The 57,671-nt window shown below is 43.1% G+C and carries 45 protein-coding genes (1 of these 45 running past the window's edge); 18 read left to right on the top strand and 27 right to left on the bottom strand.

Going from position 1 to position 57,671, the window contains the following annotated elements:
- From EPX21_RS02220 to EPX21_RS02210, 3 genes are all read left to right on the top strand, one after another.
- A protein-coding gene (locus EPX21_RS02220; protein ID WP_134088053.1) for an SdiA-regulated domain-containing protein crosses the window boundary here: on the top strand, positions 1 to 250 show its 3' portion. The gene continues 602 nt to the left of window position 1, outside the view; only the last 250 of its 852 coding nucleotides appear in the window; its start codon lies off the left edge, out of view; its stop codon occupies positions 248 to 250.
- A gap of 82 nt (positions 251 to 332) precedes the next feature.
- Entirely contained in the window at positions 333 to 3,953 is a 3,621-nt protein-coding gene (locus EPX21_RS02215; RefSeq protein WP_134088052.1) for a BamA/TamA family outer membrane protein, read from the top strand.
- 22 nt (positions 3,954 to 3,975) lie between these two features.
- Entirely contained in the window at positions 3,976 to 6,315 is a 2,340-nt protein-coding gene (locus tag EPX21_RS02210; RefSeq protein ID WP_134088051.1) for a GAF domain-containing protein, read from the top strand.
- Positions 6,316 to 6,317: 2 nt separating this feature from the next.
- Here EPX21_RS02210 and EPX21_RS02205 read toward each other — a convergent pair whose 3' ends face one another.
- Positions 6,318 to 7,163, bottom strand: a complete 846-nt coding sequence (locus EPX21_RS02205) for a phosphatase PAP2 family protein (RefSeq protein ID WP_166670661.1) — start codon at positions 7,161 to 7,163, stop codon at positions 6,318 to 6,320.
- 175 nt (positions 7,164 to 7,338) lie between these two features.
- On the opposite strand from EPX21_RS02205, the gene EPX21_RS02200 reads away from it, so the two are divergent.
- Positions 7,339 to 9,120, top strand: coding sequence for an ABC transporter ATP-binding protein (locus tag EPX21_RS02200; protein WP_134088049.1), 1,782 nt, complete (start codon positions 7,339 to 7,341; stop codon positions 9,118 to 9,120).
- A 53-nt stretch (positions 9,121 to 9,173) separates the two neighbouring features.
- Here the strand turns inward: EPX21_RS02200 and leuS are convergent, their stop codons facing one another.
- A complete protein-coding gene (leuS, locus tag EPX21_RS02195) occupies positions 9,174 to 11,960 on the bottom strand; it encodes a leucine--tRNA ligase (RefSeq protein WP_134088048.1) in 2,787 nt (928 codons plus the stop codon).
- Between the two features lie 102 nt (positions 11,961 to 12,062).
- Between leuS and EPX21_RS02190 the strand changes: the two genes are divergently transcribed.
- The 6 genes from EPX21_RS02190 to EPX21_RS02165 all read left to right on the top strand — a co-directional run bounded on the left by EPX21_RS02190 (position 12,063) and on the right by EPX21_RS02165 (position 17,017).
- Positions 12,063 to 12,941 (top strand): ABC transporter permease, encoded by an 879-nt coding sequence (locus EPX21_RS02190; protein ID WP_134088047.1) that lies wholly within the window; start codon positions 12,063 to 12,065, stop codon positions 12,939 to 12,941.
- A gap of 31 nt (positions 12,942 to 12,972) precedes the next feature.
- Complete coding sequence (locus EPX21_RS02185) at positions 12,973 to 13,206, top strand: DUF3098 domain-containing protein (protein WP_134088046.1); 234 nt, start codon at positions 12,973 to 12,975, stop codon at positions 13,204 to 13,206.
- 7 nt (positions 13,207 to 13,213) lie between these two features.
- Positions 13,214 to 14,008, top strand: a complete 795-nt coding sequence (locus EPX21_RS02180) for an undecaprenyl-diphosphate phosphatase (RefSeq protein WP_134088045.1) — start codon at positions 13,214 to 13,216, stop codon at positions 14,006 to 14,008.
- Entirely contained in the window at positions 14,008 to 14,757 is a 750-nt protein-coding gene (truB, locus tag EPX21_RS02175; protein WP_134088044.1) for a tRNA pseudouridine(55) synthase TruB, read from the top strand. Before EPX21_RS02180 ends, truB begins: the two co-directional genes overlap by 1 nt.
- Before the next feature lie 203 nt (positions 14,758 to 14,960).
- Positions 14,961 to 15,935 (top strand): bifunctional riboflavin kinase/FAD synthetase, encoded by a 975-nt coding sequence (locus EPX21_RS02170; protein ID WP_134088043.1) that lies wholly within the window; start codon positions 14,961 to 14,963, stop codon positions 15,933 to 15,935.
- A gap of 23 nt (positions 15,936 to 15,958) precedes the next feature.
- Positions 15,959 to 17,017: a DUF2157 domain-containing protein gene (locus tag EPX21_RS02165; RefSeq protein ID WP_134088042.1), complete on the top strand. Its 1,059-nt coding sequence runs from the start codon at positions 15,959 to 15,961 to the stop codon at positions 17,015 to 17,017.
- Position 17,018: 1 nt separating this feature from the next.
- Here EPX21_RS02165 and EPX21_RS02160 read toward each other — a convergent pair whose 3' ends face one another.
- The 6 genes from EPX21_RS02160 to uvrA all read right to left on the bottom strand — a co-directional run bounded on the left by EPX21_RS02160 (position 17,019) and on the right by uvrA (position 23,855).
- Positions 17,019 to 17,549: a YceI family protein gene (locus EPX21_RS02160; protein ID WP_134088041.1), complete on the bottom strand. Its 531-nt coding sequence runs from the start codon at positions 17,547 to 17,549 to the stop codon at positions 17,019 to 17,021.
- Between the two features lie 69 nt (positions 17,550 to 17,618).
- Positions 17,619 to 18,041, bottom strand: coding sequence for an OsmC family protein (locus tag EPX21_RS02155; RefSeq protein WP_134088040.1), 423 nt, complete (start codon positions 18,039 to 18,041; stop codon positions 17,619 to 17,621).
- A 114-nt stretch (positions 18,042 to 18,155) separates the two neighbouring features.
- On the bottom strand, positions 18,156 to 19,325 hold the full coding sequence (locus tag EPX21_RS02150) for a PLP-dependent aspartate aminotransferase family protein (RefSeq protein WP_134088039.1): 1,170 nt from the start codon (positions 19,323 to 19,325) through the stop codon (positions 18,156 to 18,158).
- 163 nt (positions 19,326 to 19,488) lie between these two features.
- The gene (gene cobA / locus EPX21_RS02145; RefSeq protein ID WP_134088038.1) at positions 19,489 to 20,292 is read right to left on the bottom strand and encodes a uroporphyrinogen-III C-methyltransferase; all 804 of its coding nucleotides are present in this window, start codon (positions 20,290 to 20,292) and stop codon (positions 19,489 to 19,491) included.
- Between the two features lie 256 nt (positions 20,293 to 20,548).
- Positions 20,549 to 20,986 (bottom strand): Rrf2 family transcriptional regulator, encoded by a 438-nt coding sequence (locus EPX21_RS02140; RefSeq protein WP_013663868.1) that lies wholly within the window; start codon positions 20,984 to 20,986, stop codon positions 20,549 to 20,551.
- Between the two features lie 70 nt (positions 20,987 to 21,056).
- Positions 21,057 to 23,855 carry an excinuclease ABC subunit UvrA gene (gene uvrA, locus EPX21_RS02135; protein ID WP_134088037.1) on the bottom strand — a complete coding sequence of 933 codons (2,799 nt, stop codon included), beginning with the start codon at positions 23,853 to 23,855 and terminating at the stop codon, positions 21,057 to 21,059.
- Positions 23,856 to 24,126: 271 nt separating this feature from the next.
- On the opposite strand from uvrA, the gene EPX21_RS02130 reads away from it, so the two are divergent.
- Complete coding sequence (locus EPX21_RS02130) at positions 24,127 to 24,714, top strand: RNA polymerase sigma factor (protein ID WP_134088036.1); 588 nt, start codon at positions 24,127 to 24,129, stop codon at positions 24,712 to 24,714.
- Here the strand turns inward: EPX21_RS02130 and EPX21_RS02125 are convergent.
- Positions 24,700 to 25,701 carry an App1 family protein gene (locus tag EPX21_RS02125; protein WP_134088035.1) on the bottom strand — a complete coding sequence of 334 codons (1,002 nt, stop codon included), beginning with the start codon at positions 25,699 to 25,701 and terminating at the stop codon, positions 24,700 to 24,702. The genes EPX21_RS02130 and EPX21_RS02125 overlap by 15 nt on opposite strands.
- Positions 25,702 to 25,755: 54 nt before the next feature.
- Between EPX21_RS02125 and EPX21_RS02120 the strand changes: the two genes are divergently transcribed.
- Positions 25,756 to 26,646: a diacylglycerol kinase family protein gene (locus EPX21_RS02120; RefSeq protein WP_134088034.1), complete on the top strand. Its 891-nt coding sequence runs from the start codon at positions 25,756 to 25,758 to the stop codon at positions 26,644 to 26,646.
- A gap of 64 nt (positions 26,647 to 26,710) precedes the next feature.
- On the opposite strand, the gene EPX21_RS02115 is transcribed toward EPX21_RS02120, so the two are convergent.
- The 12 genes from EPX21_RS02115 to EPX21_RS02060 all read right to left on the bottom strand — a co-directional run bounded on the left by EPX21_RS02115 (position 26,711) and on the right by EPX21_RS02060 (position 43,379).
- Complete coding sequence (locus EPX21_RS02115) at positions 26,711 to 28,150, bottom strand: NAD(P)/FAD-dependent oxidoreductase (RefSeq protein ID WP_134088033.1); 1,440 nt, start codon at positions 28,148 to 28,150, stop codon at positions 26,711 to 26,713.
- A 14-nt stretch (positions 28,151 to 28,164) separates the two neighbouring features.
- Complete coding sequence (soxC, locus tag EPX21_RS02110) at positions 28,165 to 29,424, bottom strand: sulfite dehydrogenase (protein ID WP_134088032.1); 1,260 nt, start codon at positions 29,422 to 29,424, stop codon at positions 28,165 to 28,167.
- A gap of 7 nt (positions 29,425 to 29,431) precedes the next feature.
- A complete protein-coding gene (locus EPX21_RS02105) occupies positions 29,432 to 30,016 on the bottom strand; it encodes a c-type cytochrome (RefSeq protein ID WP_134088031.1) in 585 nt (194 codons plus the stop codon).
- Positions 30,006 to 31,655, bottom strand: coding sequence for a hypothetical protein (locus EPX21_RS02100; protein ID WP_206105980.1), 1,650 nt, complete (start codon positions 31,653 to 31,655; stop codon positions 30,006 to 30,008). Before EPX21_RS02100 ends, EPX21_RS02105 begins: the two co-directional genes overlap by 11 nt.
- A 16-nt stretch (positions 31,656 to 31,671) precedes the next feature.
- A complete protein-coding gene (locus EPX21_RS02095) occupies positions 31,672 to 33,081 on the bottom strand; it encodes a DoxX family protein (RefSeq protein ID WP_240768479.1) in 1,410 nt (469 codons plus the stop codon).
- Positions 33,050 to 34,387: a RagB/SusD family nutrient uptake outer membrane protein gene (locus EPX21_RS02090; RefSeq protein WP_134088030.1), complete on the bottom strand. Its 1,338-nt coding sequence runs from the start codon at positions 34,385 to 34,387 to the stop codon at positions 33,050 to 33,052. Before EPX21_RS02090 ends, EPX21_RS02095 begins: the two co-directional genes overlap by 32 nt.
- Positions 34,388 to 34,395: 8 nt before the next feature.
- Positions 34,396 to 37,440: a TonB-dependent receptor gene (locus tag EPX21_RS02085; RefSeq protein ID WP_134088029.1), complete on the bottom strand. Its 3,045-nt coding sequence runs from the start codon at positions 37,438 to 37,440 to the stop codon at positions 34,396 to 34,398.
- 381 nt (positions 37,441 to 37,821) lie between these two features.
- Entirely contained in the window at positions 37,822 to 38,844 is a 1,023-nt protein-coding gene (locus EPX21_RS02080; protein ID WP_134088028.1) for a cytochrome-c peroxidase, read from the bottom strand.
- Between the two features lie 167 nt (positions 38,845 to 39,011).
- Positions 39,012 to 39,872, bottom strand: a complete 861-nt coding sequence (locus EPX21_RS02075) for an MbnP family protein (RefSeq protein ID WP_134088027.1) — start codon at positions 39,870 to 39,872, stop codon at positions 39,012 to 39,014.
- A gap of 45 nt (positions 39,873 to 39,917) precedes the next feature.
- Positions 39,918 to 41,909 carry a TonB-dependent receptor gene (locus EPX21_RS02070; protein ID WP_240768478.1) on the bottom strand — a complete coding sequence of 664 codons (1,992 nt, stop codon included), beginning with the start codon at positions 41,907 to 41,909 and terminating at the stop codon, positions 39,918 to 39,920.
- A gap of 1 nt (position 41,910) precedes the next feature.
- Positions 41,911 to 42,837, bottom strand: coding sequence for a hypothetical protein (locus EPX21_RS02065; protein ID WP_134088026.1), 927 nt, complete (start codon positions 42,835 to 42,837; stop codon positions 41,911 to 41,913).
- A gap of 335 nt (positions 42,838 to 43,172) precedes the next feature.
- Complete coding sequence (locus tag EPX21_RS02060; protein ID WP_134088025.1) at positions 43,173 to 43,379, bottom strand: hypothetical protein; 207 nt, start codon at positions 43,377 to 43,379, stop codon at positions 43,173 to 43,175.
- 1,291 nt (positions 43,380 to 44,670) lie between these two features.
- On the opposite strand from EPX21_RS02060, the gene EPX21_RS02055 reads away from it, so the two are divergent.
- A complete protein-coding gene (locus EPX21_RS02055) occupies positions 44,671 to 47,154 on the top strand; it encodes a glycoside hydrolase family 38 C-terminal domain-containing protein (protein WP_166670660.1) in 2,484 nt (827 codons plus the stop codon).
- 30 nt (positions 47,155 to 47,184) lie between these two features.
- Here EPX21_RS02055 and EPX21_RS02050 read toward each other — a convergent pair whose 3' ends face one another.
- Positions 47,185 to 47,907, bottom strand: coding sequence for an SDR family oxidoreductase (locus tag EPX21_RS02050; RefSeq protein WP_134088023.1), 723 nt, complete (start codon positions 47,905 to 47,907; stop codon positions 47,185 to 47,187).
- 107 nt (positions 47,908 to 48,014) lie between these two features.
- A complete protein-coding gene (locus tag EPX21_RS02045; protein WP_134088022.1) occupies positions 48,015 to 48,569 on the bottom strand; it encodes an SRPBCC family protein in 555 nt (184 codons plus the stop codon).
- A gap of 276 nt (positions 48,570 to 48,845) precedes the next feature.
- On the opposite strand from EPX21_RS02045, the gene EPX21_RS02040 reads away from it, so the two are divergent.
- The 5 genes from EPX21_RS02040 to EPX21_RS23010 all read left to right on the top strand — a co-directional run bounded on the left by EPX21_RS02040 (position 48,846) and on the right by EPX21_RS23010 (position 52,569).
- Positions 48,846 to 49,400: a Crp/Fnr family transcriptional regulator gene (locus EPX21_RS02040; protein WP_134088021.1), complete on the top strand. Its 555-nt coding sequence runs from the start codon at positions 48,846 to 48,848 to the stop codon at positions 49,398 to 49,400.
- Positions 49,401 to 49,493: 93 nt separating this feature from the next.
- Positions 49,494 to 50,066, top strand: a complete 573-nt coding sequence (locus tag EPX21_RS02035) for a Crp/Fnr family transcriptional regulator (RefSeq protein WP_134088020.1) — start codon at positions 49,494 to 49,496, stop codon at positions 50,064 to 50,066.
- Between the two features lie 93 nt (positions 50,067 to 50,159).
- The gene (locus EPX21_RS02030; protein ID WP_134088019.1) at positions 50,160 to 50,900 is read left to right on the top strand and encodes an SDR family oxidoreductase; all 741 of its coding nucleotides are present in this window, start codon (positions 50,160 to 50,162) and stop codon (positions 50,898 to 50,900) included.
- A 34-nt stretch (positions 50,901 to 50,934) separates the two neighbouring features.
- On the top strand, positions 50,935 to 51,846 hold the full coding sequence (locus EPX21_RS02025) for an AraC family transcriptional regulator (protein ID WP_206105979.1): 912 nt from the start codon (positions 50,935 to 50,937) through the stop codon (positions 51,844 to 51,846).
- A 357-nt stretch (positions 51,847 to 52,203) separates the two neighbouring features.
- On the top strand, positions 52,204 to 52,569 hold the full coding sequence (locus EPX21_RS23010; RefSeq protein ID WP_240768475.1) for a hypothetical protein: 366 nt from the start codon (positions 52,204 to 52,206) through the stop codon (positions 52,567 to 52,569).
- A 219-nt stretch (positions 52,570 to 52,788) separates the two neighbouring features.
- Here EPX21_RS23010 and EPX21_RS02015 read toward each other — a convergent pair whose 3' ends face one another.
- From EPX21_RS02015 to EPX21_RS02000, 4 genes are all read right to left on the bottom strand, one after another.
- On the bottom strand, positions 52,789 to 54,285 hold the full coding sequence (locus EPX21_RS02015; protein ID WP_134088018.1) for a S41 family peptidase: 1,497 nt from the start codon (positions 54,283 to 54,285) through the stop codon (positions 52,789 to 52,791).
- A 202-nt stretch (positions 54,286 to 54,487) separates the two neighbouring features.
- Entirely contained in the window at positions 54,488 to 54,757 is a 270-nt protein-coding gene (locus tag EPX21_RS02010; RefSeq protein ID WP_206105976.1) for an NAD(P)H-dependent oxidoreductase, read from the bottom strand.
- Between the two features lie 3 nt (positions 54,758 to 54,760).
- A complete protein-coding gene (locus EPX21_RS02005) occupies positions 54,761 to 56,842 on the bottom strand; it encodes an outer membrane beta-barrel family protein (RefSeq protein WP_134088017.1) in 2,082 nt (693 codons plus the stop codon).
- Between the two features lie 9 nt (positions 56,843 to 56,851).
- Positions 56,852 to 57,469, bottom strand: a complete 618-nt coding sequence (locus tag EPX21_RS02000) for an SPASM domain-containing protein (protein ID WP_134088016.1) — start codon at positions 57,467 to 57,469, stop codon at positions 56,852 to 56,854.
- Positions 57,470 to 57,671 lie beyond the last annotated feature (202 nt).

Below are 57,671 nucleotides of genomic sequence, written 5' to 3'. Positions count from 1 at the left end.
AGCCTTTCGACCTTCAGCATTGGCCAAAAACGAAAAAACAAACGAATGGTACATCCTATCTTCTATCAATAAACTTTTAGTGATTGCCGACAATAATTGGAAGGTAAAGGAGGCACATTTATTGGATCCGAAGCTTTTCAATCAACCGGAAGGGATGGCTTTCGACAAGGACAACAATCTCTATATTAGCAACGAAGCAGGTGACACAGAAAAAGCTACGTTACTGAAATTCGTTTATCAAAAGCAATAACTGACTGAGGGCTCCGGGTAACAGGGAAGGAAACGCCAACCACGTTCTTTTCTGAAACAACAGAAGCATTTTAATAATGCATATGAACAACAAACTTGTACTTATTTCTTTCGCACTTGCATGTATGGCCTTTCTTTCAGGCCATACACAAGAGCCGCTCATAAGGAGCCGTAGCATTTTTATAGGCGATGCCGGCGAAGTGAACGCGTCCCAGAGTGCTGTTATCGCCGGCGCTGCGGAACAGGTTCTCAAGAGCAAAACAACCGTCTTTTTCTTAGGCGATAATATCTATCCCCGGGGAATGTCCTTAAGCCCGTCAGAAAAAGGAGAATCGGAAGAGATACTAAAGGCGCAATTCAGTCCGTTTCGCACCAAGCAGGTCCCCGTGTATTTTCTGCCTGGAAACCACGATTGGGATCGCTCCGGTAAAAAAGGACTCGAAAAAATCAGAGCGCAGTCGCACTTTCTCCAAGCGCTTGGAGATCCCCTACTAAAAATGGTACCCGGCAATGGCTGTCCCGACCCGGTAGAAATTAATATTTCAGACAACCTGACGGTTATTGCCTACGATAGTGAATGGTGGCTCTTCCCTTTCAGCAAGTCCAGCCGAGACACTTCTTGCAATTGCAATAGCAGGGAGGATGTCATCGAGCGCTTGGAAGGTTTACTCTATAAAAATCGGGACAAAACGGTATTGCTCGCTTCTCATCATCCCTTTTTATCATACGGAGTACATGGAGGCCACTTTTCATGGAAGGATCATCTATTCCCGCTTACCAATTTAAATAAGAGCCTTTATCTCCCATTACCTTTAATCGGATCGTTATACCCCATTTTAAGGTCGACTGTATTTCTACATCCTGAAGACATCAGCCACCCCGCTTATCAGCGTATGATGCGCGATATAAAAACCACAGTAGACAATTCCCCTAATTTGCTATACATGGCAGGACATGAACATGGTCTTCAGCTCTTGCTTGATGAAAGCAATTTACAAATAGTGAGCGGCGGTGGCGCTAAAAAAAGCTTCATTAAAGACGGAAAAAAAGCGCTATTTGCCGCTAGCAAAATGGGCTTCGTTGTCGTTGACGAGTGGATGGACAAGACGCAACACATTCGTTTTTTTGCTTTGACCGATGGGACGGTTAGAGAAGTATACAGCTACAAGAAGACTTACATCGACCCCATTCCTTTAGGTGATTCACTTTTCCTCCGCAGCTCAAACGAAGATAGTACCTTAGTGCAAGCAAACCCGACTTACAACCGCGTCGGAAAACTTCATCGGAAGCTTTTTGGAGAGAACTACCGACAAGAATGGGCCGCGCAAACAAAGGTGCCTATTATCCGGATCTCGTCCTTCCAGGGGGGGCTGACTCCCCTAAAGCGCGGCGGAGGAATGCAAACGGTCTCGCTGCGACTGGCCGACAAAAACGGAAAAGAGTGGGTTATTCGAAGCGTCAACAAAAATACGGACGCACTACTACCGGTGGAGTTGAGACAAACTTTCGCACACGATTTCCTCGATGATGCCAATAGCGCCCAACACCCCTATTCGGCATTGATGATTCCGCCATTGGCGGAGGCCGTAAAAATCGCTCATAGTAACCCCATTATCGGTATCATAGCGCCCGACAGTGCCCTCGGAGCCTACAACGCCGTATTTGCAAATACCTTATGCCTAATAGAGGAACGGGAACCGCTGGGCGACTCCGATAATACGCTAAAAATGCTGAATAAAGTTAACCACGACAATGACGACATTTATAAAGCAAAAACTTTTCTCAGAGCCAGGATGCTAGATCTTCTGGTAGGCGATTGGGACAGACATGAAGATCAATGGAGGTGGTATGACACACGCGAGGGAAAAGACAAGGACTATTTACCCGTCCCCCGGGATAGAGACCAAGCATTCAGGAAAGTGGAGGGCTTCTTCCCAAATGTCATGTCCCGTAGCTGGGCACTGCCAACATTACAGGGTTTTCGAAGCACCATCGATCGCCCAAAATATTCCCTGTTTAAATCCGACTTCTTAAATGCGCATCCTAAAAATCAATTTACTCACGATGAGTGGATGGAAATCACGAATGAGTTTGTCAACGACATGAGCGATGAGGTGCTAGAAGAAGCGCTTAAAAAACTCCCCACTTCTTCCTATGCCATCCGCCACGACTCGCTTTTCAGCGAACTGAAGCAAAGAAGAGCCGCCATTTCAAACGCGATGGAAACCTATTATCAGTTTACCAATAGCATCGTGGATATCAAATTAAGTGATAAGCACGAATGGGTTGAAGTCAAAGACGGAACGGATAAAGGCGTAAAAGTGACTGTCAGGAAAATAAACAAAGACGGGGAAAGGAAAGGCAAATTAATGGAAAAAGAGTATGCCCCTTCTTTAACGAAAGAGATTCGGATTTATTTGGCTAATGGCGACGACAGCGTATATATCGAAAATAAGCATCCCCATATCAAACTGCGGGTTATTGGAGGACAAGGCCGCAAGGTTTATCATATCGACTCAACGGCACGGCCTGTTAAGATTTATGACTCTGGGCAGCAATCTTCTTTTTCAGGGCAATTGTCTAAGCTAAGAAAACACCTATCAACAGATAGTGCCAACCTCGCTTTTGTTCCTGTAAATTTATACAGCGTCTGGATGCCCTTAGTTACGGTTGGCTTTAATGCGGACGATGGCGTGATGATTGGGGGCGGATTTAGGTATACACACCAAAGAGGCTTTCGCAAAAGCCCTTTTGCAAACCAACAGCAGCTTTTAATTTCTGGAGCCCTCGCAACTGGCGCCGTTAAAGTGAAATATAAAGGAGTTTGGAAGGAAACCGTAGGAAAAGCAGATCTGCTCGCAGACGTGAATATATACGCGCCGAATAATACGCAAAACTTTTTCGGACTAGGCAACAATTCCAGTTATGACAAAGAAAACCATTCCGTAAGGTATTATCGAAGCCGTTTTAACTTATACGAGGCACATTCCGCACTGCGATGGACGCCGGACGAAACGTCTTCCATTTCCGTCGGACCGTCCTTGCAGCTTTACTACTACGATTCGGACGATAACGTCGGACGCTTTATCAACAATACCAACGAGTTGCATACATACGACAGCTTAACGATCGCAAAAGATAAACTTTTTGCCGGTTTTAATGCGTCATTCCTAAAAGACAACAGAAATGACAAAATATTGACTACAGAAGGAGGCTACGTCAAATTGGACATCCAGGGGCTGACTGGACTTAATGGGTATTCCAAATCCTTCCTGCAGGCAAAAGCCGAAATTGCCGTTTATAAGAGTATTAGCAGCGAAGCGATCACCTTTTCAAATCGACTTGGCGGAGGAACCACCCTGGGGCAAACGACTTTTTACCAATCGCTGTTTCTAGGCGGCCAAGGCAACCTGTGGGGATATCGGCAATATCGCTTTGCCGGAGAACATTTATTTTTTAATAATTTTGAAGCCAGAATTAAACTGGCTCAAATAGGAAGTTATATTTTGCCGGGACAACTTGGACTGCTAGCTTTTTATGATATCGGAAAAGTTTGGGTAGATGGACTAGACAATCGGTCGATGCATCAAGGTACCGGCGCAGGATTGTATTATGCGCCGGCAAGAATTGCACTTTTGCAACTGGTAGCTGGCCATTCAAAGGAAGGGTGGTATCCTTATTTTACCATGGGATTCCGTTTTTAACAAGTAAATCCTCACATTAATCATGTTTACGCAAGTATTAGATTTATCAGAAAATAAAAAAGACCTTTTAGGCAAACTAGATATACAGCTTTCAATTGATGGTTTTATTGAGCACTTAAGAAAGCTGGCGGGCGCGGAAGACAATGCAAAGCATGAAATGCTGGAATTTCTTCTTCATAAATTCGTAGAAGCGAGAGCCGTCTACGGACCGCTAACGGAAGAAAATCTGAACGACTACAGCCGTGTATTATTCTATGTCTACAACTTGCTCGTTCCTCCACTGGAAGATGAACGCGAAATGCTTTGGGCACTAGCAACTCCTTTGGGTAAAAATGTTTTTTACGGCACAACGGGTTTTTATAATTTAATTCGTCAAGAGTTCTGTGAGGAGACCTTTAACGACATTAAAGAAAGCAAGCATAAACATGAATTAATTGAACAATCTATTTATAGCTTGCTGCTGGAACGTTTTTATGAAATCCCACCCTTTGAAGATGAAGTCATGGAATTCTCTTCGAAAGATCAAACGACAAACCTGCGCAGGTATTACGCTGTCCAAATTGACAAGCGTTTCGTAGAGATCAAGCCTAAAATAACACTGCCTGAACTGGACTATAAAAAAATTAGGCAAAGCAATGTGCAGCAATTCGAATGGAAGTTCCTGCGTGAAATGCTCCCGCTTAACCAATTCGCCTTCACTGGTTTTTCTATCATCACAGTGAAAGAAGTCACACCAGATCGCGTTATGCAAAACATCAGGGATATTGTCAGCCGGAATTCGGATGATGAAATCGAACAAGCATACGATATACTGGAAGAATCGCTCCGGACGCTAACCGGAAACCACCATATCAAGTTTGGGCTATCGCCCATATTACAGCTTAACAACAAGCCTATATTAGATCAGGTATACATGCATGGGAGTATATTACCCGACCTGCTTAAGAAGAAAACGCCGCACTGTCAAGAGGCAAACCTTACGGAATCTTATCTCCTCAATCCGCAAATCATCGTATACAATATAGGCATCGAATTTGGAGATCCTAATTTTAAATTCCTGAACGATCTTTCCGATTTAGGCCTTACTTCTTACGTATGCATACCTTTATATTACAATAGCGCGGTAATTGGATTACTAGAGGTCTATACCAACGACGGACATATGGTCGACAAAATAGCACTCGCTAAACTACGCCGGGCTGCTCCGCTATTAGCACAATTGCTGTACGACCAAGCGAATAGATTCAATGCCCGCATCGATGCCATTATTAAAGAGAAATTCACTTCCCTACAACCGGCTGTTCAGTGGAAATTCAATGAAGCCGCTTATGAGTATCTGAAGAAAGTCGTCCCACAAAAACCAAAACCGACTATTGAGAATATTCAGTTTAAAAACGTATATCCTTTATATGGCGCTATCGATATAAGAAACTCTACAATTGAACGGAATAAAGCACTGGTTGCTGACTACAAAACACAATTGGGTTTACTCAAACAAGTACTGCAAGAAATCAAGAGCATCTACAGCATCGCCATACTGGACGAAATGGAATTTAATTGTGATAAGTGGCTCATGCAATTAGATGCCAGTCCAATCGACGTGGTGCAAATGAAGGTGAAGGACTTCATGGAGAAAGAAGTGTATATGCTTTTAATGCATTTCAAAAACAGCCATTCAGCGTTGACGGAAATTATCGAAAAATATGAGCAAGAGATCGTAGAGGAAACCGGAAAAGCTTATCAACACCGCAGAGCGCTCGAATCTTCCATCGCCACTATCAATACGGCAGTGAATGGATACTTAGAACTCTTAAATGACGAAATACAACGATCTTACCCCTGTTATTTTGAGAAATTCAGAACAGATGGCGTTGAATACGACATCTATATCGGTCAGTCCATTGCGCCGGAAAAACCCTTTGACGTGCTTTACCTCAAGAATGTACGCCTGTGGCAACTCACCTCGATGGCTTCTATTGCTAAAATAACGCATACCCTTCTGCAACAAATGGAAACGCCGCTGGAAACAACACAGCTGATATTTATCAATGGAAACGACATTGACATCAGCTTTAGAGTGGATGAAAGGCGCTTCGACGTGGAAGGTGCATACAATATCCGATATCATATCATAAAAAAGAGAATAGACAAAGTACACTTAAAGGACTCTTACGAAAGGCTCACTCAACCCGGAAAAATTGCCTTGGTCTATTATGACGCAAGGGAAATTAAAGAGTATATCGGCTATATTAATTACCTTCAAAATAAGGACATCTTATTAGACGACATGGAAGAGCTTGAGCTCGAGGAGCTGCAAGGCGTAAGTGGGTTAAAAGCAATCCGAATCGGCGTAAAGTGTTAATCCTAAAACGTTCCTATCACGCCGATTCCACGTGGAGCGGGTGTAATATTCCAGGTAATTTGATTTTGCTTCTTGAACGGATTCTTATACTTGTTCTCTTCCATGCGACGAACAACTGCTTTGGTACAGAACCACGATATAGCGCCTCCGAATGCCATGTCCGACAGCCAATGTGAATCACTGTACATCCGACTGGCAAGCGTAACGCCGGCTGTACTGTAAAACAAGGCTTTTAACAGCGGACTTTTAACGCGGTGGCCCAGTACCAACGCACTGACTGTAGCAATTTGAATATGTCCGGACGGAAATGAATGATAGCCCGCATCGGGAGAAAAAGGATCAAAAGCCCAGGGCCCTACGTTGGTTCCCGGCCGCGCTCTTCCTACCGCGGTTTTCATAAAGGTCTGTATGGCCCCACTCGTCAAATAGGCTGCGCCCAACATAAGCCCCGTTTCCCGAGCCCATTCGTCCTTTATAACGAAGCCGGTGAGGTAAAATCCTCCCGTCATGATGAAGGCGGCATAAGGCTTACCATAGTGAAAGCCAGCGCGTTCAATGCCATCCCAAAATTTCGAATCGCGGTTTTGCCAAAAAGTCCTGTTAGGCTTGTCTAAAGTTATCATTAAAGCGGATCCGCCTAATACAGCACCTACTTTAAGCCAGTCATTTCCTTTCCAACGAATGGGACTGGATACGGTGTGAGCTACTCCGTCAATAAAGCGTATGGCGTCTGAGGTGATTTTCGGTTCACTAAGACTGTCGACAGATAGGCTGTCATTCATCGCATAAGCAGCAAACTCCATGGTACTAAAAATCAGTATAAATACTGCCCTGCCAAAATAATTCATGTATATTGTTTTAAAAAAACGGTATTGGCGCGCAAAATATAGAATTTCGGTAAGAAAGTAAAACGAACTTTCCATTTTCAGAAGGCATGCAGCCAATACAATTCCCTTTTGACGGTTTCATAACAATTTTATAATAAAAGATGATCTATCTTTACCTCCTAATATTTATCCTACCATGAGATTACTCCTTAAGTATTTAAGTAGACATAAATGGCTTATCTTCCTGGCCTTGGTTTTAGCAGCGATTAATCAGGTTTTCTCTTTGCTGAACCCTTACATCCTCGGGAACTTGATTATTGATCCCTATGCCAACAAAGCCCAACAATTTAGGGAAACCGGCGCAGATAATGCCTTCTTTAAAGGGATTGTAATCGGCCTGTTAATGATTATTGGCGTAGCCATGATCTCTCGGATAGCCAAGGCATTTCAGGATTATGTGGTCAATGTAATTATACAGAAGTTTGGAGCAAGGCTCTATACCGATGGTCTTCGCCACGCCCTCCGTTTACCTTTTCAGGATTTTGAAGATCAACGTAGCGGTGAGACACTTTCTGTACTGCAAAAAGTAAGAGCTGATTGCGAAAAGTTCATCACAAGCTTCGTCAATGTTTTATTCGCAACCTTAGTGGGCATCGTTTTTGTCGTCATCGTGGCCTTTAAATTAAGCCCCTTATTACCCTTGATTTATTTAGTGGGCGCCGTTGTCCTTGCTATTTTAACGAGTGTTTTAAGTCGAAAAGTCAAATTCATCCAGAAGAATATTGTGAGCGAAACCACCGCCTTGGCGGGATCCACAACGGAGTCGCTACGCAACATCGAGTTGGTAAAAAGCCTCGGCCTTACCCAGCAAGAAATTAGCCGGCTCAATGATACCACTATGAAAATCCTCCAATTGGAGTTGAAAAAAGTAAAGAGCATTCGATCCGTAAGTTTTGTGCAGGGAACCTTTGTCAACTTTTTACAACAGTGTATCATGTTTGCATTATTGTTTTTTGTCTTTCGTGATAAGATCACTGTTGGCCAGATGATGATGATGCAGTTTTACTCGTTCTTTATTTTTGGCCCGCTGCAGGAATTAGGCAACATCATTATGTCCTATCGTGAAGCGGAAGCATCGTTGAATAACCTTCAGCGTCTGTTAAACAGAAAAGTAGAATACCAACCCAGCTCACCCGAAAAAATTGATGCCATTCGGCAATTGAGATTTGAGGATGTACATTTTCAACATCAATCTGCCACACGACCGGCGCTTGATGGGATTTCGTTTGAGGTTGCCCGGGGCGAAACGATCGCTTTTGTAGGCCCTTCGGGCTCTGGTAAAACAACATTGGTAAAATTGCTGGTCGGCCTCTACCACCCAACAGCCGGACACGTATATTACAACGACTTTAAAGATAACGAAATAGACTTTGAGGAGCTGAGGCATCAAATAGGATTTGTAACCCAAGACACTCAGTTATTCTCGGGCACCATCCGAGAAAACCTGCTTTTTGTAAATCCCGCTGCAACGGATGAAATGATCTTGAACGTGATAAAAAAAGCATCGGGACAGCATATTCTGGCGAGAGCGGAAAAAGGATTGGAGACGGTTATTGGCGAAGGCGGCTTAAAATTATCGGGTGGCGAAAGACAGCGTTTGTCTATTGCCCGTGCTCTGTTGAGAGAACCTCGTTTGCTTATTTTCGACGAGGCAACGTCCGCCTTGGATTCGATTACAGAAGAAGCAATTACGAACACTATTCGAGAAATTACAGCGCAAAGACAACATTTAACGATTATGATCGCTCACCGGCTATCAACAATCATGTATGCGGATAAAATCTATGTATTGGAAAAAGGAAAGATAGTAGAAACCGGCAACCATTTGGACTTACTGTCTTTCAAAGGCCTGTATTATGCCATGTGGCGCCAGCAAATTGGAGAACGCAAGGTGGAAGATACGCTGGAAGCGAACTAATAAATAGAAGCCCGCTGTGGGCACTTTCATCTACAGCGGGCTTAAAGAAGGTCTTAAACAACGACATTCACAATTTTTCCTTTCACAACGATTACCTTTTTAGGCGTTTTGCCATCCAGATAACGTTGAACATCCTCGTTGGCCAATACTTCCTGCTCAATATCTTTTACGTCCAGACTTAACGACATATTGATCTTTAACCTCATTTTCCCGTTAAAAGAAATCGGATACTCGAACTCGTCTTCTACCAAGTATTCCGGATTAAACGTCGGATAAGCCGTATAGGACAAAGTGCCCGCTTCATTGCCTAACAAAGACCACAGCTCTTCGCAAATATGCGGTGCATAAGGCGATAATACAATAACGAGATCCTGTAAAACAGCGCGTTTATTACACTTTAGGTCTGTCAGTTCGTTCACACAGATCATAAAACTCGAAACGGATGTATTGAATGAAAAGCGCTCTATGTCGTCTTCCACTTTTCTTATTATTTTATGCAGCGATTTCAATTCCGCCTTTGTTGCAGCCGCATCTGAAACGGAAAAATTGCCCGATGCATCGTGGAACAGACGCCAAAATTTACGCAAAAATTTATGAACGCCTTCAATCCCATTGGTATTCCACGGCTTACTTTGTTCCAAAGGCCCCAAGAACATTTCATACATCCGCAAGGTATCTGCTCCGTATTGCTCTATGATATCATCTGGATTAACCACATTGAATTTCGATTTGGACATCTTTTCGACCTCGTGTCCGCAAACATATTTGCCTTCTTCTAAAATAAATTCAGCTTGCGCATATTCCGGCCGGGATGCTTTGAATTTATCCAAATTTAAAACATCATTGTTGACAATATTGACGTCCACGTGCAAGGCGATTGTTCTATACTGATCCTTCAGTCCGAAAGAAACGAAAGTGTTGGTACCTACACCGTTTTCATCTAATAAACGATACACGAAATTGGAGCGTCCCTGTATCATCCCTTGATTTATTAACTTTTTAAAGGGCTCTTCCTCCTGTACTTTTCCAATATCTTTCAGAAACTTATTCCAAAACCGGCTATACAGCAAGTGCCCCGTTGCGTGTTCCGATCCGCCGATATAAAGGTCAACCGCTTGCCAATAGTTTATCGCTTCTTCTGAAGCGAAGTGAGCCGAATTATGTGCATCCATATAGCGATACCAATACCAGCTGGAACCAGCCCACCCGGGCATTGTACTCAACTCGTATTCGTAGCTTCCTTGATATTTCCAATCGACAGCACGACCCAATGGAGGCTCGCCGCTTTCAGTTGGCAGATATTTATCTACCTCAGGCAACAGTAAAGGCAGTTCCTCTTCTTTTATTAAATGAGGCAAGCCATCTTTAAAATAAACGGGCACCGGCTCCCCCCAATAACGTTGCCGCCCAAAAATGGCATCGCGCATCCGATAATTAACTTTTGCCTTTCCGATACCGCGCTCCTCCAGTACGGCAATTAACTTTGGAACAGCTTCCTGGTAAGACAAGCCATTAATAAGCTCAGAGTTAATATAAACCCCTTCCTTTCGGCTATCAGCCTCTTCTTCGATCGCTTGGGTGTCGAGAATCTTTAGGATCGGCAATTGGAAATGTTTAGCAAACAGGTAATCACGTTGATCGCCTGAGGGAACTCCCATAACAGCCCCCGTACCGTAGCCAGCCAACACATAATCAGCTATCCAGACGGGAATCTGCTTGCCAGTCAATGGATGAACGGCATAACTTCCCGTAAAAGCGCCGGTAACGGACCGGGCATCAGCCATCCTGTCGCGCTCCGACTTCTTTTTTGTTTGCTCGATATAGTTGTCGACATGCCCACGTTGTTCATCTGTTGTAATGTGCGGAACCAGTTCATGTTCAGGCGCCAGTACAAGAAAACTCACCCCGTAAATGGTGTCCACCCGTGTAGTGAATACTTCAATGCTTTGGTCATCCATCCCGGCCAAAGTAAACTTTACGCTCGCACCGATACTTTTTCCAATCCAGTTACGTTGCATCTCAACCAACGGCTCTGGCCAATCCACCGTATCCAAGCCCTGAAGCAACCGCTCAGCATAAGCGGTGATCCGCATACTCCATTGCATCATCTTCTTTTGAATGACCGGATAGCCGCCGCGCTCGGAAACGCCATCTTTAACCTCGTCATTTGCTAGTACGGTGCCCAAAGCAGGGCACCAATTTACCGTACTTTCCTTTAAATAAGCCAATCGATACTTCAGCAACTCGGCCGCCTTTTCCTGTTCCGAAAAATGTCGCCATTGATCCGCAGAAAAAGTTAGTACATCTTCATCGCATACCGCACGGACGCCAGCACTTCCCTCCTTCTCAAAAACATGAATTAAGGTATCAATAGGCTCTGCCTTATCACTCGCCGTATTATAGAACGAATTAAAGAGCTGCATAAAAATCCATTGGGTCCATTTATAATAAGACGGGTCGCTGGTCCTTATCTCTCGGCTCCAGTCAAATGAAAAACCAATGTTATCTAGCTGCTCGCGATAGCGATTAATATTCCTCTCTGTTGTGATTGCCGGATGTTGCCCGGTTTGAATAGCATATTGTTCGGCCGGCAACCCAAACGAATCATATCCCATTGGATGCAACACATTATAGCCACGCAGCCTCTTATACCGTGAAAAAACGTCTGAAGCTATATAGCCTAGCGGATGGCCCACATGAAGACCTGCTCCGGAAGGATAGGGAAACATATCCAACACATAATATTTTGGCTTATCCGACGTATTATTAACTTTGAATGTTTGATTGGAAGCCCAAAATCGCTGCCACTTTTTCTCTATAGTCTTAAATTGATAGTCCATTATAACACATTACAGTATGACTTGCGAAAGTACGAAAAATCTCACATCTCATGTCCTATATCTCATATGTAATTATTAATTTCGCATTTCAATTAGTTGCATATGGAAGAATTTGAAGTAAGTGCATCATCAAGAAGAACAAAATCCGTCTATATATCCACGGTGATCAGTATTGCGTTGGTATTGCTGATGACGGGATTGCTGGGATTGATCCTCGTTCACGCTAAAAATCTTTCCAACTATGTAAAAGAGAACATTGTACTGAATATCATCGTTAACGATGGCGTCACTGAGGCTGACATTCTCAGTCTGCAAAAAGAACTCGACGGAAATCCTGCAGTGCTTCGCACACAATACGTAAGTAAAGAGCTTGCTGCCAGAAATCTTCAGAACGATTTAGGCGAGGATTTTGTGAAATTTTTGGGCTATAACCCGCTTCTTTCTTCCATTGATGTCTATTTAAAGGCTGACTACGCCAATAAGGCGGGAGTAGAAACCTTCACGAAGCAGGTTTCAGGCAACAGCATGGTGAAAGAGGTAGTCTATCAAGATTCGTTAATTGATATGGTGAACAAGAATATTCGCGTTATCGGCTTAATTATATTGGCTTTTGCCGCCATCCTATTGATTATCGCTGTAGCACTGATAAACAATACCATTCGCTTGGCCATCTATTCACAACGTTTTTTGATAAAAAGTATGCAGATGGTAGGTGCTACCAAAGGCTTCATTCGCCGTCCATTTTTAGGCTATGGTATACTCCACGGCTTATTGGGAGCCCTGATTGCGATTATTTTATTATTGCTCACCCTATATTTCGCACAAGAGCAAATTCCGGAAATCGTCATTCTCCGCAATTACTTTGAATTTGCCCTGATCTTTATCGGTGTTATCTGTTTAGGTATCATCATTTCCAGCGCCAGTACTTACTTTGCGGTCAGCAAATACCTGCGCTTGCGAATGAACGATCTTTATCGGTAATACGCTTTCATTTTAATTTAATCTTCGCATTATGCCTCAAGAAAAAAAGAAAGTAGCTCAAAATGAACAGAAATCAAATTTTGTTTTCGGGAAACTAAACTATCAATTAATGTTATTAAGCATCGCTATCGTTATCATTGGCTTTGTATTGATGGCAGGAAAAACAGATATCTACAGTTTTACGAAAATCACCTTAGCTCCTATTGTGGTGGTGGCAGGCTTTGCGCTGGGTATTGTGGCGATTTTAAAAAACCCAACAAAATAATCCATAGATGACCTTAATAGAAACGATTGTTTTAGCCATTGTAGAAGGGCTTACTGAATTTTTGCCCGTTTCATCCACAGGCCACTTAATCATCGCTACCGCTTTAATGGGCATCGAGCCATCGGCCTTCGTAAAATTGTTTACAGTAGCCATTCAACTAGGAACCATCTTATCGGTTGTGGTTCTGTATTTCAAACGCTTCTTTCGATCGTGGTCTTTCTACTTGAAGCTATTGGTTGCATTTATACCGGCGGCCTTTTTTGGTCTGTTGTTTAGCGATGTGATAGACAACATGCTTGAAAGCCCCATGGTAGTAGCTATAACCTTAGTTTTAGGGGGGATAATTTTATTATTTGTGGATCGGTGGTTTAACGCCCCCGTCACTGATGATTCAGATGACGTCTCTTATTTTACAGCCTTTAAGATAGGCCTTTTCCAATGCCTTGCGATGATTCCCGGCACCTCCCGCTCGGGCGCCACCATTGTTGGTGGGATGACGCAAAAGCTCTCGCGCAAAGCCGCCGCTGAATTTTCTTTCTTTTTGGCTGTACCGACCATGTTTGGTGCTACGGCTAAAAAATTGCTGGATTTTTATAAAGAGGGTAATCAATTCACAGCAGACGAATATAACGCGCTGATAATGGGTAATGTAGTCGGCTTTGTTGTAGCGGTTATTGCCATCAAAAGCTTCATTGGTTATGTGACAAAATACGGCTTTAAAGCCTTTGGGTGGTACAGGATTGTAGTCGGTGGGATTATTATTGTGATGCTTTTAAGCGGTCACAGTTTATCAGTGCTTTAATGGACGACGAAAAAGAAAAATACGTTTTTCCCGAGTTCGACTTTGCCCAGGGCGAAGTACTTTTAATTGACAAGCCCTATGAATGGACAAGCTTTGACGTTGTGAGTAAAATCCGTAACTCCTTAAAGCCGTTGAAGCTTAAGGTAGGCCATGCAGGCACCTTAGATCCCTTAGCAACAGGCTTATTAATTGTCTGTACGGGTAAACGCACGAAAACAATCGATGAGCTTCAGGCGCAGGAAAAAGAATATACCGGAACCTTTATGCTCGGCGCGAGCACGCCGTCTTATGACTTGGAAACGGAGCCCGATTATTTCTTTGATATCGCGCACATTACGGAGCAAGATCTGCATAATGCGTGCAAACAATTTATTGGCGCGCTCGATCAATACCCCCCTGCGCATTCGGCGGTGAAGGTGCAAGGCGAACGGTTGTATGAAAAAGCCCGGCGAGGGGAATCGGTTGAACTAAAAACGCGTAAAGTAACCATTTTTGAGCTGGAACTAACCCGTATTGCCCTTCCGGAGGTCGATTTCAGGGTCGTCTGCAGCAAAGGAACCTATATCCGCTCGCTTGCCCATGACTTTGGAAAAGCAGTCGGAGCAGGCGCCTATCTCCGTAGCTTAAGAAGAACGCGTAGCGGTTCTTTTCATGTAAAAAATGCTTGGGATGTGCTGGCACTGGCCAATCATATACGCTTATTGAAAGAAAAGGGATTATTACTGCATAAAGAGAAAGAACATTCATAATTCTCGAACAAAGCCATCGCCAATTTATAATAAATGTGTATCTTGGAGGAAAGCGCGACACATCGATTTTTTAGCCTAAGACATCACATACAATAGCGAAATGAAGTCCATTCCGAATATAAGTGGTATACAGTTTAATATTGACGCACAGAACAATTATTATTTATTCGAGCGCGCATCGGCAAATAAAAAGAAATAGTTAGATGAAAATATACAGAAACATTGAAGATTTTATACCGCTTGATAATGCTGTGGTAACGATTGGAACCTTTGATGGCGTTCATATAGGACATCAAAAAATAATAAGCAGCCTTCGCGAATACGCTCAAAAAATAAATGGTGAAACGGTGCTTTTGACTTTTTTTCCGCATCCAAGGATGATTTTGCATCCAGATGACGACAGTTTACGCCTCATTAACACCATCGAGGAAAAAGCTGATCGCCTTGCCGAAAGCGGAATAGACCACCTCATTATTACGCCCTTTACGCGCGACTTCTCGAATCAATCGGCGGAGGAGTATATCCGCGAGATTTTAGTGAGCAAAATAGGGACTAAACGAATCATCATAGGATACGACCACCATTTTGGCAAAGATCGAAAGGGATCGTTGGTTGATTTATTGAAATTTGCAGAGCAATACCATTATACGGTACAGGAGATTCCTGAGCAGGACATTAATGATGTTGCCGTTTCATCAACAAAAATACGCGAGGCACTTATTATCGGAGAAATTGCTATTGCCAATAAATACCTCGGCTATCCGTTCCACATTACCGGAAAAGTAGTAAAAGGCCAGCAATTAGGTCGAGCCATTGGCTATCCCACGGCAAATATCGAAGTGCCCGAAAGCTATAAATTAATACCGGCTTACGGCATATATGCCGTACAAGCTACCGTTATAGAACATAACGAAATGGCAACGGGCGTATATATCCCCGTAAAAAAAGGCCCTATGTTAAAAGGCATGGGCTATATAGGAACACGGCCTACCGTTAACGGTGTGAATCGGAGTATTGAGATTAATTTTTTCGACCTCGACGAACAGCTATACGGCAAAACGCTGCAAATTCACTTTTTGCATTTTGTTCGTCATGATCATAAATTCGACAGCATTGAAGAAATGACCGCTCAGCTAGCTCAAGATGAAAAGAAAATAAAAGAGCTGCTGTTGGAGTGACTCTTAACACGTGAGAATTCGGCATGAAGCTCCATATTGATAAAAACGAACAGGAAACCATCGACAATGCCATTGCACATTGGCAAGAAGAACATTTGATCGACGGAGAAACGGCCGACAAACTGAGGGGGTCCTATGAGGTGAAAGGATTTGATTGGAAACGATTAGCGCAATATTCGTTCTGGGTTGCACTTTCGTGTATTGTTATGGCTTTCTTGTCCTTATTTGTTGATCAAGAAATTCGGCAATTGTTATCCACGCTCTATGAAACGCCCGATATAATCATTTGTATCTTTTGTGCTTTCCTTTCTTCTTTATTTTATTACCTAGGCTATATCAATAAAAAAAAGCATCCCGAAAAGTCGTTCACCAGCGAAAGTTTGATGGTATTAGGTGTCTTTTCTACAGCCACCTTTATCGGTTATTTAGGAAAAGTTATAGACAAGGGCGACGGCATATATTCGCTGTTATTTTTTCTGTCAATAGTTATTTATACCGTACTGGCTATTCGACTTTCGTCCAAAACAATCTGGGCCTTCATGCTTATTGCAATGGGCATCTGGTTTGCCACAGAAACTGCCTACCACAGCAACTGGGGCTTTAAATTCTGGGGTATGAATTACCCCTTACGGTTTACTGTCTTTGGAGCGCTGCTTACTGCCTTTACCATGGTATTACACCATAGATGGCATTCGATCAAAAGCTTTCAACAGCTAAGCTATATAATAGGAATACTATATCTGTTGGTTTCCCTGTGGCTGTTATCCATTTTCGGAAATTATAGTGATTTGGACAAATGGGCGGATACCAAACAATATCACATCCTCTATTGGGGAATTTTATCTAGCCTGGTTTCCCTAGCCTTCGCTTGGTATGGCTTCAAAAAGAACGATATAATCGCCAGAGAATTCGGCATTACTTTCCTCCTGATCAATCTTTATACCCGTTTCTTTGAATACCTGTGGGACAATGTAAACCGCGCTATTTTCTTCATGCTACTAGCCGCATCTTTTTGGATTATCGGACGCAAGGCCGAGAAAATATGGCGCGGGAGCTTTCTAAAGAAGACAGATCACCGCTAACCTACACTTGTTTCACAAATTGCAGGTTCAATACGATTTTCACTTCATCCGCTACCACTACCGACCCTGTTTCCGTCAAGTCGTTCCACTTCAAACCGAAGGCTTTCCTACTGATTTTGGTTTCGGCTTCAAAACCTGCTTTATAATTACCATAAGGGTCTGTGGCCGTCCCGCCAAAAGCAACCTTGAATTGCACAAGCTCCGTGTGGCCTTTAATCGTTAAATCGCCGCTCAACACATATTCATTATCTTGCTTCTTTTCAAAAGACCGCGATTGGAATGTCAAGGTCGGATAGTTTTCGGTATCGAAAAAATCGGCTGATTTCAGATGGTTATCTCGGTCTTTCTTATTGGTGTCTATACTGGCCGCATCAATGGTAAACTGAACCTGTGCATCCGAAAAGTCCTCTTGCTCAGCCTCAATTTGACCATCGAAACTATTAAAATTGCCCGCAACAGTAGAAATAACTAGATGCTTAACCTTGAATTGCACTTCAGAGTGCGCTGGATCCACTTTCCATATGGTAGCCATAACTTTCTCTCCCTTTTTCACAGAGAACAGTAAAGAGCGTAAAATGTTTCGGAAAAAGAGGTAAAATGACTATACCGCGTCTATGACCACTTCATAGGTGATTTGCACACCTCCGGCAGCCAGCATATCGTGCACAGAGCAATACTTCTTAACAGCCAGCTCGGCTGCTTTATTAGCCTTTTCAGCGTCTATTTTACCTTTTAACTTAAACAGCAAATGGACGTCTGTAAATACAGCCGGAATGGTATCTTTTCGCTTGCCGTCGATGTCGATTTTTACGTCAACAATTTCTTGCTTTTGCTTCTTCAAGATATTTATAAAATCCAAGGCACTGCAGGACCCCAAAGCCATTAATACCAACTCCATAGGACGCGCTCCCAGCGCCTCGCCGCCTATTTCGGGCGAGCCATCGATATGTATCTTAACATCTGTAGAGGCACTTTCCCCTTCAAAATGAACTGCTTCGTTTACTCTTTTTATTGTTACTTTCATTTCTTAGCTTTCAGCTGTCAGCTTATTTTCTTGTTTTTAATATAAAAATTTCAGCTCTAAGGTTAAAACCGTATTGCGTTTTTTGTTAAAAGAGCTACTTTCCAAAACTGACGACTATTTACTATTATCTAATGCCTGTTTCAGATCTGCAAGAATGTCACTACTATCTTCCAACCCCACAGAAATCCGTATCGTTCCGGGATAAATTCCAATTCGTTCTCGCTCGGCATCGGTCAGCTTAGAATGCGTGGTAGAAGCAGGATGCGTAGCAATGGAACGGGAATCCCCGAGATTGGATGTAATCAGGATCATTTTTAAGTTGTCCAAAAAGCGTTTGGCTCGTTCAAAACCGCCCTTAATGACAAAAGTTACGATGCCTCCGCCGGCTTTCATTTGTTTTTTCGCCAGTTCGTACTGCGGATGTGAAGGTAGAAAAGGGTACCTTACAACCTCCACTTCATTATGCGCCTCCAACATATTGGCTACTGCCAAAGCATTACTGCAATGCCTATCCATGCGAAGAGGCAAGGTCTCTAAACTTTTCGATATAACCCATGCGTTGAAAGGAGACATCGCCGGCCCCGTATGCCGAATAAAGAACATTATTTCATCCATTAGTTCTTGTTTTCCAACGACAACTCCACCGAGTACACGTCCCTGTCCGTCCATATACTTGGTGGCAGAATGACTTACCAGGTCGAAACCATATTGAATAGGCTTCTGTAAGTAAGGTGTTGCAAAACAATTATCGACATTCAGAATAATATTCGGATATTTTTCTTTGAAAGCGCCCAACCAAGCTAAATCCACCAGCTCAAGCCCGGGGTTAGAAGGAGTTTCCAAAAAGATCATCCGTGTATTCTCTTGAATAGCTTCTTCCCACGCTTCCGGATTACTTGCATCAACATAGGATGTGGTAATACCCCATTTCGGGAACACGGTGGTAAACAACTGATGGGTGGATCCGAAAACAGATCTACACGCCACAATATGGTCGCCGCTTTTTAGCAGCGCAGCAAAAGAGGCAAAAACAGCCGCCATTCCGGACGAAAAGGCTAAACCGGCTTCTGCTCCTTCTAACTCACAAACTTTTTGTATAAATTCATTCGTGTTCGGGTTTGAATACCTGGAATACACAATCCCGTCTTCCTCTCCTGCAAATATGGCGCGCCCTTGTTCCGCGTCGTCAAAGACAAAACTTGAAGTTAAATATAAAGGCACCGAATGCTCGCGATGCTGTGAACGTTGTGTTTGGCTACGTATTAGTCTACTTTGTTCTTCCATGCTGATTTTATTGTCGATTCAAACCTAACACAAAATTCAATTAGTTAGAAACTTTTATTTCAATTGTTTGTAATAATCAGCGTACCGCTCATAAAAAAGCGTTGATCAAAAAAGAACAACGCTCCATTAAAAACAAGCAATTATTAAGGCGAATCGAAAATACTCAATAGTTTTCTTGTTCAAGAAAATTTAATATGCGAGAAAAATCCTTGTGTAAGGTAACTGCCTGCCCGAATATCAGTAAAACCGGTCCGGCATTGTCGATCGATTGCTCCTCAACGACCTCTTCTATGGTGTTGACAATACCGATAGCGATCTTTTCGTTCTTCATCGAACCGTTCTGTATCACGGCAGCGGGCAAACGTCCCTTCCCTAATTTTTTATAGATTGATACGATTTCATTCAGTTGTTCGAATCCTAAGAGGACTACAACCGTGGCCTTACTGTCGGCGGCCTCTTTAATTTCGGAGTTAAGTAACCCGTCGCTATCCGTGCCGCTCAGAATCCAAAGACTTTCGCTGTTTCCTTTGTGAGTTACCGGAATTCCCTGTAACCCCGGTACGGAGATCGCACTGCTTATACCGGGAATAATTTCCGTTTCGACGCTATAGGATGCTGCAAATTCCACTTCCTCGTAACCTCTTCCGAAGACAAAAAGATCACCGCCTTTTAAGCGAACAACATGCCCGAAGTTCAGCGCATAATCAACCATCAACCGATTTACTGTCGCCTGGGAGAAGTTCTCGTCTCCCGAGGGATTACCAACATATACGCGCGTCGCTTCCTTTGGCGCGTAGTTTAACAACGTTTCATCTACCAATGCATCGTATATGACTACATCGGCCGTTTGAAGGGCCTTTACGCCTTTTACACTGATTAGATCCGGATCGCCGGGCCCTGCGCCTACCAAGGTGATTTTCGGTTCGACATACAGCTTTTGTAGCTCAGAATATTGTTGCCTTTCCATATTGTACCTTATTTATTATACCATCTTTATTTACAAAAAGGCCTCCCCAGATGCTGGGGAGGCCTTTCAAAATGCTATACATATCCTCCCCTAACTTGTTGACAAGTTACACATGCAATTCATATATAAGTTAGTGGGTCTCATGCTTCAGTCATTATTAACAATACAAATATAGATAAAATATATCAAGTTAGTAGACTTTTTTGTTAAAAATGCAAAAAATTGATTAATCCGTATAAAAACGCCCTTTATTAGCTTACAAACCGAGTGCGAGGTTCTCCTCTCTTTTAATAATATCGGCGATACTGGTATCGTTAAGGATCTGTAACATCGCATTTCTCACATCTACGAAGGTATCTCTAATCCCGCACGTTTCTTCCGTCTTGCATTCGTCACACCTTCTATAGAAATTCAGACTAACACAAGGTAACAAGGCGATGGGGCCGTCGGTCAACCGGATTACCTGCGACAAGCGGATATCCTCTGGATCTTTATTTAAACTATAGCCGCCTCCAGCACCTTTTTTGCTATACAATATACCGGCATTGCGCATCTCCAACAGAATTTGCTCAAGGAACTTTTTGGGAATATTCTCTTCTTCAGCAATTTTTAGGATTTGCATCGGCTCCTTCCCGTAGTTTTTTCCTAACACGATAAGAGCTTTAATGGCATATTTTGATTTTTTTGATAGCATATTCTTCCTTTGCTTTTTTGTAAAATTACGAATTTTCTCCCATTAAATATAAAGGCCGATGGTCTCCCTTCTATTGCATATGCCTTTTAAGGAATTGCCCGGTATAAGACGTCTCCTCCTTAACCAGCTCTTCAGGCGTCCCCTCAAATACGAGTTGGCCACCCTTCTCTCCACCTTCAGGGCCAATATCAATCACCCAATCTGCACATTTAATTACATCCATGTTATGTTCGATCACCAGAATGGTATTTCCTTGTGCTATTAGCGCGTCGAACGACTTCAACAGTTTTCGGATATCATGAAAATGAAGTCCCGTAGTGGGTTCATCAAAAATAAACAAGGTGTTTTTACTGTTATTTCCCTTCACTAAGAACGAGGCCAGCTTAATACGCTGCGCTTCCCCTCCAGATAAGGTATTGGACGATTGCCCAAGTTTTACATAGCCCAACCCTACATCCGCTAAAGGCTGAATTTTATTCAAGATTTTGGGCTGTTTCTCAAAAAATACCAGTGCCTCCTCGACTGTGAGCTCCAAGATATCGTACACATTCTTATCTTGCCAAGTGATATCGAGCACCTGCTGTTTGAATCGCTTGCCACCGCAGGCCTCGCAGGTGAGATAAATGTCGGCCATAAATTGCATTTCGATCTTCACTTCTCCCTCTCCCTGACAAACATCGCACCTGCCACCTTCCACATTAAAAGAGAAAGCGGCTGGCTTTAGGCCTACAGCTTTTGCTGCCGGCTGGCTGCTAAACAGCGCGCGTATCTCATCCCAGGCCTTTACATAAGTAACCGGATTAGAACGCGAAGACCTTCCTATCGGGTTTTGGTCGACCATCTCGACCCGTTCAACCAGATTCAGGTCGCCATCCAAACCGTCAAAAAGACCAGTCTGTTCTCCGGAATAATTGCCGGTTGCTTTTTGTAAGGCCGGATACAAAATGCGTTTCACCAAAGAGGTCTTACCTGACCCCGATACACCGGACACAACCGTAAACGTGTAAAGAGGGAACCTCACATCAATGCCTTTTAAGTTATTTTCCCGCGCGCCCTTCACGGTTACAGCGTGTTGCCATTTCCTCCGTGTACTGGGCAAGCTAATAACTTCGGTACCATTCAAGTACTTTCCTGTTAGGCTCTGCTTATCCTGAAGAATCTCCTGATAGGTTCCCGAGAAAACAAGCTCACCGCCGTGCACGCCCGCCGCAGGACCAATATCAATCAAATAATCGGAAGCTTGCATCATCTCCTCTTCGTGTTCAACAACCAAAACCGTATTCCCTACATCACGCAATGATTTGAGCACGCCGATTAAGCGCTGGGTATCCCGGGGGTGCAAGCCGATACTCGGCTCATCCAGCACATAAATGGATCCCACCAGGGAGCTGCCTAACGAAGTCGCTAAATTGATCCGTTGCGACTCGCCGCCCGACAGTGTATTTGAAAGTCTGTTTAAGGTAAGATAGCCGAGCCCCACCTCGGTTAAGAAACGAACCCGATTGTTAATCTCCATCAACAGCCTCCTGGCAATCGTTTCTTCCTGCGGGTCAAGTGAAAGACGGTTAAAAAAACCTAATAAGTCGTCGAGCGGCATCAACACCATATCGGTAATGGACTTGCCACCTACTTTCACATAAGCAGCATCTTTTCGGAGACGCGTTCCTTTACAATCCGGACAGTCTGTCTTTCCCCGATAACGAGATAACATAACGCGGTATTGAATTTTATAGGTTTGCTCTTCCAGCTCCTTGAAAAAATCGTCTAAACCTCTGAAGTACTTATTGCCCGTCCAGAGCACCTGCTGTTGTTCGTCAGTTAAATCCCGGTAGGCGCGATGAACCGGAAAATCAAATTTAACGGCCGCCTTAACAAGGCGGTTTAACCACTCGCCCATTTTTTCGCCGCGCCACGGCGCAATAGCTCCGTCATATACCGACCGGCTCTTGTCCGGAATTACTAAATCGGGATCGATACCAATCACCCTTCCGTAGCCTTCACATCGGCTACAGGCGCCGTATGGATTGTTAAAGCTAAAAAAATTGGGTGTCGGCTCCTCAAAGACCATCCCATCCAACTCAAACCTATCGCAAAAAAAATGCTCTTTTTCGCCGTCGTGGATATAGCAGTCGCCCTTTCCTTCAAAGAAGGCCGTCTGGACCGAATCTGCAATCCGACTTAACGTTTCGTCTTCCTGATCGACGCGAACGCGGTCAATTACGATACGCAAATCGCCTAAAGCAATGCCGGTGTTCGCAACTTTTTGATCCGCAAGCAAGGATTCGATTTTCTCGATACGCCCTAAGTATGCTATCCGTACAAAGCCTTTTTGAAGAAGAACAGCCAACTCTTCCTTCAGTTTCCGTTCATTATGTGGGTGTAGTGGACTGAAGATCGTTATCTGCGTATCAGCGGGCAACGACGAAACGAAATTCACCACGTCGGTAACCGTGTCCTTTTTTACCTGTCTGCCCGACACGGGCGATATCGTTTTACCCACACGAGCAAATAACAACTTCAGGTAGTCATATATTTCAGTAGAGGTACCAACCGTTGACCGCGGATTACTGGTAATTACCTTTTGCTCAATCGCAATTGCCGGAGCAATTCCTTTTATATAGTCTACCTCCGGCTTATTCATTCGTCCCATAAATTGCCGTGCGTAAGAAGATAGGCTCTCGACGTACCTACGCTGCCCCTCGGCATAAAGCGTATCGAACGCTAGCGAAGATTTTCCCGAACCCGACATCCCCGTGATAACGACTAACTTATTCTTCGGTATGGATACGTCTATATTTTTTAGATTATGAACTCGAGCCCCCTTAATAAGTATATGAGATTTTGCGTTCGAATCAACTTTTTTTGTCATGAATTCCTTGTAATTTTACCTTTTTTGAACGATTCCCGTTCTGTTTTTACTCGCATAAAACCAAGTGAACAAAAATACGGAATAAAGAAACAACAAACGATTTTCATATTTTTTCTTTGTTTTTCTAAAAAAAATGTTTTGCTTTGAAAAAATTTATTAACGTATCAAACTGGTTCAACCAGCGAATTACTAAATTTTAGGAGGACTGCTATAGAGAAAAAAACTACTTAATATACTTTTTTACCATCAAAAAAAGACCAAGTAGCATAGCATGACACTGCAAAAAAACACAGACAGACAACTGATTCATTTGTATTTGGCGGGTAACAACGCCGCAATTGAAGAGTTAGTATATCGATATAAATCAAAAATATACACTTCCATTTATTTACTGGTAAAAGATCCTTATTTAGCCGAGGATCTATTTCAGGACACATTCATCAAAGTTATCAGCACTTTACAGGCCGGCAGATATAACGATGAAGGGAAATTCCTTCCCTGGGCGCTACGGATTGCACATAACTTAGTTATTGATTATTATCGAAAAGAAAAGCGTACTCCGCTGATCGCTAACAGCGAAGGCTTTGACATCTTTGATGTACTGCCTTTCTACGACGAAAGTACGGAAGAACGTATGATCAGATACCAAACTTACAGAGACCTCAGAAAGATGATACAACTTCTCCCGGACGATCAAAAGGAGGTGCTTATTATGCGGCATTACGGCGAAATGAGCTTCAAGGAGATTGCCGAGGTTACCGACGTCAGTATCAACACCGCCTTGGGGCGAATGCGTTACGCTTTGAATAACCTTAGAAAGATGATTTCTTCATCGGAAGTGGCATTAAAAACCGGTTAATTCTTGCACACTTCCATGGGACACCAAGCCAATGGATACAGAATGTTCAATCGCTTCCCTATTCGTATTGAATAGGCAAGTACGAATACCCTTGTCTTTAAAACTTTTAAAAAGCTGCAAAGTCGTTGCAGCTTTTTTATTTTTTATATTCCGTATATACACGGCAGCGACACGATCTGGGTAGTTATTCGCTAAAGCAGTATATATCTCTGGGTCGCGCTGTGAATTGTCGCCAATTAACACAAACTTTTGTTTCGGAAAAACCCGGAGGAGCCTGCTTATTCTCCGATATTTGTCCTCATGTCCGGTTTTTCCGGCCTTAAAAAAATCGAGCCAACGCTTGAAATGACTTAATAAAAAGGACCCCTGTGGCAATCCATTGTGATCAAAAACGCGTTGAAGATAATCATAAAGATTCCATTCGCTGCTTGAAACGTAAAAGAATGGATTGAGCTGCTGAGATGGGGCTCCAGATCGGGAAAGTAAATTATACCAAACGACATGATCGGCAAAAACTTCCCTTCGATAAGCATTTTTTACTAAAAGCTCCCGAAGACGTCGCCAACCGGTTGCTGAATGGGATACCAAAACCGTATCGTCAATATCTGAAACGAACACGTATTGAGTAGATTGAGGCACATATACTTTTCCCGAAGCGCAGCCCTGAAGCTTGTCCGTCGCTATCAACTCGATTTTTACACTGTGTAAGCCCGCCTCTAGATGCCTGTCGGTAGCCCATTTAAACTTAAAGAAGCCATCGGACTGGGCTACTGTCTCGATAACTTGGTTATAAAAGTGCAGCCTTAACCGAACGCCTCCGACCGGCCTTACAAAGAAGAGTCTCATTAAACTCCACGTATGTCGCCATCCGCTTTCCCGGAAGTCGTTAGGTGCTCGTGGCTTACGTTGAAGCACATGCCCGTAAACCACTAAATTCTTACTATGGCCATAACCACTGTATATTTTTATTTCAACCGATCGCCCCATCAACCATCAAACATATAAAACACTTATTGGTTTTATTGTGGTCAACACTGCATAATGAACACAAACACCTCTTTAAGATTATATGTCCTCGTCAATCCTGGCGCGGGGAATCAAGAGCTCGATTGGGAGGAACTGATCAACGATTTTTATAAAGACAAAGATTACACCCTACACTTTTTCGTTCTGACGAAAAAATGCTCCACAGAACAGATCAAGCAAGATATAAGCGAATTCGATCCTCACAGGCTCTTGGCGGTTGGCGGTGATGGCACGGTTAAACTGGCAGCTGAATGCTTATTAGGGACAAACGTCCCACTTGCTATTATACCCGCTGGTTCTGCCAACGGAATGGCCAAAGAAATCAACCTGAAAACCAACATCAAAGCGGCCCTTGAACTGGCAGCAACCGGCACAGCCAAATCTATACATGCGCTGTTAATAAACGGCGAACTGAGCATCCATTTAGCCGATATCGGCATGAATGCGCGTATTGTAAAGAAATTTCAATCTTTGCATGAACGCGGGATGACAGGATATATGAAGGCTGCTTGGCAAGTACTAAAAAGACATAAAAAAATGCATGTCACCATTCGTACTCAGGGTAAAAGCAGGTCGAGGAAAGCGGACATGGTTGTCATCGCAAACGGAACAAGCTACGGAACAGGTCTAAAAATAAACAAATGCGGCTCCTTATTCGACACCCATTTCGAAGTAGTGGTTGTCAAGTGGCGTTCTGTATTAGAGCTATTGAGCATGTGTTTGCGCTTCAAAGCGTCGTTCAACCCCTTCAAAACAGAGACGGTACAAACGGATCAGGTGACGCTAAGTACCCGGGAGAATACCTTTTTGCAAGTGGACGGCGAATATATCGGGAAGGTGAAACATGTGGAAGCCAAACTGATTCCACAGGCGCTGTCGCTCATCTGCAACATAGAGGAAATCTAAGCCTGAGAAACGCTCATTTTACCCTATCCTAACCGGACAATAAAGAAAAAACCGGACAAGCGGATTAAAGGCTAATATGGAAGATGTCTTTCAAGGCGCGCTTGGCAGCATGATATCCGCCCATACCGTGTACACCGCCTCCCGGAGGAGTCGACGCAGAGCAAATATACAAGCCCTTTGTACTTGTTCGATAGGGTGACCAACGTAGAGCTGGTCGGGTAAAGAGTTGCCCTAGATCTAAGGCGCCCCCATTTACGTCTCCTCCATGATAGTTTAAATTATAGGCCTCCAAGGCCTCCGTGTCCGTCGTGTGCCGCGCTAATATGCGTTCTCTGAATCCGGGAGCAAAACGTTCGATTTGTTTTTCGATTGCTTCCGTCATGTCCTTTGTTGAACCATTTGGCACATGGCAATAGCCCCACGCCACCTGCTTGCCTTCCGGTGCTCTGGACGAATCAAAAAGACTTTGCTGTGCCAGTAAAACAAAGGGGCGATCAGGACACGCTCCTTTTGAAATTGCACGCTCTGAATAAGCCACCTCTGCCAACGTGTTACCAATATGAACCGTTCCCGCCAACCTACATGCCGCTGCCCTAAAGGGTATAGGTGCGTCCAGGGCCCAGTCCACTTTAAACAAGCCCATACCATAACGATAACGCTGTAATTGTCGCCTATATAAGCTGGAGAAGGTATGTCCGGCAATCTTGAGCAATTGTTTGGGGGAGGTATCAAATAGCACAGCTTTTGCTTTGGGCAGCTGACTTAGACTGGTAACTGTTATCCCCGTTTCGATCACTCCTCCCAAGCTCGTAAAATAACTCGCCATGGCATTCGCCAAGGATTGGCTCCCGCCCCGCACAATGGGCCAACCTTTCCGATGACCATTGATGGAGAGTACCAAAGCAATAGCAGAAGTTGTTAATTTAGAGAGCGGCAACATGCTATGCGCTGCCATACCTGCCCACAAACCCCGTAAATGTTCGGTTTTAAATCTTTTGGCCAAAACCTGCGCCGGCAATAAGGCCGATAGTCCGAAGCGTGCAAATGCAACAGGATTTTTGGGAAAACCAAAAGGTCCTAATAAATCATCTGCAACTTGGCCCCATTGTTCAACCAGTGGCTTAAACAGGCGTAGATACGTATCCTGATCGGCACCAAGTGCTGCTGCCGTTTCCTGCATGTTGGGATACAATGCTACGGCTGTACCATCATCGAATGGATGCGCCGCTAGTACCGTAGGCTGAATATATTGTAAACCATAATTTTCCAAAGGAAGTTTACTCAAAAAGGGAGATGCCGCAGCCATGGGCTGAACGGCAGAACAAACATCATGGATATATCCCGGCAAGGTGAGCTCCGCACTGCGCATCCCTCCTCCTATTTCCTTCTTGGCCTCAATAATCAATACCTGCAAACCCTGCTGCTGTAAAAGGATGCCCGCCGCTAATCCATTCGGGCCGGAACCGACAACCACTGCATCATATTCGCTCTGTTCATTTCGCATAACTTGCTGCTAAATTACGTTCTATCACTGACTAAATATACATGGCCATCACTTTTAATTTCCCAAGCGGTAATTGGATTGAAGTGATAGCCTCCTTTGCTCTCTCGGGCGGCCGCCAATTCCCGGTAACTGGGTTGATAATATCCTGTTTCATCGATCGCTCTGCTCATGATGACTGTTGCTTTTCCATTCCATTGCCATAAAAACCGAAAGGCAGTATGCGCTTTACTTAAAACAGGTTCTTGTAGCGCTGCTGGATACCACGTTTTCCCTTCGTCTGTACTCACTTCTACGCTACTGATCTTTCCACGACCACTCCAAGCGATACCGCGGATTTCTACCCATCCTCTTTGAATCTGTAAAGGATAAGACGGAAAAGTAATGATTGAACGTGCATCCATGAGCAGGCTAAACTGCCGGATTTTACCCCCGGCGATGTTTTCGGTATATTTTGAGGTCTCCTCACGCGTCATAAAAGCCTGATCAGTCAGCTCAATCCGCCGAATCCACTTGATCTGTGTATTCCCTTCCCATCCAGATAATAATAACCGTACCGGATATCCCTGTTCCGGTCTCAAGGCCTCCCCATTCTGAGCATATACCAACATAGCGTCTTCATATGCTTTTTCAATTGGTATGCTCCGTGTCATGACCGCAGCGTCATTCCCTTCTGCTAAAAACCAGGTAGCTTTCGGGTCAATACCGACCTCCCGGAAAACGGTGGACAACATCACACCCGTCCACTCACTCTGACTGGTTAAACCACAAATCTCCTGCGGCGTCAACTCCGCCTTTCCTGTACGGAAATTTCCCGAGCATTCTATAAAGCAGATGCGTGTAAAAGACGGAAAGCGCTTCAAATCGTGCAGCGTAAATCGCATCGGTTTTTTCACCATCCCATGAATAACGAGTTCATATTTTTCAGGATCAATGAAAGGTACGCCACCATGATTTCGTTCAAAGTGTAAATCGGATGGGGTGATGGTTCCGAATAAATCTTGAAGCGGCGTTCTGGAAGAAGTGATGGATGGGATTTTCTTTGGTTGCTCAAAAGGAGAACGCGTGCCTATAGTTCCTGGAGGCACACCCAATATTTTGGTGGGATCTTTTGGCACATCAAATAGCGGCTCCGCCTCTTGCACCACCTTACCAAAAGAGTCCTGCACAAGCGCTAATCCCAAAGCTGCTGCTCCCCCAAGCATCCGTCTGCGGCTCATCTTCATTGTGGGAACAACCGCTGGTATTTGCGTTTCCAGTATTTTTTTCTCTTTCATAGCACAATCATCTTATTTCGCGACCACCCCTGCGATCGTCCGGGACAAAAAGCTTTTTGGCGGGCATCTCAATCTTGGGTAGCGTGGTTGCATTCAGCTCTTGGTCTTTACCCAGCAGACCATTGGCATATAATAAGAATGCTGTCAGCTGATAAACCTCCTCGTTAGAGAGTGATCCGGGTGCATTATAGGGCATAGCACGCCGTATATAATCGAAAATAGTAGTCGCATAAGGCCAATAGTTTCCAATAGTTTTGGCCATGGCGCCTTCCTCTATCACCAACGGGTCGAAAGGACCATCCCACCCCTTCGGTCCGTGACAAGACGCACACTTTGCCTGGTACACTACAGCTCCCTGCTTGGCTGAACCTCGCCCTGCCGGTAATCCCTTTCCATCCGGCGCGATGCTCATATTCCATTTGTTAATTAATGCCTCATCGGCCTCTTCTCCAAAACCGAAACGATTCGGCCACCCCTCCTCATCAGGCCGCTCGGGCACAGCCAATGGTGGTGCCGGAGTCGGCTTTTTACTTTCTGACGAACATGCGGACAATAAAAAGAGGAAGCAGAAACAAAAGACTTCAGTTCTCATCTTTCGCAGAAACACCACCATATTGTCCAGCATCCAATGTACTCTTCGTTAAGATATAATGACGGTCTCTCCGTTCAAGCACCACCCGGATGGAGTCCCGATTCTCATTTAAGCCTACTAAGGTCACCTCTGATCCGTCCGCATTCGTATCATAATGCAGCATCATCTTCTTACGGATGACCTTCCGTGGTCTTTCAGCAAATCCCCGGCTACGTCGCGTGGTAGCACCACGTGGATCAATCATCGCTTCTTCATTACCAATATGCTGCCAAGCCTGCTCACTGATCCAATCTTTTGGATAGTTATCCACTATTTTTCCAGCCGGCTTCTCTTGCCTATTAGGATAGCCCTCGCCCTCTCCTCTTCTGCCGCCAACAAAACTGGCAGTCGCTATATTTTTATCTTGCAGATAAAGTACCTTATCCACTGTATCGGCATAGTAATGAAACACCCGCCTTCCCCCGCCGACACCGGCAATCTCAAAAGTCCGATCGATATCCCGAATAGGATTTCCTCCGCCGTTTGATAGATCGAGCGCTTGCGTCTTCTTCACTTTAAAGGTCATGGTCGTCCATTTTTCGAAGGTTAGATCCTGCCAGCGCACCGAGTCATTGGGGGCCTCCGGAAGGAGCTGATTATTCAGATAAAAAGCCTTAACGTCATAATAACCTCTTAACTTCGCTACCCCAGGAGAAGACGGCTGCTTATAGGGATCGTACCAGAAATTAAGCAACTGCACATAAAATAAAACACCCAGGAACACGACAATCACTGTAGCTTTCAATCCGAAGCGCACGACGAGCTGCCAGGTTTTATCAAATACAGGATAGAAATTAACAGGCACCGTGTATTCTTCGCGGATCATCAACCGATAGATACGGGGGATATAATAGGATAAAATGAACAAACCGAACAATACAAAGTAAGAAGCATATACATGCACCCCCCCTTCGTAGGCAAAATTTACATAGGTAATACTACCCAAAGCACCCGTCAGCAGCGCCGCGCCATAAAAAGTGGTTTTTCTGAAAAAAAGCATAGCACCGGCCATTAATTCGACCACGCCGGTAAACACTTGATACCAGGGCACGATACCGATGGACAGCCAATAGATCTTTTGCTGGGTAAGATCGCCAAAATCTGTGTTCAAGATTCCTTCAGAAGGATAAGGCATCTGTACAGGCAATACTTTGGTGAAAGCAAAACCAATAATCCCGATTCCTGCACGATAGCGAGCCACTACCAGTAGCCAATAATAGAGCTTATTGTAGTTCTTTCTTTTCTTATCAATTGCGGTCCATAGGACGGCACCAACAAGCGCTATTAACAATACCACAATCCAGTCTGAATAGCCATACCAAGAAGGAAGCCATTGCCCCAATACCCGGAATGAAGGTTGGAAGCGGGCTATATCGTATAAATCCCGATAATGCAAAGCTGTCCAGTCAACATGAAACAGATCGGTATACCATTTCCAGTTCCAAGGTATGGACATGAGTATAATGAATAAAAAAACGATCCGGAAGCCGATTTTTTTACCAAAGCTCCAATCGCCGCCTCCCAGAGCTTGTTTGCCTGACGCCTCCCGGCCACCTGCTTGAGCGGCCGTTTCGGTGAATGATTTAACATGGGTATCCATTGCAAAAGATTTATTGTTATAGTACGAGACGGCTTCTTCTGCCGGCCTTTTTAGCTTCTTCCAATAAGTATTTTTTGTCTACTTGCTGTAACACAACATACAGTGAATCGCCGGTAGTATTGCGCCCAGTCAAGGTGATTGTCCGATCGTCCCGTCGATTAAACGTGAATGATAAATCGGGTTCCCGTTTATCATTCAGCGTCTTCAATACCAGCTTATGGGTATTCGTATCGAGCTGATAACGGTAATACTGCCGCGCAGTAGTACCACTGTATTCGTAATCTCTCGCCGTATCAGCGGTATGTATGATCTCTACGTTACTGCTATGCGAAGCGCTGTATTTCCCGGTTTTGATACTGAGCGTTGGCCATTTTTCAATGACCACATTTTGCCAACGTAGGCGGTTGCTGTTACTGAAAGCGATGCTATCTCCATTATACACGAAATGCGTTACTTCATAAAAGCCTTCTTGCAGCGGCCCTTTTGCCAAGGGATACTGATACCCTCCTTGCCGATAGACGCTGTAAGCCTTTGCTCCGTAGAAGATAACGAAAGTAAAGACGAACAATCCCTTTAAAAGTAGCCTCACCTGATATTGTCTCTTCGTATAAACCCACTTAAACTTATTGGGATGGGCAGGTTTCTCGAGCGATAGCAGCGTAAATAAGCGGGGGGCATCGTACCATAATAAGAAAAGTGCCAACTGAATCAAGTATAAACTATAAACCGTTTCTCCCCCTTCATAGGCTAAATTCGAAAGGAATACATTACCGGTAAAACACAGGATAATAAACGATGCGAGGAAAACCGTTTTTCTATTCAATAAGAGTAAACCTGCCAATATTTCAACCGATCCCAAAAACACCTCAAAAGAAGGTGCTATTCCGAGCGAAAGCGAAAAGATCTTCCATGCAGAGAGGTCACCATAATTTGTATTCAAGGTGCTCAAAGCAGGATACGGCGATTGCAAAGGAAACAGCTTTAGGAAACCATAGGCAATCACGCCTATTGCCAGTCGATAACGCACTATGACACGCAGTATATAATAGAGGCGGTCATACTCCTTCCGTTTATCTACAAAAGACCATACAGCAGCCACAATGAATGCAATCACTGCCATAACGCCCCAGTCGGCAAAGGTATGAATCCCCCAAAAATCAGCCGAGGTAGGCGTTTCAACGATTTGGCGGGTATAGCGACTGATATTAAACAGATCGGCCAATCCTAGCTGTAGCCAATTGATCTGAGATAATCTTTCGTAGAATTTCCAGTCGACCGGTACGATCTGTAGCAGGAAATAAGCGAAGAGGAAGCGGAAAAGAATCCTTTCATATCCTTTCCAATCGCGTTGTTCATAAATGCTGTTGTCAATCATAAGCTTATTGATAATATCCTTAATAACCAAGGTTTTGTTCCAATGCATCATCCGTCAATAACTGTTCTGCCGGTAAAGGCAAAAGCAATTTATTGGGATCGCTTATATTCAGTACACTCGCGGCTCTACCCGTGCGTACCAGGTCAAACCAGCGATGCGCTTCCAAGCCAAATTCCAATCGTCGCTCGTTTTCAATCGCCAGCAATAGATCCTCACGATTCGCGGCATTCGTGTTGGCAAGCCCCGCTCTTGTTCTCACCGCATTCAAGTCTGCCCGTGCCGCCTCTATTTCATTTAACTCGCTAAAGGCTTCTGCTCTTATGAGATACAATTCAGCAATCCGGATCACATAAGTTGGATCAGTAGCTGGACTCCGGTAATACAGGTTGCCATACCAACGGTTCTGGTTATCCCGTGCAACCAACGCATTACGGCTTCCGCCTATTTCCGGATCATTCACGAGATTAACGAAGGTCGTATTAGGTGCCCATTGCCGGGTACCGCCATTCTGCTGAGGCTGCCATTGCCCGCGATGCGGATTCAGCTCATTGGCATTATAAAAAATCTCGAAAACGGACTCGCGCGTACCGGTTACGCCGTTCGCAAAAAAAGCATAATACGGATTCAATAGCTCATAGTTTGCCCGATCATCTATTAGTCGGGTAGCATAATCGATTGCTTCCTGCCAATTTTTATTGTATAGGTAATAGCGGGCTTTAAGCGCCCAAACGGTCTTCCGTGTTGCCTGAAAGCGGTTAGTAGACTCAGAAAGTAATGCTTCCGCCTGATTTAGGTCGGCCAATACCTGTGCATAAGTCGCTTCCGCCGAGCTACGTGCAATGCCGGCATTGTCGTCTACGTCCAGGGTCGGTTCGGTAATGAGCGGTACACCTCCCCAGGTGCGCACCAAATCGAAATAAGCTAAGGCACGGATAAAATAAGCCTCTCCTGCAATCCGGTCACGAACATTCCGAGAAATTACGTCTTCCCCTAGTTCCGATACATTTTTAATAACTTGATTTGCCCGGTTAATAGCCACGTAGATACCTTTCCATGTACTGCCAACCGTTGAATTTTCAGCATTCACCTGATGGTTGATAAATTCCTGGACTTGCGATTGCGAACCCGTCCATTCAATATTATCGCCTGACAGGTAGGCTATCGACTGAAAATCTACGCTATAGTACGACCGCAAGGCACTATAAACGCCATTCAGCGCTGCGTTAGCCGACGTTTCATCTACAATAATATTCTCGCCCGAGATCGATGCCCGCGGCTGCACATCCAAAAATTTATTGCATGCAGTAAAACTGATGATGGAAAAAAAAGCTGCTATGTAAGTTAGAATATTCTTCATGACCTCGCTTAAAGTGTTAAGTTAATTCCCAATTGAAAACTTCGTGGCTGGGGCGGCGTACCCAAATCAATCCCCTGTTCGTTCTGCGAACTACTGGCTGCCGCTTCCGGATCTAAACCTGTATAGTCTGTCCAAGTAAAAAGATTATTGCCCTGCAGGTAAAAGCGCAGCTTTTCCAGATGCAGTTTGTCAGATACCTGCTTTGGCAGTGTATAACCGATGGTCAAAGAGCGCAGTCGCAAATAGGAGCCATCCTCCAGCCATCTGCTACCACCATCTCGATAGTTATTGACATTCACGCCATCCGATCGTGGTACATCCGTTATATCTCCTGGTTGCTGCCATCTAGCTAAATTCGAAGCAAAGATGACACGGGCGGCATCGCGAGCACCTCCACCCTCACCAAAGAAGCGGTTGTGATTATAAATTTCGTTGCCGTAGGAAAAAACGAGAAAGGCTGAAGCATCAAAACCTTTATAAGTCAATGTATTGGTTAGTCCACCAAAAAAGTCAGGCCAGATACTTCCCATAATTTTCCGGTCGGCCGTAGTAATCCTACCGTCGTTATTTACATCCTCGTATACCGCATCACCGGTTTGCGGATCCACATACAGTTGGTTGTATACCCAAAAAGAGTAAAGCGGACTTCCCTCCTGGAAAAGAATAAGATCGCGACTGCCGTAATTCAGGGGCTTGTCGAGCTTCTCGATTTTATTGACATTTCGGGAGATGTTAAAACTAGTTTGCCATGTAAAATCTTGCTTTCGTATATTGTAACTATTGATAGCCAATTCAAAACCCTTATTGCTTATTTCAGCGGCATTGCTGGTGTAGCTATCATAACCGGTTGTAGCCGCGAGTGTGACCGGCAACAAACCATCTTTTGTATATTTATCATACACGTTAAGGGAAATATCCAGCACCTGCTTAAACAACGAAACGTCGAAACCTATATTCAGCTGATCGGTACGTTCCCAGCGCAATTGCTGATTAGGCAACTGTTGCGGAGCGATACCCGGCACCCCTTGATAAGAAGAGCCAATACCCGACCATAATCGACGGGCGGCGAAATCGCCGATACCGTTCTGATTTCCGGTGCTCCCATAGCTTGCCCGCAGTTTCAAATCGTCTATAAATGCAACATCCTTCAAAAAGGACTCTTGTTTTACGCGCCAAGCGGCACCAACCGCAGGAAAGTACCCCCAAGGGTCTGCTGAGCCGAAGCGGGAGGAACCATCTGCTCGGATAGAGAAATCAATTAAGTATTTATCAGCAAAAGCATAATCCACCCTTCCAAAAAAAGAAGCCAAGTTAGATTTTTCCCAAGCCTGGCTGCTTGTGCTCGTTGCTGCAGAGGAAATCAATTTAAAATCATTGCTGGCGAAGCCCCTTCCTTGCGCACTGGTACGTTCCAAAGTAGTCCCCTGCAGAGTATTACCCACTAACACACCGAAGCTATGCTGCTCATTGAACCGTTTACGATAGGTTAATGTTTGTTCATTGATCCAGGTAGTAGCCTGCCCAATGGCCGAGGTAGCCAAACCGTCTGGGCTACCAGCAATCAGCAAGTTATTCCAATACTCGCTTTCATTATAGTTATTATAATCGATACTGAAGGTGGTGCGGAATTTTAGATCGGGTAAAATATTAATATCAGCATACAAATTGCCTATATAGCGCAAACTGGTTGAGCTCACGTCATAGTTTTCCAATAATAAGGTGAGATTATCGAAACCTGCCCGCCCTACCAGCACACCATCCTCATTATAAGGCGAAAGATAGGTAGGCGTATGTAAAGCTGCCTGTAGCAAACCACCCTGAGGGCCGTCGCCCGCGCGGGCTTGATTACGCCCTGTTCTGCCCAAGGTATTGCTGGTACCGACCTGTATCCGATCATTTATCCGTTGATCCAGATTAATTTTAAAGCTTGCTCGGTCAAAACTAATGGGTTTTAAAATAGACTCCTGTTTATTATATCCGCCTCCTAAATAGTAGCGCGTAGACGCTGAACCTCCTCTTAATGCGATGTCTACATTGGTAAGTGACGCCGTTCGGAAGGCTTCTCCCAAACGATCGTAAGTTTCTTGCTCCTCCGGCGTTCCTCTGCCCGGAACGCCATCGATCACTTCACTTACCGGCCTAAAAGGCTCGGGACGACCAATATTCCGATTATATTCATTTACCAATTCGGCATGCTCGGGCCCCGTGGTCAATTCCCACAATTTAACCGCTTTCGCAAAACCTTGAGATAGGTTTACATCGATTTTAGGCTTTTGATTGAAATTACCACGTTTCGTCGTAATTAAAATAACCCCATTGGCACCTCTCGAACCATAAAGAGCGGTTGCTTCGGCATCCTTCAATACTTCAATGCTTTCAATATCCGAGGGGTTGATATCGGCAATCGGAGAAGTGGCTTTCCCACCTGTATTTACGGTTTGCAAACTATTGGTATTCAAGAATACCCCGTCGACCACATAGAGCGGATCATTACTCGCATTAATGGAAGTAGCGCCACGTAAGCGGACGTTAACCGCCTCTCCGGGCACCCCTGTGCTACTCGATATCTGCACACCTGCCACCTTACCTTGCAGTTGCGCATCAAAACCTCCTGCGGGGATATCTTTGCTCTCCGCTGGATCTACCTTGCTGACCGAGCCGATCAGGTTTCTGCGCTGTTGGGTAGTATAACCTACGACAACCACATCGTTTAATTGATTGAAGCCTGGTTTCAATAAGATTTCTATTTGCGCGTCGTTCGCCACAACTGTTTTTTTATCGTAACCTATATAACTGACGATCAAGGTGTAAGGAAACTTTTGTCCGGTTACGAAGCTAAATTTCCCATTTTCATCTGTAGAGGCATTATGGGTAACTCCCTGTATTTGCACCAACGCTCCTGGTAGTGGTTCTTTCGTCAGGGAATCTCGCACGACACCACTTAAAGTAGAGTTAATTAGCGGTTTGGTCTCCTGTGCTTGCACAAAAATATTAAGACAGATCAATAGAAAAGACAACACAGCACCCTGTGCAATCTTTGAGTAGTTTTGCATAAAATTTTAAGTTTAATTAACCGTTTGGCTTCATTGAAACGCCGGTCGACAGCCGACGTGTTTACTTCCTAAAAGAATATTTTACACCTGATCATACGCAACATCGATACGTTGTGCCCATATAAATCGTTATCAACATTTTTTTCATCTTTTACGTTCAGTTATCCTCAGAGGTTGAATGTTTGACAAATGTATAAGAAAAATTCAACAAAACAATATAAAGTCTACATATTTAGTATACTATTTACAAAATAACGGTTATTGACCCCATAAAGCATGTTTTAGCACTATTGGAAGCGATATAAAATGGACATTGGTGTTAGGAATCTGTAAACAAAGGAAACGGCCTATAAGTGGCGGGAGGTGTTGCAGGCAATGCCTTTACTTTCCAACAAAGGTGCTATCGCTTAGCGTTTTAATAAAGGAGATGATATCTTCTTTTTCCTGTTCGGTTAGAGGTATTCTGTTTCCGTTATCTTTTAGAATAGGATCGAGATTATCGGCATCCAAAACACCGTTGTCAAAATAATCCAAAACAGACTTTAACGTCGGAAACTGGCCGAAACTTCCATAAGGTGCCGTGTATTCGGCATTCCTTAAAGAGGGAACCCGAAAACTCATAAGGTCAGCAGGAATTCCCGTTACTCTGGCGCGCCCCGCCTCTTCTGTACTGGGGTTTACAGGAAAACCGACATTTCGGAAACGCTGATCGGTGAACAGCTCGGTACTGTGGCAGCTCATACATTTCTGCTGAAAAACCTGATACCCTCGTGCTTCACTTTCTGTAAATGTGTCACCTTCGTTCCGTCTGATTCTATCGTACTTACTGTTGGCAGAAATAAGCGTGTATTCATATTGTGCAATACTTTGGTAAATTCCGTCGGCGGTAACATTTTCATCGCCAAAGGCCTTTTTAAACAAATCCTTGTATTCATAGTCATCCCTGATTTTTCCAATGACTTCCAAAATTGACGAGTTCATCTCTTCATGTGTGATGATGGGAACCAAGGGTTGCTTTTCCAATTGCAATATATTTCCATCCCAGTTAAAGAACTTCATAAACGCCAAATTTTGAAGAGGCGGCGTATTACGAAGTCCGACTCTGCCATAAATCCCTATCGCTTGCACGTTATTATCGGCAAAAGCACTCGATTGCTTGTGACAACTGGCACAGGAAATCGTATTGTTGCCACTTAATTTTTTCTCGTGGAATAATTTCTCACCTAATTCCACGCCATACTTCGTGGGCTTATTTTCGCCTACGAAAGCATTCAATGACGGAAAACCATCGGGTATATTCAACGGTATTTCAGGGTTGTCGTAAGGTATCGGCTCAATAACCTTTTCCCTGTTGCAGGACAGCAACAGCAACAAGCCGGATAAAAACAGGAGTACTCTTTCCATGTATGTAAAAATAGTTTGGAAAAAATCTGCATGCCACTTCCATACTTCCCGTCAATATCTGCATCCATTAAGACAGGATGAGGGCTCTTGGCGACCATTGGAAGTATACAGATTAAAGAAAAGAGCCACCGCTGTCTGAAAATCTGGGCGGCTCTTTTGGTGCCCATTTAATTCTCTACGCTACCGACCGAGAACATCCCGGAAAGATCGCTCGATCCATTTCCGCCTAAGTTATCGACAAACAACACCATATTAGCTGCCGTATGCGTACTGGGCTTCGCATTTCCCGTCCCTAAGATGATCGTGTTGGTTTTTCCACTTAATAATTTGTCGAAATCTGCATTAATCGTGATTCGTGGAGCATGCTCACCGACGATCGCATGACTAGGGAGGGTCAAAGTAATATCCCTGTAGGCATCAACCCCTTGCGTGTAGGTATCCGGCTCTCCGTTTGTGCCCTCCACGGTACTTCCGGTATGAACAGACATTTCCTTATGGTCGGTGTCATAAAAACCTTCAATTTTAGTGAAACGATATCCCGTACCCCATTCCCAATGCATTTGGGTGTCGTTTGCCCCCGCCGCTGCATAAAAATCAGGAAATCTTACCTCATCCAATGTGTTTAGTTCCGGCCTGACACCGAGGCCGAATTTCAGTTGCCCGTATTCACCTACCGGGATATTGCTGAGCACATAATCTAAAGTCTGCGGCTTTGAATGGTCTACAACCGTTGCTCCCTGATCCAAGTCATTAATATTGTAAGGGATTTCGCTCCCATCTGCTTTTATCAAACGGATATTACTTATCACGTATTTCAGTTCTGAAAAATGGTGAACCTGTCCTTCGGCAGAAGTATTCACCGTAGCAGTGGAAGAGCTAGCATCGCCAAGCACAATAGTCGTATTTTTAAACGTGTTGTTGAAATGTAAGGTGATGTTATTAGCGACAGGATTGTCATCGTTCTTGCTGCAAGACATTAATGCAAGTGAACATACCAGGAATAAAAGATAGCTTTTTTGTGTTTTCATTTTTTTTACTTTTTAATTGTTACTTTTTAATTCTCATTTACTTTTCTAAAAACTGAATTTCATAGAAGTGAAAATATTACGCCCCATTCTTGGGATGTTGCCCCAATCAGCATAAGTGCTGTAATACTTGTTGAAAAGGTTTTCCGCGCCAACCTGCAAGACCGTTTTAAAATTTTTGAAGCTGATTGTATAATCGGCAGAGATATTCCAAATGCTATACGCCGGCGTTAGGTCTTCGCCATATTCGGGACTATAGTCGTCATGTGCGAAATCGCCATTCAGCGACGTTTGAACACCAAATTCCCTATGCATAAAATGAAGGGACGTCTGATAGCTCAGCGGACGAATGAACGGCAGATTCCCCCCTTTGTCGTCCGTTGCTCGAGCATACCTAAGCGTTCCTTTCCAATGTAAGTGTGGCAAAATATCATAGTTTGCATTCAGCGCCATATTAAAAAGTGTAGCGTAGTTCAATGAAGTGTAGCCTTTCACATCAACCGATTGATAATTCATCGGACTTCCCAAACTTAAAATCCTTCCTACGATATAATGCTGAATGTGGAAATAGTTTGCTGTTGCTTCAATGCCCATTCTTTCGTTTCTGAACCCGGCACTCGCATTGGCTTCATAAGAAATCTCGTTTTTCAAATCGGGATTTCCAATGTAATCGTAGCGGTCAAAACTGTTATAGATATAATACCCATAGCCTTCCGAAACAGAGGGTGCTCTATGCCCATAGCCTGCACCCACGGAAAAATCGAATTGCTTGATATTAAGCTGATAACTAGCATGCAAACCCGGCAAGATTCTGTTTTTTTCCTGTGGCGTGCCGGGATGAAAAATCCAGTTGAACTCTACATATTTGGACCGATTGTAATTCCAGCCTAAGGATCCTCCCAGGTTCAACCGGCTTGCTTCCGAAATATCCCATGAATTATTCATCGAAAGTCCTGCAAAACGCGTTGTAACCCATGGCCAGCTATACGCAAACATCGTCCTATTACTCCGGTCCTGCGGATACATGGTCATTTCAGCAATAGATAGATTCTCGTACACATTCAACTGGATATCACCGCTGTACTCGCCCCTTTTCAAATTGGCTCGAGACACCAGTCCATAGGTGGTGCTCCAACCCGGCATATCCATGTGAACCAGATTTTCAGGACGCTTAGTATCATCCATATAATGTTCGATTGCATTGAAATAAAGCTTCGTATCCCAAGCCCTCACCAGCCCTTCTTCAAATAACTTCTTGTAAGCGGCTGATGTAATAATCGCCCGGGAAAGCCATAAATCCATTGGAAGTGCAGGGAAACCTACATCTTTTGCCATATCGAAGATGGCATCTACCCTTACCGAAGACAAGGAACTTGTTTTATACGCAAGCCCCAATGAGCTGTTGAATTTATTATATTGCGAATGGAGAACTTCATCGTTATTTCCATCGTAATAATTACCGGCTTTTCGAAAAGCGATGCTTCCATCTGCCACAAACTTATCGCTTGAATAAGAGAGGTTCCCGAGGTTGAAAAACTGTTTGTTATTAAACTCAAACCCCGTTTGGTAAGCACCACTCCATTTCCTTGCTAGGCCAAATGGCGTACTTTTCCTTTTCAGATCAATGCTTCCCGCAACGGTAGCCCCGTGCAAACTTCCTTCCTGACCAGAGGTGATATCGATGGTAGAAAGGTTGTTGCTTTCAACATACGAAGTGACGGGATCCATTTTATCTGTACAAGCACCAAAAATGTGCATACCATCGATGGTAACGGTCGAGCGCTCCGTACTCATGTTATTGAGCAAAGGTTCCCACGCATAGGCGCCACGTTTAATGAAACTGATATTGTCGGAAGACGCTAAAAATTCGTCCACAGAAACTGACATTTTCAGCTCCGTCTCAATTTTCCGCTTGGCAATAGCCGTGACTTCTACCTCTTCAAGGACCTTGGTACTGTCGCTTTGGGCCGGCTCGGTCTGCGCCTTAGCATTCATTCCAAGAAAAAGAACGAAAAAGGTAATACTTAGCTTCTTCATCATCTTAGAATAGAATATCAATATACAGTTCACTTTTCGCTCCTTCAACGCCCGGTGTAAAATCAGTCGGCACTTCGGTTCCTTTGAGGATTCTTCCGTCTTGGTTCAGCATGATGAGATTCAATGTCCAGTTTCCCGTCATGGTGTAATTAACAAGCCCGTGATACAAACCATCTCCTTGCTGCGTTAAATCCTTGTTATTGGGCGAAGAATGATTCCCCATGGAAGGCTCGGGCATCCGGGGATCTAACTGCAAGGTATAACCGCGCACCTCCTCGTATAAAAACTGGGAAGGGTCTGGAAAACTGCCGGATGAGGGATTGAGGGGTTTATTGAATCTGTAAATTCCGGCAACCAAGTCGTTTTCACCAACTTTTGGCTTTTGCGGCGATATCAAAGCGATGACATATTGTTTATCGTCTTTCCCCGTAAACGCCGTCATATTCAAGTTTTTGTTGGGCTGCTCCTGAACGGCGATATGTTGCTTCACCGTATGGGTTTGACCACCAATGGTAAAGCCGATATATAATTCCCAACTTTCATCTCCATTGCTTTCACTGGTAAAGACGGAATAGCCGGAAAAATAATCGCCGTTCGATCGGTCTCCCAAATCGTATTGATGCGGACACGAGCCTGTACTTCCATCCGTATCCGTCCTGATAGGGAGAAACGTTACAGCAGAAACATCAGCTTGTTCCGTGGTCTGGCTGTTCGTAATCTTTAATCGGATTTCGTTGTATCCTTTATAGAAAGTGCCGTTCAAGACCTCAACACGGATGTCATAGCCGTCATGCTGAATGCTCACAGCTTCCTTGAACTCCTCGTGTTCGGTAACCACCGCACCTATTTCCGCTTCGTAATCCGTTTTTTCTTTGGTACAGGACATTACCGTAAAGCATACCGTGGTAAGGAAAAATAGTATTCTGTTCATCTGTTTATCTTTGTTCTGCATTGGCTAGCGCCCTGCCTATCGTAGGTCGGGCTCTGTGACGATTAAACCCTGAAGGGTTCATGACCACAAAAGCGCCATTTAAAATCTGTGAATAAATAATCATTAGACACTAGGTCAAATGACTATTTAATCACGCCGAAATTCATCGCTGTTGACGAATATTTTTGTGAAAATGATTGGAAACCCGCGGCCGCGCGCTTATCATAGCCTCTTCATGCAAGGACGTTCTTTTCCGAGTCGGTTCTAAAAGAAGGAAATTGGGTCCAAATAATAAGCAGTGTCAAGCCCACGTTGAGTTACGCGCTGATAGGGGTTTAGCTGATTGGAGGACGAAATATAGACGTATGGTAGTTAAATCGGTAATCGATCAGATAAGGTGAAAAATGGTTTTGACAGGTTTCTTCTTTCGGCTGCTGCATAGTATAAACAGTGCGTCCGTTATGCACGTAGAGGGAACTGTATTCATATACCACTAAATTCTTTTTTGTTTCCTCTTTCTCTTTTTCCCTTATTTTCTTCATTAGCACACACTGACCATTACAATGGAGCTCAGGCCGATCCTTATTGATACATTTCGCAAGATACTCGGGTAAATGTATCTGATATTCCACAGTCATGATACTGCGATAAAATGATTGCAGCGTCAACGCGACTAATAGAATATATGTACAAAGACGTCTCAAAACCTATTTAGATGCTTATCTAATTAATTTTGTGCCAAACTTAGATAAATTCTCTTTGATATGCAATATAACTGCGTTACATAAAAAAGGAAATGCATAAAAGCGGGCCATAATTAGTGCCAAAACTTGCCTTTCCTAACAGCGCCACAGGAGCTTCAAAAATTATCGGCTTAAATACAAAGAGGTGTCTAAAAAAGTCCGCTTCGCCATCTGGCGAAGCCCGAGACTTCGGGGACACAGAGAATCTCATAGTCAACATGATAGATTTTCGACTTTGCTTCACTTCGCTCGAAATGACAAAAACTTATACTTTTAGCCCCTATTCATCGTAGTGAGGCTTTCCGAACACCAACCCTGTTAGACAACAATGAAGCCATTTTAAATGCAAAGAATTTTTTCGATTGAACCTCACTAAATCTCCTGCTTTCAGTATGAACAGTATTTCTTTTAGTTTAAGCAGATATATATCAATACTTTCAAATTGTAAGAGCTATCAAAGTTACCCCATCCTTGTATATCAATATGTATAAACATAAATACTTAGCAAAACTTCTCTATATTGATAAGGATGACACATACAACCTTAGATTAATATAAAATTAATATCGAAATAACACTTATAACATAACTTTGTGTATACATAAAGGGTATAAAGGATATACCCACCTAACTTAAAGCACAAAGTATTGATATGTATTTACAAAAAAGATTTAGAGGAAATCGTTGCTTATTAACCAAAACGATTACGGTCTGGCCAACCTGAACAACGTCGGCACAAAGACCAGTGTTTCCCGATGCCCTATGACGAATATCAATTGGATCCCGAGAAAATGTATCGGAACCCCGGATATTGATCAATATGAAAATATCAATAAATATGAACAGGATAGGGAAATATTTCCCTGTCCTGTTTTGAATTACTCAATTTGCTTGCCCTTTATAAGATACAATATACAGTACGATGAAACAGACTTTTTTACTTTGCTGGCTGTTCTTTACCAGCTCGACCTTGTTCGCTCAGAAACAGAAAGATACTTCTATCAGGGAAATTGTTATCGTATTTAAAACACATTTTGACATCGGTTATACGGATTTTGCCCAAGCCGTTGTGGAAAAGTATAGTACTTCTATGATGGAAAGCACTTTCAATATTATTGAAGAAAGCAAAGAGCTCACTCCTGAAAAACAATTTGTCTGGACAGTTCCCGGCTGGCCTATGGGTCAAATGATCAATCAAAGTTCACCTCAAATCAGCTCTAAAGTACAGGACGCTTTTGTTAAAGGCCGTTTTGTAACACATGCCCTACCTTTTAATATGCAGACAGAGTCCAGCGATCCTGAAATGTTGGTACGCGGTATGAACATTTCGTCTGCTATTTCACGGCGCTATGGTTTACCTCTACCTTATGATGCAAAAATGTCGGACATACCCAGTCAATCTTGGATGTTACCGACACTTTTAACACATGCCGGAGTGAAGTTCCTTCAAATCGGTTGCAACGGGGCTTTTAAATCTCCTGATGTCCCGGCGTTATTCTGGTGGGAAGGACCAGACGGTTCAAAATTGATGACGATGTATTCGGAAAAAGGTTACGGCACATCATTGCTTCCTCCTCCAAACTGGCCATATAAAAGCTGGCTGGCAATTGTACAAAATGGCGATAACTCAGGACCGCCAACACCTGAAACTGTTGAAAAAGTCTTAGCAGAAGTACATAAACAAGCACCGAATGCAAAAGTCAGAATTGGACGAATGTCTGATTTTTATGATGCTATTATTAAAGAAAACCCCAAATTACCTGTCGTTCGTGGCGATATGCCAGATACATGGATCTATGGTTTTATGTCTATGCCTAGAGAGGTTAAAGACTCACGTAGAGTTAGCAAAGATCTTTTTGCATTGGAGTCACTCAATACCTTATATAATATATGGTCGTCTAAAGGATATAACATCTCAAATCTGTTGACAGAAGCCTATACGAACAATCTGTTGTTTGATGAGCACACATTTGGAATGGCTATGAGTCATGGCAAAAATGGAACATGGAGCTACGGAGATGAATTTAAAATACAACGGGCAAAAGGCGTGTATGATGACATTGAAAAGTCATGGAAGGAAAAAGCAGACCGCGTGTTTTCGGCTGATAAAATGGTAACGCCATCATTGAACCGGCAATTAAGAGAATTGGCTCAAGAGGTTAATGTTGAAGGAAAAAGGATATTCGTTTATAATTCGCTGCCCTGGAAAAGAAGTGGATTGGTGACCATTAAAGGGCATAGTTCATCCAATCCAGGCACGGCAGTTAAGGATGTTGAAACAGGTGAAATCATACCGGTTTCGAATGAAAAAAACATCCTTCAGTTTGTTGCGAAGGATATACCAGCTTCAGGTTATCGCAACTACATATTGACCGATGAGGTGCCATTAGATTCTGGAAACGAATTTTTGATCAATGAATCAACCAATACCATAGAGAACGAATATGTAAAGATACAATTTGATCCAATCAAGGGAAGTATAAGCTCGATTTTAGAAAAGAAATCAGGCAGGGAAATGGTTGATAAAAAAAGTGAATATGGATTTGGTCAATATTTGTACGAACGCTTTAGTAAGGACGATGCCGACAGCTACGTTAAAAGCATCATAAAAAGAGGGGGCGGGGGACAATTAACCAGACCGAATTTAACGGATGAACCACATGTAACAGAGAAAGGAAACAACGCAAAAATTGCTTTTTCAAAAAATGCGACCTCCGTAACCGCTACTATGCTGTTTTCAGCGTCCGCTAGTCTGCCGCACGATTATAGCATTACAGTAACTTTATATAAAAATACATCTACTGTCGAACTCCTTTGGAATATCAATAGCAAGCCTGCTGAGCCTTGGCCAGAAGCGGGCTGGATAAGTTTGCCCTTCCATGTCAACGATCCGACATTTAAATTGGCAAGGTTGGGTGGCGTAGTAGACCCCATCCGGGATTTTGTTAAAGGAAGCAATTTTGATTATTTCTTCCTTAATTCAGGTATGTCTATAGTTAACAAGGACGGAAAGGGAATCGGACTTGCCACACCGGATGCACCTGGAATCAGCCTCGACAGACCCGGATTATGGAAGTATTCAGGGGATTTTATCCCAAAAAAAACCAATGTTTTCGTCAATCTATATAATAATCTGTGGGGCACCAATTTTACCGAATGGATCGAAGGTTCATGGTCTGCACGGATTAATTTGTGGTTTACAGATCGTTTTAATAATGAACAGTCTATTATTACCCCTTCTGAAGAATCCCGCTCTCCGCTTTTAGCGGCTTTAATAAATACTACTGGTGGCGATTTGCCGGCATCTGCTGCCGGCATTCAGTTATCTAGAAAGGGCATAATGGTTACTGCATTCGGGAAAAACCCAAACGGCGACGGAACAGTTTTACGAGTATGGGAACAAGCCGGGGTTTCAGAAAAAATTACCGCGACATTACCAAATGGGCTGAAAGCACAAAAGGCAATACCCGTCGATTTGCGGGGAGAAAAAATCGGGGAGCCGATAAAAATTATATCTGGCAAATTCGAATTTGAGCTTAGAGCCTATGCTCCAGCAAGCTTTATTCTCCTATAGCTAAATCTCAGGGCCGGCTACCTATGATCATTACCACGGTGTTACGCCATCATCGCTCAGGAAGCTACCAGTAGGGCCATCGTTCCCTATTGTGGCATATTGCACTATCGGGGCGGCGCCTTCAGGTATGGACTTGTGTCCCTGATGGAAATTAAAATCCGTCTTGGTATATCCGGGATTCACACTGTTGACCTTAAAATTTGTACCCCTGAGTTCATACGCCAGCATTACCGTGTAAGCGTTCAACGCTGTTTTGCTGGAGCAATAGGCTGTCAGCTTGGTATCATAATGCTCGTAATTTGGATCGCTATGGCGGCCTAATGATCCGAGGTCGCTGGAAACATTGACAATGCGAGGTGCATCCGATTTTCTCAACAACGGAAGAAAAGCTTGAGTGGTCTGGATAACACCAAAAAAATTGGTCTCAAACACATTGCGAATATTTTCCTGTGTCACATTACTTGCATCCTGTGGAAAATCACCGGCTATGCCCGCATTGTTGATCAACACATCGAGCTGAGCAATTTTTGACGATAACTCCTGAGCGGCTTGCTTCACGGAGTACGGATCCGTAACATCAATCGTTACGATTTCCACATCCGCATGACCTACGGCTTCCAATTCGCTGATCGCCTGTTGTCCGCGATTCTGATCACGACTGCCTATAAATACCTTATATCCTGCTTGTAATAATTGCTTTGCTGTTTCAAGACCAATACCTTTATTGGCTCCTGTAATTAATACTGTTTTCATTTTTGCTTTGTTATTAAGACCTAAAGATTGTGTGAAATAATTATGACGGATCCGACCACGGAGTAAAATTTAAAGCACCACGCTCATATCTTTCATTTGCTCGCTGGCTACTCGATCGTTGATACGGGGACGGGCGGGAATTGCGCACCAGCCAAATCACCTGTTTCAAGGTCATGTTTAGCAATGTCCATCGCCTGTTGCAGCATGCGTGTGATGAAGCGCATCAGCACGTAGCGGATGAAGAACTTTGCGAGAAAGTTCTTCGGTATCGCCCTGTAGGTCCATTCGATCTTCGTGGTATTATCATCCAGCCTGGTGAAGAACCATTCGCCTTCGACACGTATTGCCGTGTATTTAAGCGCTGGCGAGGTAAATTCCTCGTTCTTGTAAGCAAAGTGTGTTGGCGCATTCCATTGCAACATGGTCTCTTTGGTGGTCGTGCCATCTGTGAAATAGATCGTCCTGCTCAGACCCGCTTTGTTCCAACCAGCATCAACGCTGGTGCCTGCGATACCGGCGATCGGCCCGGTTCCGGGAAATATATGTGGAAGGTAAATCGGCGCGATGTAATCGAACGCCTGCTCAATAGGAGCTTGCATGGTCGCAATAATGGTGGTATGCGGATTCCTGCGGACTTCTGTTTTTTTGATTGCTGTTTTCATTTGAAAGTATTTTAAGTGATTTATTGTTACGTCTTGATGACGATACAAATGTCAGCAGCCCGATCCTGATAGCATTTGCCAAATGGCAAATAGTGCGTATTCTAGAAAATATTTATTGAGGTGCCTTTCCATGACATCGGGCATAACGGCCCTGATATAGATATCGCTTTTTGCCAAATGACAAATATTAAAAGGTTGTTTAACTGCAATTTTGTGCTGTTAACCCGTCAATATTTTATAAAACGTGGTCAGCATTAAAATGAATTTTAAATCAGTATGGAAACCCTTATAAATAATCTGCTATTGTTCGATCGGCTGACCGAACAGCAGGTGAAACTCATCCGTGACATTACAAAAGACGTCCATTTGCAGGAAGGGGAATACTTCGCCGAACCGGGCGACATTTGTTCACAGCTTGCCTTTGTCGCAAAAGGAATATTAAGGTACAATCATTACAATCGCAAAGCGGAGAATATCACCAGCGGCCTGATAGGTGAAGGCGATTTTGTCGCAGGCGCGGCCCCGTCGCACCTGCCGGCCCTCCATTCCGACTATTTACAGGCCATTACCGAATGTTCCCTATCGGTAATTGACAAAAGAGGTATGGAAGAGTTGTCATCTACCGTATCCAATTGGGATAACATGGTAAGGAAGATCTCACAAAAAGCTATTGCCGAAAAACGCAGCCGGATCCTGCGCCCGGTCGATGATGATCCGGAAGCTGCAGCATCCCAATACCTGGAGAAGTTCCCCAACCTAGCGAAGCATTTAAGCGTTGACCGGATGTTGTTGTATATCGACGGCCGCTTCAATGAGGAAAGCCTGAAATGACAAATCAGCTATTTATTAACTTTTAGTTTGCTTGAGGCATCAATATTATGAACAATCAAAAGCATTATATTTGCATTACTACATCTTACATTTATGAACGCACTTATTAATTACCTCCTTCTTTTTGGCGATCTCAATGAACAGCAGATCGCATTTGTCTTGAGTAAGTGTGTGGAACATCAGTTAAAAAGGGATGAGTTCTATCAGGAAGCGGGGCGGACGCCAAAGCAATTCGCATTTTTGTCGGAAGGGGTTTTCAGGGTGAGCTACTATAATAATAAGGGAGATGAAGTGACAAAATATTTTCTCGATGAAGATCACTTTGTGGTCGATCTGGAAAGTTATCATCAAAACAAGCCGTCACCAGAATACATACAAGCCGTGACGGATTGTACTTATATCACGTTGTCCCGGGACGCTATGAAAGATTTATCATTGACGATAGCCGTTTGGGACGAGATCATAAATAAGATCATTGCTAAAGCACTTACAGAAAAGGTCGGTAAGATCAGTATGATGATGGCTGAGGATGCTACCGAACGATACCTCAATTTTTTCACCCGTTTCCCAAAACTTGCCAACCGGATACCACTTTCCCACCTGGCTTCCTACCTAGGTATTACACAATCATCATTAAGCCGGATCAGAAGGTCCATTAACATGTAACATCCCATTTCAGCTTGAGCCATGACCTGCCAAATCGGCTACAGTAAGTTTGCTCCATTTATGAACCTTTGCTAACAGCAAAACATACATAAAATGAAAAGCGGAATCAAAGGTAAAATTATCGCAATAACAGGTGCCAGTAGTGGCATTGGTAAAGCAACAGCTGAATTATTATCGTCGCAGGGCGCGAAAGTCGTTTTAGGAGCCCGTCGAACAGACCGGTTAGAATCGATCGTTGAGACTATAAATCAGAACGGTGGAGAGGCCGCTTTTCTGAAAGTCGACGTGACTCTCCGGAAAGATCTTGACAAGCTCGCAGCATTGGCTGTCGAGAAATTCGGCGGACTTGATGTCCTTATTAATAATGCAGGGATCAGCCAACTGTATAAAATGGAAGAACTTGATGTAGAAGGCTGGGAACAAATGATCGACGTAAACCTAAAAGGAACATTATACGGCATTGCAGCAGCGTTACCCATTTTCATAGCTCAGGGTTCAGGGCACCTCATCAATGTGATTTCAACTGCAGGCATTAGTATAACACCCACCATGGGCGTCTATGCAGGGACCAAAAATGCAATTCGTACCATCAGCGAAGCGTCGCGTCAGGAATCAGAAGGCCGCTGGAGGGTGACCGGTATCTCGCCAGGTTATGTTGCAACCGAATTTGTCAGTAATATTAAAAACGAATCGATAAGGGATGTTATTCAGAGGAATGCCGATGAAATAGCGATACCCGCAGCGGCGGTTGCGCAGGCCATTGCGTATGCCATAGAACAACCGGACAATGTCGATGTGGGCGACATTGTGATCCGTCCAGCTGTTCAGGGTTAAAGGGATGTAGTACCATACGATAAACGAGATAACAATGAATACGTTAAAATTCAGTAACATAAGTGATCTGATGCGGCGCCTTGGTCTCATGCCGCCTGCGCACCCTTTAATCGCTTTGGTCAATTATGATGAAGAACAGATCAATTTGCGTGATGCAGGGAGTTGGTTTATACTGGACTTTTACAAAATCACATTTAAAAAGGATTTCAACGGTAGCCTTAAGTATGGGGCGGGAACTTATGATTTTAAAGAAGGCGGCATGGCCTTTTTGGGACCCGGTCAAACGGTACAAATGACAGCAGATGCAGCGGATCATCAGGGTTACGCCTTGTACTTTCATCCTGAATTGTTAACCAGCCACTCATTGGGAAGGGACATCCAACGGTACGGCTTTTTCGACTATACTGTATCAGAAGCTTTGTTTCTGGCGGCGAAAGAAAAGCAAATCATAGAAACCATTTTGCAATCAGTTTCCATTGAATTGGCGTGTAATATTGATCCGTTTAGCGAGGATGTGCTTGTCTCACAGTTAGCGTTATTATTGAACCACAGCAACCGCTTTTACAACCGCCAGTTTTTAACCCGAAAAAGCCAGCATCATGAATTGATATCTCGTATGACTTCCTGGTTAAACGAATATTTTGATAGGGCAGATACCGCCCTTACCGGACTGCCATCTCCGCAAGATATTGCGACACAACTGGGTGTATCACAACGTTATCTTTCCGATATGCTCAAGGCGCTTACAGGTAAAACGACTCAGCAACACATCCACTTAATATTGATTGAAAAAGCAAAAAGCTTGCTAAACCAGACGACATTAACAACGGCAGAAATTGCTTACCGTTTGGGATTTGAGCACCCACAATCATTCAACAAGCTTTTTAAGCAACGTACAAGTGTTTCCCCACATGAATTTCGTCATAACCAATGGCGTAAAAACTGATTCTTTACCCTTGAAATGACACTTCTGGAAACAGAAGGTCCGGTAATTGGTCTATGGCTGACCTGCGGGCATTGCGGAACCGTTTGTTGTAATTCCAGTTTGGCTCACAGATTTTTATTGGCATAAAAAAGGAGAAAACCAATATATGGTGTCTCCTTAAGTAGAGTCGGATTGCCGAAAGTCGAACTTTGCAGAGGATTGTGGTGCTATTTTAAATGCTAGTGATCACCTTATGTAGGTTAAACGCCCCTTAATATTTCGACCTGCTTCAATCTCCTAAGCATTTTTTTGTATGACATCAATTCAGTCCCCAACTCATTGTAGACCTTACCGATCTAAGATTGCATTCGATCTTTGATGAGAAAGACCAGGTCATTTAGTATTACAGCATCAAAAATAGGTTTTAACCGCGAACCGGAACTGCTCTATAAATATTTCCTTGAAAACACTGATGTTGTTCTGCTCGTAAAAGATCAGCATCGCCTTTTTGTATTCAACGGAATCTATCGTCCTAAAGGAGATCGGACTGTACTGATTGGCGATCAGAATGGCATTGCTGATGATCCGTGCAGTCCGTTTGTTGCCATCATTGAATGCTTGGATGTAGGACAACAGCACAGTGCCAACAGGGATTTTTCAAATATATCCTCTTTGTCGTTAATCAAACTGCACATATCATCGAGCGCTTCCCTTATCTGGTGTTCGTTATCCAATGGTCTATAATTTTATAATTTGTACCTGAAATACCGCCGCGTCGTTGCCTGATATTGCGCTCTACCGGAAGATCCTTTACAAGCATGCTGTATATATCCTCAATTCTCGCTATGGCCAAAGGAACGAGTATGCTGGATGGTAGCGTTTTCTGTACATACTGGCCGAAAAGCAGATATACCTTTAATCCCAATTTTATAACTGATCTTGAAAGTGCTATAAAGTATACAGCTATCGTTCTTTTTTATTGGCTATTAAATCTAACACAAGGTTCAGTTCACTATCAACTCGGTGAACAAATTCTTTGTAAGTCGGTTGTATTTCATAATCAGGTATTACACCCCTGCCAAAAGGTATATCATCACTCTCGAAAGCTGTTACAAATTTTAATAAAGGGATACTTATCCTGATCTCTGTATGGGGTAAAGTTAAGTTGAGCCCAAACCCGCTGGTTTGACCGTAAAATCCGCCTGCGGTTTCTTCGCCAACAAAAACAGCATCCGTCTTCGCCTTTAATAATCCGGCGAATTCGGAACCTCCGGAATAGGTTCTGCCGGATATTAAAACGTATATTTTGCCTTTGAATGGATTCTGTTTCGGAGGTGCTACTTGCATAAAATTGTCTTTGCGCAGGTATCTACCATCATTCGCCTGATGAAACTCATCCTTCATGAGTCTCTCGAAAGCGTCTCGTTTTTGGGGTGTATTGTACTGAGTATGATTTAAAAAAGAAAAGGATAAAGAGTTTACTTGTACATACTTATATTTTACATAGGGTTGGCCCGTTAAATGCGAAAACACATAATCCTCATAGCCCTCTGTCCCTCCGCCATTATTTCGGACATCAATAATCAGGTTCTGGATATTGGCTTCTTTAATGACCGCAAAGGCACTATCAATTTTTGAGGAAAAGACTTCGAAGGCAATTGTCTCATCGCCCTTTTTGTCATGATATGTGTGTCTGAATGAGTGTAAGGATAATTGAGCGATACTTTTTTGATGGTCGATATATAACTCGATAGGGCTCTCAAATCTTGGATAAGCTATTTGATTCTCTATATCCTTAAAGTTTCGCAGCGAAACCGCATTCACCTCTATAGTTGTGGTTTGGTTGGTTTGGGGATTGAGCAATTCCAGTGTGTAAAATGGTTTGTTTTCAAAGTAGTCCGTATAATTATACGCCAAGCCTGCATAATCTATACTGTATCTGATTTTCCCTGTCTTTATATGGCCATCTGCAAATTTCGGACTGTATGAAAAAATGGTGTTGATAATACTGTCTATCGGTTCATCATTGATTTTATTAAGTATCTGCCCATTGGTCTGGCGATTTTCAACATTATTGATAAGGTACAGTTTCCCATTCAACATTTTTACCAATATTGGTGGAATCAACGCTTTTTGGCTGAAATACTTACCAACGTCTTTTGGTGAACCAATACGGCAATGTCCTTCCTTTGTCGCAGCGACTATCTTTGATGCGATACGGAAAAAAGCGTAAGAGTCCATGTTGTGTTTCAGTTGTTCCCTTTCGTGCAAAACAACACTGTCAAATTGAGGGATTGTATTATACCAGTACAGTCCAGGATGAGCTTCTTTTAAAGCATTGATCATTAAGTCAAAGTCCTGCTGCAGTTTTTCAACAGAATAGGTTTTTACGATCTTTTCTTGTGAGAAGGTGGTGGCCTGTATAAAGATGAAAGTTATTGTTATTATTATTTTTTGCATGTATTGTTTGTTTTCGATTGATGAATACGTTCCTTACTCTTTCGATTTCGACACCCTCCAAATGTTGATTGGCAATAGCAGTTCTCAAACTTATTAAGGTGTCGTTGCTTTTTCAACTAATGTTCAGCAAAAACGTAGCATATCTCGGGTGGAGTTCATCCTGAAAAGGTGAACCACAAAAGTTGTGTACCAAATATGACGATCACAAACAATATTCGTTCTCATCGTTGGTTGTCACATCCTTTACGCCCATGATACCGAAAATAAACCGCAGATAGGTTGTCTGGAAGTTCATATGTTCATTCTTTTCGTTTTCTCCATAACCGGTGTCGCCCCTGCTTGACAGGATGAACAGTTTCTTATTTCCAAGTAAGCCCACGTAGTCGCCATCCGGTTTTGCGGACCGGAACTTCCATGTTTCATTGATACGCATTACCTGATCTATATAGACAGTTAACCTACTCCAATTCATACATTAAGGAGTTATGATATCATTTCCTCCAGTATCTTTTTCATCTAGTACGTTACTTGGACTCTTCCCTCCTTTTACTGCATTTTTTATCTTAAAAGTCAGCGAAATTCCAAACGAACGAGTGTCAAGTTTTTGCATTGTGGAAACGCCATTTGCCAGCGGTAAGGTTCTTGCTATCGTACGGTTTGTATTAAAGATGTCATTCGCAAATAATGATAGTGTTAAATTGTCTTTTAAAAACTTCTTTGAAATGTTGAAGTCAAAAGTGTGCTGAAAAGGTTTATCGATCATATAGTATCTGTAGTTCCCCGGAGTTGTAATTTTGTATATTAGCTGAGTGTTAATATCGCTCGGCAAAATAAACTGCCCGGACACGAAAAACGACCAGATTCCTTTTTGATCTCCAATCATTGCACTGTTATATTTTTGATAATCCAAGTAAAAATATAATATATCAATTTTATTGATATCGAAATTGAATTTCATAAGCTCGTCAAAGCCTTTGGTAAAGAGCAGTAACGGAAGTGGCAAACCTACGCTAAATGTATTGACTCTTAGATCTGGTACATTTTGATATAAATAGCTGACATTTCCGTCGGTATTTTCCACTAAAAACATTATATCATCCTTTGCAAAACTCACGTCATATGATAAGGTTGCATAATCGAATGCACTGAACTTAATGCCGATATTATCAAAAAAGGTAGGACGCAAATAGGGGTTACCATTATAGGTTAAATTTGGATTCCTGTAGATCACGTTATTTGGATTCAGGCTATTAATCGATGGTAATTTTATCTTACGGCTGTAATTTGCCGTCAAAAAAATTGAGTTCATGATATTGTATTGGACAGCAGCATTGGGAAAAACCTTGAATTCGTTATAAATTATTTTATCGTTTTCAAATTCGCCTTTGTGATCGTAATTTTCACCCCTTAGCCCCAGAATAAAATCAGTCTTTCTAAGTTTTGTTTGGACTTCTGCATAACCAGAAAGCGTATTTCTTAAAAATTCAAGAGATTGAATATTATTATTATCGACACTCATGTCCTCCCTATCATATCTTCCACCAATAGTAGCCTTTGCTCCATCCAAAAATTTAAATGGAGTGCCATAATCCACGCTAAAAGAATACACATCCTCCTTCGAAACGTTCTCCATATGGATAGCTTTTTGCCAAAATTTGTTATTCAATGCTGAATATATTATTTTAGCATTAAACTTTTTTTGTTGGTTTTCATAGATTTTCTGGTATGTAGCTGCTATATCACTTCGACTGAGTTTACTTTCGGTTCTATCGTTGGTACTGTTATCAAATATATCATTGTTGGAGGTGTTATGGCTAAAGTCGTAGTCCAACCCCAGCTTTGACTTTCCAATATTGAAAGTTAAACTGGGCCTGATATAATTGTATTTCAATGCTTTGTCATAGCGTAAATTTGCCACATCCACGATCTCATTGTCCAGCATACTCTGTTTGTAACTTTGCCCAACATTGACTTTCCAATTTACGGCTCCGAATTTAGACGCCAGCAAAATCCCGTTATTAGTCTTATTCCTAAATTTATCGTAGTTGGAAAATGAATAATTGCCAGAGTATGTAATAGAGGTGTAATCGGAGGCCTTCGTAGCAGATATAATGTTTATTATGGCATTTCCAGAGGTCGCTGCGTATTCAGCTCCTGGATTTGTAATGATTTCTATCCTATCCACTGAATTAGCGGGAAGTCCTTCCAAGAAGGAAATCAGACTGTTTCCACTAATCCTTAACGGCCTGCCATCCATGTAAACGTCTAGCGTCTTTCCTTGATACATTAGGTCAACAGATTCAGAGGCTATTAGACCAGGTATTTTTTTAAGACCTTCCAACATACTTCCAGAATTAAGAATAGATTGCTGTGAAAAGTCGTAGATTACTCTATCCGCCAGACGCTCAACAGCTTTCTTTTTTAAAGTAACCTCTACCTCTTGAAGTTGAACTTTTTTCAGCGTATCATTTCCCGCGTTTCTGAAATTGTCGGTTTGGCTAAAAGTAGATAACGGAAAAAAAGAAACGATAACTAATATGGGTAATAGTATTTTCATGTATTAAAATTATGGTCTATTAAATGTCTGTTGTGCAAATATTAACAGCCTCTCTTTGAGGTTATATTTTATACTCGGACAAGGAGGATTTCCTTCATACCATGCTTTTGGGCAAGATCCACCACATATGGGAAGTATTTTGCAATTTGTGCATGGAAATTTTCCAGCTTCAATATCATCAATCCACCCATTAAAACTTCTTTCCTTAGTCACAGAATCTTCTTTGAGTGAATCGATGAAATAATCTGTTTTTTTGTAGATATCAACGTATGGTATTTCAGTACAATTAAATATATTCCCAAAAGCATCATATACTTCTCCCCGCTTTGAAAGCGACATACAAACTTGCTTTTTAGCTGAGTTAGGCAATACTCCTATCTTGAATTTGTTGTTCTGCAAATACACCATGAACTCCACTTCCAACTTGCTGAAACTTTCGTTGTCAAGTGAATCTTTTTGAGCATCATTGCCCCAGGAATGAATCGGGGCCAAATAAAAACTATGGATTTTTTCTCTTAATCCTTTTTCAATCAGATCCTCGACAAGTGGGACAACTTCTTGATGGTTTTTTCTATCAATATTCGTTCTGATTATCAGTCTGATATTTTCTTTATCAAATATATCCAAGTTAGTGATCTCACATAAATTTCTAACTATTATATCATACGATGAATAATTCGCTGTATTTTTAATTGGCCGTCTCAAATCGTGAGCTTCTGAATATCCATCGAGAGTGATATCTATCTCTTTGTATCCGTCCTATGGACTACGTGTTTGATTTGAGCATAATTTGTTTATAGTTCTGCGGATACAGATCTTTTATGTTTTT

The sequence above is a fragment of the Olivibacter sp. XZL3 genome (assembly GCF_004368405.1).
Classification (GTDB): domain Bacteria; phylum Bacteroidota; class Bacteroidia; order Sphingobacteriales; family Sphingobacteriaceae; genus Olivibacter.
This window is presented reverse-complemented; position numbering and strand designations above follow the sequence as displayed.

Coding starts and splice junctions, on each gene's coding strand:
- EPX21_RS02165 (WP_134088042.1), top strand. CDS start 15,959: ATGAAGCTCCATATTGATAAAAACGAACAGGAAACCATCGACAATGCC.
- truB (WP_134088044.1), top strand. CDS start 14,008: ATGGACGACGAAAAAGAAAAATACGTTTTTCCCGAGTTCGACTTTGCC.
- EPX21_RS02030 (WP_134088019.1), top strand. CDS start 50,160: ATGAAAAGCGGAATCAAAGGTAAAATTATCGCAATAACAGGTGCCAGT.
- EPX21_RS02125 (WP_134088035.1), bottom strand. CDS start 25,701: ATGGGGCGATCGGTTGAAATAAAAATATACAGTGGTTATGGCCATAGT.
- EPX21_RS02160 (WP_134088041.1), bottom strand. CDS start 17,549: ATGGCTACCATATGGAAAGTGGATCCAGCGCACTCTGAAGTGCAATTC.
- EPX21_RS02190 (WP_134088047.1), top strand. CDS start 12,063: ATGGAAGAATTTGAAGTAAGTGCATCATCAAGAAGAACAAAATCCGTC.
- EPX21_RS02045 (WP_134088022.1), bottom strand. CDS start 48,569: ATGAAAACAGCAATCAAAAAAACAGAAGTCCGCAGGAATCCGCATACC.
- EPX21_RS02090 (WP_134088030.1), bottom strand. CDS start 34,387: ATGAAGAATATTCTAACTTACATAGCAGCTTTTTTTTCCATCATCAGT.
- soxC (WP_134088032.1), bottom strand. CDS start 29,424: ATGAAAGAGAAAAAAATACTGGAAACGCAAATACCAGCGGTTGTTCCC.
- EPX21_RS02095 (WP_240768479.1), bottom strand. CDS start 33,081: ATGATGCATTGGAACAAAACCTTGGTTATTAAGGATATTATCAATAAG.
- EPX21_RS02065 (WP_134088026.1), bottom strand. CDS start 42,837: ATGAACAGAATACTATTTTTCCTTACCACGGTATGCTTTACGGTAATG.
- EPX21_RS02170 (WP_134088043.1), top strand. CDS start 14,961: ATGAAAATATACAGAAACATTGAAGATTTTATACCGCTTGATAATGCT.
- EPX21_RS02015 (WP_134088018.1), bottom strand. CDS start 54,285: ATGCAAAAAATAATAATAACAATAACTTTCATCTTTATACAGGCCACC.
- EPX21_RS02025 (WP_206105979.1), top strand. CDS start 50,935: ATGAATACGTTAAAATTCAGTAACATAAGTGATCTGATGCGGCGCCTT.
- EPX21_RS02180 (WP_134088045.1), top strand. CDS start 13,214: ATGACCTTAATAGAAACGATTGTTTTAGCCATTGTAGAAGGGCTTACT.
- EPX21_RS23010 (WP_240768475.1), top strand. CDS start 52,204: ATGAGAAAGACCAGGTCATTTAGTATTACAGCATCAAAAATAGGTTTT.
- EPX21_RS02120 (WP_134088034.1), top strand. CDS start 25,756: ATGAACACAAACACCTCTTTAAGATTATATGTCCTCGTCAATCCTGGC.
- EPX21_RS02215 (WP_134088052.1), top strand. CDS start 333: ATGAACAACAAACTTGTACTTATTTCTTTCGCACTTGCATGTATGGCC.
- EPX21_RS02210 (WP_134088051.1), top strand. CDS start 3,976: ATGTTTACGCAAGTATTAGATTTATCAGAAAATAAAAAAGACCTTTTA.
- EPX21_RS02185 (WP_134088046.1), top strand. CDS start 12,973: ATGCCTCAAGAAAAAAAGAAAGTAGCTCAAAATGAACAGAAATCAAAT.
- EPX21_RS02050 (WP_134088023.1), bottom strand. CDS start 47,907: ATGAAAACAGTATTAATTACAGGAGCCAATAAAGGTATTGGTCTTGAA.
- EPX21_RS02070 (WP_240768478.1), bottom strand. CDS start 41,909: ATGATGAAGAAGCTAAGTATTACCTTTTTCGTTCTTTTTCTTGGAATG.
- EPX21_RS02080 (WP_134088028.1), bottom strand. CDS start 38,844: ATGGAAAGAGTACTCCTGTTTTTATCCGGCTTGTTGCTGTTGCTGTCC.
- cobA (WP_134088038.1), bottom strand. CDS start 20,292: ATGGAAAGGCAACAATATTCTGAGCTACAAAAGCTGTATGTCGAACCG.
- EPX21_RS02085 (WP_134088029.1), bottom strand. CDS start 37,440: ATGCAAAACTACTCAAAGATTGCACAGGGTGCTGTGTTGTCTTTTCTA.
- EPX21_RS02005 (WP_134088017.1), bottom strand. CDS start 56,842: ATGAAAATACTATTACCCATATTAGTTATCGTTTCTTTTTTTCCGTTA.
- EPX21_RS02040 (WP_134088021.1), top strand. CDS start 48,846: ATGGAAACCCTTATAAATAATCTGCTATTGTTCGATCGGCTGACCGAA.
- EPX21_RS02100 (WP_206105980.1), bottom strand. CDS start 31,655: ATGGATACCCATGTTAAATCATTCACCGAAACGGCCGCTCAAGCAGGT.
- EPX21_RS02075 (WP_134088027.1), bottom strand. CDS start 39,872: ATGAAAACACAAAAAAGCTATCTTTTATTCCTGGTATGTTCACTTGCA.
- EPX21_RS02200 (WP_134088049.1), top strand. CDS start 7,339: ATGAGATTACTCCTTAAGTATTTAAGTAGACATAAATGGCTTATCTTC.
- EPX21_RS02035 (WP_134088020.1), top strand. CDS start 49,494: ATGAACGCACTTATTAATTACCTCCTTCTTTTTGGCGATCTCAATGAA.
- EPX21_RS02010 (WP_206105976.1), bottom strand. CDS start 54,757: ATGAATTGGAGTAGGTTAACTGTCTATATAGATCAGGTAATGCGTATC.
- leuS (WP_134088048.1), bottom strand. CDS start 11,960: ATGGACTATCAATTTAAGACTATAGAGAAAAAGTGGCAGCGATTTTGG.
- EPX21_RS02150 (WP_134088039.1), bottom strand. CDS start 19,325: ATGGAAGAACAAAGTAGACTAATACGTAGCCAAACACAACGTTCACAG.
- EPX21_RS02130 (WP_134088036.1), top strand. CDS start 24,127: ATGACACTGCAAAAAAACACAGACAGACAACTGATTCATTTGTATTTG.
- EPX21_RS02105 (WP_134088031.1), bottom strand. CDS start 30,016: ATGAGAACTGAAGTCTTTTGTTTCTGCTTCCTCTTTTTATTGTCCGCA.
- EPX21_RS02060 (WP_134088025.1), bottom strand. CDS start 43,379: ATGAAGAAAATAAGGGAAAAAGAGAAAGAGGAAACAAAAAAGAATTTA.
- EPX21_RS02155 (WP_134088040.1), bottom strand. CDS start 18,041: ATGAAAGTAACAATAAAAAGAGTAAACGAAGCAGTTCATTTTGAAGGG.
- EPX21_RS02055 (WP_166670660.1), top strand. CDS start 44,671: ATGATGGAAAGCACTTTCAATATTATTGAAGAAAGCAAAGAGCTCACT.
- EPX21_RS02140 (WP_013663868.1), bottom strand. CDS start 20,986: ATGCTATCAAAAAAATCAAAATATGCCATTAAAGCTCTTATCGTGTTA.
- EPX21_RS02115 (WP_134088033.1), bottom strand. CDS start 28,150: ATGCGAAATGAACAGAGCGAATATGATGCAGTGGTTGTCGGTTCCGGC.
- uvrA (WP_134088037.1), bottom strand. CDS start 23,855: ATGACAAAAAAAGTTGATTCGAACGCAAAATCTCATATACTTATTAAG.
- EPX21_RS02205 (WP_166670661.1), bottom strand. CDS start 7,163: ATGAATTATTTTGGCAGGGCAGTATTTATACTGATTTTTAGTACCATG.